General features: G+C 66.5%; 55 protein-coding genes (2 of these 55 running past the window's edge). 24 read left to right on the forward strand and 31 right to left on the reverse strand.

Annotated features, from left to right (window positions below):
• From AC4LGL_RS29160 to AC4LGL_RS29225, 14 genes are all read right to left on the reverse strand, one after another.
• Positions 1–796: the 5' portion of an LLM class flavin-dependent oxidoreductase gene (locus AC4LGL_RS29160; protein WP_491841781.1), read on the reverse strand. The gene continues 548 nt to the left of window position 1, outside the view; 796 of the gene's 1344 nt are visible here — the first part of the coding sequence; it begins with the start codon at positions 794–796; its stop codon lies beyond the left edge, outside the window.
• Positions 797–803: 7 nt separating this feature from the next.
• Positions 804–1661 carry an ABC transporter permease gene (locus tag AC4LGL_RS29165; RefSeq protein WP_491841782.1) on the reverse strand — a complete coding sequence of 286 codons (858 nt, stop codon included), beginning with the start codon at positions 1659–1661 and terminating at the stop codon, positions 804–806.
• The gene (locus AC4LGL_RS29170) at positions 1654–2472 is read right to left on the reverse strand and encodes an ABC transporter ATP-binding protein (protein WP_491841783.1); all 819 of its coding nucleotides are present in this window, start codon (positions 2470–2472) and stop codon (positions 1654–1656) included. Before AC4LGL_RS29170 ends, AC4LGL_RS29165 begins: the two co-directional genes overlap by 8 nt.
• Positions 2469–3500: an ABC transporter substrate-binding protein gene (locus AC4LGL_RS29175; protein ID WP_491841849.1), complete on the reverse strand. Its 1032-nt coding sequence runs from the start codon at positions 3498–3500 to the stop codon at positions 2469–2471. Before AC4LGL_RS29175 ends, AC4LGL_RS29170 begins: the two co-directional genes overlap by 4 nt.
• Positions 3501–3649: 149 nt before the next feature.
• Positions 3650–4462: a DUF3298 domain-containing protein gene (locus AC4LGL_RS29180; RefSeq protein WP_491841784.1), complete on the reverse strand. Its 813-nt coding sequence runs from the start codon at positions 4460–4462 to the stop codon at positions 3650–3652.
• Between the two features lie 9 nt (positions 4463–4471).
• Positions 4472–5179, reverse strand: a complete 708-nt coding sequence (locus AC4LGL_RS29185; RefSeq protein WP_491841785.1) for an Rv1363c family protein — start codon at positions 5177–5179, stop codon at positions 4472–4474.
• Positions 5180–5203: 24 nt separating this feature from the next.
• Positions 5204–6454 (reverse strand): MlaD family protein, encoded by a 1251-nt coding sequence (locus AC4LGL_RS29190; protein ID WP_491841786.1) that lies wholly within the window; start codon positions 6452–6454, stop codon positions 5204–5206.
• On the reverse strand, positions 6451–7716 hold the full coding sequence (locus AC4LGL_RS29195) for an MCE family protein (RefSeq protein WP_491841787.1): 1266 nt from the start codon (positions 7714–7716) through the stop codon (positions 6451–6453). Before AC4LGL_RS29195 ends, AC4LGL_RS29190 begins: the two co-directional genes overlap by 4 nt.
• Positions 7713–8831: an MCE family protein gene (locus AC4LGL_RS29200; RefSeq protein WP_491841788.1), complete on the reverse strand. Its 1119-nt coding sequence runs from the start codon at positions 8829–8831 to the stop codon at positions 7713–7715. The genes AC4LGL_RS29195 and AC4LGL_RS29200 overlap by 4 nt, the downstream gene beginning before the upstream one ends.
• A complete protein-coding gene (locus tag AC4LGL_RS29205) occupies positions 8828–9901 on the reverse strand; it encodes an MlaD family protein (RefSeq protein ID WP_491841789.1) in 1074 nt (357 codons plus the stop codon). Before AC4LGL_RS29205 ends, AC4LGL_RS29200 begins: the two co-directional genes overlap by 4 nt.
• Positions 9894–10949, reverse strand: a complete 1056-nt coding sequence (locus AC4LGL_RS29210; RefSeq protein ID WP_491841790.1) for an MlaD family protein — start codon at positions 10947–10949, stop codon at positions 9894–9896. Before AC4LGL_RS29210 ends, AC4LGL_RS29205 begins: the two co-directional genes overlap by 8 nt.
• A complete protein-coding gene (locus tag AC4LGL_RS29215) occupies positions 10946–12439 on the reverse strand; it encodes an MlaD family protein (RefSeq protein WP_491841791.1) in 1494 nt (497 codons plus the stop codon). The genes AC4LGL_RS29210 and AC4LGL_RS29215 overlap by 4 nt, the downstream gene beginning before the upstream one ends.
• Positions 12440–13297: an ABC transporter permease gene (locus AC4LGL_RS29220; RefSeq protein WP_491841792.1), complete on the reverse strand. Its 858-nt coding sequence runs from the start codon at positions 13295–13297 to the stop codon at positions 12440–12442.
• Between the two features lies 1 nt (position 13298).
• Positions 13299–14168: an MlaE family ABC transporter permease gene (locus tag AC4LGL_RS29225; RefSeq protein ID WP_055110313.1), complete on the reverse strand. Its 870-nt coding sequence runs from the start codon at positions 14166–14168 to the stop codon at positions 13299–13301.
• 342 nt (positions 14169–14510) lie between these two features.
• Here AC4LGL_RS29225 and AC4LGL_RS29230 point away from each other — a divergent pair, with 342 nt between their 5' ends.
• Entirely contained in the window at positions 14511–14651 is a 141-nt protein-coding gene (locus AC4LGL_RS29230) for a hypothetical protein (protein WP_491841793.1), read from the forward strand.
• Here AC4LGL_RS29230 and AC4LGL_RS29235 read toward each other — a convergent pair.
• Complete coding sequence (locus AC4LGL_RS29235) at positions 14645–15013, reverse strand: ArsR/SmtB family transcription factor (protein WP_491841794.1); 369 nt, start codon at positions 15011–15013, stop codon at positions 14645–14647. The genes AC4LGL_RS29230 and AC4LGL_RS29235 overlap by 7 nt on opposite strands.
• A 101-nt stretch (positions 15014–15114) precedes the next feature.
• Between AC4LGL_RS29235 and AC4LGL_RS29240 the strand changes: the two genes are divergently transcribed.
• Positions 15115–16335, forward strand: a complete 1221-nt coding sequence (locus tag AC4LGL_RS29240) for an MFS transporter (RefSeq protein ID WP_491841850.1) — start codon at positions 15115–15117, stop codon at positions 16333–16335.
• A gap of 54 nt (positions 16336–16389) precedes the next feature.
• The gene (locus AC4LGL_RS29245) at positions 16390–17415 is read left to right on the forward strand and encodes an NAD(P)H-dependent glycerol-3-phosphate dehydrogenase (RefSeq protein WP_491841795.1); all 1026 of its coding nucleotides are present in this window, start codon (positions 16390–16392) and stop codon (positions 17413–17415) included.
• A gap of 53 nt (positions 17416–17468) precedes the next feature.
• Here the strand turns inward: AC4LGL_RS29245 and AC4LGL_RS29250 are convergent, their stop codons facing one another.
• Complete coding sequence (locus tag AC4LGL_RS29250) at positions 17469–18098, reverse strand: helix-turn-helix domain-containing protein (RefSeq protein ID WP_491841796.1); 630 nt, start codon at positions 18096–18098, stop codon at positions 17469–17471.
• A gap of 117 nt (positions 18099–18215) precedes the next feature.
• Between AC4LGL_RS29250 and AC4LGL_RS29255 the strand changes: the two genes are divergently transcribed.
• Together AC4LGL_RS29255 and AC4LGL_RS29260 are read left to right on the forward strand one after the other, a co-directional pair.
• Entirely contained in the window at positions 18216–19361 is a 1146-nt protein-coding gene (locus AC4LGL_RS29255) for a zinc-binding dehydrogenase (protein ID WP_491841797.1), read from the forward strand.
• An 18-nt stretch (positions 19362–19379) separates the two neighbouring features.
• The gene (locus tag AC4LGL_RS29260; protein ID WP_491841798.1) at positions 19380–20819 is read left to right on the forward strand and encodes an APC family permease; all 1440 of its coding nucleotides are present in this window, start codon (positions 19380–19382) and stop codon (positions 20817–20819) included.
• 12 nt (positions 20820–20831) lie between these two features.
• Here the strand turns inward: AC4LGL_RS29260 and AC4LGL_RS29265 are convergent, their stop codons facing one another.
• From AC4LGL_RS29265 to AC4LGL_RS29280, 4 genes are all read right to left on the reverse strand, one after another.
• Positions 20832–21347: a hypothetical protein gene (locus AC4LGL_RS29265; protein ID WP_491841799.1), complete on the reverse strand. Its 516-nt coding sequence runs from the start codon at positions 21345–21347 to the stop codon at positions 20832–20834.
• Between the two features lie 57 nt (positions 21348–21404).
• Positions 21405–21719, reverse strand: a complete 315-nt coding sequence (locus tag AC4LGL_RS29270) for a hypothetical protein (RefSeq protein ID WP_491841800.1) — start codon at positions 21717–21719, stop codon at positions 21405–21407.
• A 128-nt stretch (positions 21720–21847) separates the two neighbouring features.
• Positions 21848–23356: a sensor histidine kinase gene (locus tag AC4LGL_RS29275; RefSeq protein WP_491841801.1), complete on the reverse strand. Its 1509-nt coding sequence runs from the start codon at positions 23354–23356 to the stop codon at positions 21848–21850.
• 7 nt (positions 23357–23363) lie between these two features.
• Positions 23364–24137 carry a response regulator transcription factor gene (locus AC4LGL_RS29280; protein ID WP_003883610.1) on the reverse strand — a complete coding sequence of 258 codons (774 nt, stop codon included), beginning with the start codon at positions 24135–24137 and terminating at the stop codon, positions 23364–23366.
• A 476-nt stretch (positions 24138–24613) separates the two neighbouring features.
• Between AC4LGL_RS29280 and AC4LGL_RS29285 the strand changes: the two genes are divergently transcribed.
• A complete protein-coding gene (locus AC4LGL_RS29285; protein WP_491841802.1) occupies positions 24614–26779 on the forward strand; it encodes a SulP family inorganic anion transporter in 2166 nt (721 codons plus the stop codon).
• A gap of 338 nt (positions 26780–27117) precedes the next feature.
• Here the strand turns inward: AC4LGL_RS29285 and htpX are convergent, their stop codons facing one another.
• Positions 27118–27993: a zinc metalloprotease HtpX gene (htpX, locus tag AC4LGL_RS29290; RefSeq protein ID WP_491841803.1), complete on the reverse strand. Its 876-nt coding sequence runs from the start codon at positions 27991–27993 to the stop codon at positions 27118–27120.
• A 74-nt stretch (positions 27994–28067) separates the two neighbouring features.
• A complete protein-coding gene (gene grcC1, locus AC4LGL_RS29295; protein WP_418008562.1) occupies positions 28068–29075 on the reverse strand; it encodes a nonaprenyl/(2E,6E)-farnesyl/geranylgeranyl diphosphat synthase in 1008 nt (335 codons plus the stop codon).
• Positions 29076–29096: 21 nt separating this feature from the next.
• On the opposite strand from grcC1, the gene menJ reads away from it, so the two are divergent.
• Complete coding sequence (gene menJ / locus AC4LGL_RS29300; protein ID WP_491841804.1) at positions 29097–30317, forward strand: menaquinone reductase MenJ; 1221 nt, start codon at positions 29097–29099, stop codon at positions 30315–30317.
• A gap of 16 nt (positions 30318–30333) precedes the next feature.
• Here the strand turns inward: menJ and AC4LGL_RS29305 are convergent, their stop codons facing one another.
• From AC4LGL_RS29305 to AC4LGL_RS29320, 4 genes are all read right to left on the reverse strand, one after another.
• Positions 30334–30816: a TspO/MBR family protein gene (locus AC4LGL_RS29305; protein ID WP_491841805.1), complete on the reverse strand. Its 483-nt coding sequence runs from the start codon at positions 30814–30816 to the stop codon at positions 30334–30336.
• 146 nt (positions 30817–30962) lie between these two features.
• Positions 30963–31244, reverse strand: a complete 282-nt coding sequence (gene ppnP / locus AC4LGL_RS29310) for a pyrimidine/purine nucleoside phosphorylase (RefSeq protein ID WP_491841806.1) — start codon at positions 31242–31244, stop codon at positions 30963–30965.
• Between the two features lie 61 nt (positions 31245–31305).
• Positions 31306–32247 carry a CobW family GTP-binding protein gene (locus AC4LGL_RS29315; RefSeq protein ID WP_491841807.1) on the reverse strand — a complete coding sequence of 314 codons (942 nt, stop codon included), beginning with the start codon at positions 32245–32247 and terminating at the stop codon, positions 31306–31308.
• 43 nt (positions 32248–32290) lie between these two features.
• Positions 32291–34075, reverse strand: coding sequence for a hydroxysqualene dehydroxylase (locus AC4LGL_RS29320; protein ID WP_491841808.1), 1785 nt, complete (start codon positions 34073–34075; stop codon positions 32291–32293).
• Between the two features lie 317 nt (positions 34076–34392).
• Here AC4LGL_RS29320 and AC4LGL_RS29325 point away from each other — a divergent pair, with 317 nt between their 5' ends.
• From AC4LGL_RS29325 to AC4LGL_RS29385, 13 genes are all read left to right on the forward strand, one after another.
• On the forward strand, positions 34393–35205 hold the full coding sequence (locus AC4LGL_RS29325; RefSeq protein ID WP_055111544.1) for an MlaE family ABC transporter permease: 813 nt from the start codon (positions 34393–34395) through the stop codon (positions 35203–35205).
• The gene (locus AC4LGL_RS29330; RefSeq protein WP_088305613.1) at positions 35202–36059 is read left to right on the forward strand and encodes an MlaE family ABC transporter permease; all 858 of its coding nucleotides are present in this window, start codon (positions 35202–35204) and stop codon (positions 36057–36059) included. Before AC4LGL_RS29325 ends, AC4LGL_RS29330 begins: the two co-directional genes overlap by 4 nt.
• Positions 36056–37492: an MCE family protein gene (locus AC4LGL_RS29335; protein WP_491841809.1), complete on the forward strand. Its 1437-nt coding sequence runs from the start codon at positions 36056–36058 to the stop codon at positions 37490–37492. Before AC4LGL_RS29330 ends, AC4LGL_RS29335 begins: the two co-directional genes overlap by 4 nt.
• Positions 37489–38541, forward strand: a complete 1053-nt coding sequence (locus AC4LGL_RS29340; protein WP_491841810.1) for an MCE family protein — start codon at positions 37489–37491, stop codon at positions 38539–38541. The genes AC4LGL_RS29335 and AC4LGL_RS29340 overlap by 4 nt, the downstream gene beginning before the upstream one ends.
• Entirely contained in the window at positions 38542–39597 is a 1056-nt protein-coding gene (locus AC4LGL_RS29345) for an MCE family protein (RefSeq protein WP_491841811.1), read from the forward strand. It begins immediately after the preceding gene.
• The gene (locus tag AC4LGL_RS29350) at positions 39594–40697 is read left to right on the forward strand and encodes an MCE family protein (RefSeq protein WP_491841812.1); all 1104 of its coding nucleotides are present in this window, start codon (positions 39594–39596) and stop codon (positions 40695–40697) included. The genes AC4LGL_RS29345 and AC4LGL_RS29350 overlap by 4 nt, the downstream gene beginning before the upstream one ends.
• A gap of 2 nt (positions 40698–40699) precedes the next feature.
• Positions 40700–41770, forward strand: coding sequence for an MlaD family protein (locus AC4LGL_RS29355; RefSeq protein ID WP_491841813.1), 1071 nt, complete (start codon positions 40700–40702; stop codon positions 41768–41770).
• The gene (locus tag AC4LGL_RS29360; RefSeq protein ID WP_491841814.1) at positions 41767–42990 is read left to right on the forward strand and encodes an MlaD family protein; all 1224 of its coding nucleotides are present in this window, start codon (positions 41767–41769) and stop codon (positions 42988–42990) included. Before AC4LGL_RS29355 ends, AC4LGL_RS29360 begins: the two co-directional genes overlap by 4 nt.
• On the forward strand, positions 42987–43643 hold the full coding sequence (locus AC4LGL_RS29365) for an Rv1363c family protein (protein WP_491841815.1): 657 nt from the start codon (positions 42987–42989) through the stop codon (positions 43641–43643). Before AC4LGL_RS29360 ends, AC4LGL_RS29365 begins: the two co-directional genes overlap by 4 nt.
• 39 nt (positions 43644–43682) lie before the next feature.
• Positions 43683–44588: an oxygenase MpaB family protein gene (locus AC4LGL_RS29370; protein ID WP_491841816.1), complete on the forward strand. Its 906-nt coding sequence runs from the start codon at positions 43683–43685 to the stop codon at positions 44586–44588.
• A gap of 5 nt (positions 44589–44593) precedes the next feature.
• A complete protein-coding gene (locus tag AC4LGL_RS29375; RefSeq protein WP_491841817.1) occupies positions 44594–45292 on the forward strand; it encodes an oxygenase MpaB family protein in 699 nt (232 codons plus the stop codon).
• Positions 45293–45391: 99 nt separating this feature from the next.
• Complete coding sequence (locus AC4LGL_RS29380; protein ID WP_491841818.1) at positions 45392–46249, forward strand: helix-turn-helix transcriptional regulator; 858 nt, start codon at positions 45392–45394, stop codon at positions 46247–46249.
• 201 nt (positions 46250–46450) lie between these two features.
• Positions 46451–47914, forward strand: a complete 1464-nt coding sequence (locus AC4LGL_RS29385) for a hypothetical protein (RefSeq protein ID WP_418008573.1) — start codon at positions 46451–46453, stop codon at positions 47912–47914.
• Between the two features lie 107 nt (positions 47915–48021).
• On the opposite strand, the gene AC4LGL_RS29390 is transcribed toward AC4LGL_RS29385, so the two are convergent.
• Positions 48022–48714, reverse strand: a complete 693-nt coding sequence (locus tag AC4LGL_RS29390; RefSeq protein ID WP_418008574.1) for a demethylmenaquinone methyltransferase — start codon at positions 48712–48714, stop codon at positions 48022–48024.
• An 82-nt stretch (positions 48715–48796) separates the two neighbouring features.
• Here AC4LGL_RS29390 and AC4LGL_RS29395 point away from each other — a divergent pair, with 82 nt between their 5' ends.
• Genes AC4LGL_RS29395 through AC4LGL_RS29405 form a run of 3 tightly spaced genes read left to right on the forward strand, consistent with a single transcriptional unit; the run spans position 48797 to position 52520 of the window.
• Entirely contained in the window at positions 48797–49621 is an 825-nt protein-coding gene (locus tag AC4LGL_RS29395) for an SDR family oxidoreductase (protein WP_418008575.1), read from the forward strand.
• 59 nt (positions 49622–49680) lie between these two features.
• Positions 49681–51636, forward strand: a complete 1956-nt coding sequence (locus AC4LGL_RS29400; RefSeq protein ID WP_418008576.1) for an aconitate hydratase — start codon at positions 49681–49683, stop codon at positions 51634–51636.
• A 47-nt stretch (positions 51637–51683) separates the two neighbouring features.
• Complete coding sequence (locus tag AC4LGL_RS29405; protein ID WP_491841819.1) at positions 51684–52520, forward strand: alpha/beta fold hydrolase; 837 nt, start codon at positions 51684–51686, stop codon at positions 52518–52520.
• A 23-nt stretch (positions 52521–52543) separates the two neighbouring features.
• Here the strand turns inward: AC4LGL_RS29405 and AC4LGL_RS29410 are convergent, their stop codons facing one another.
• The gene (locus tag AC4LGL_RS29410; protein WP_491841820.1) at positions 52544–53671 is read right to left on the reverse strand and encodes a glycosyltransferase family 4 protein; all 1128 of its coding nucleotides are present in this window, start codon (positions 53669–53671) and stop codon (positions 52544–52546) included.
• 89 nt (positions 53672–53760) lie between these two features.
• Here AC4LGL_RS29410 and AC4LGL_RS29415 point away from each other — a divergent pair, with 89 nt between their 5' ends.
• Positions 53761–54453 carry a DsbA family protein gene (locus AC4LGL_RS29415; protein ID WP_491841821.1) on the forward strand — a complete coding sequence of 231 codons (693 nt, stop codon included), beginning with the start codon at positions 53761–53763 and terminating at the stop codon, positions 54451–54453.
• On the opposite strand, the gene AC4LGL_RS29420 is transcribed toward AC4LGL_RS29415, so the two are convergent.
• The 3 genes in view from AC4LGL_RS29420 to AC4LGL_RS29430 are tightly spaced (at most 32 nt apart) and all read right to left on the reverse strand, a layout consistent with a single transcriptional unit that may run on beyond the window.
• Complete coding sequence (locus AC4LGL_RS29420) at positions 54437–54931, reverse strand: DUF3592 domain-containing protein (protein WP_055111550.1); 495 nt, start codon at positions 54929–54931, stop codon at positions 54437–54439. The genes AC4LGL_RS29415 and AC4LGL_RS29420 overlap by 17 nt on opposite strands.
• Positions 54932–54963: 32 nt before the next feature.
• On the reverse strand, positions 54964–56589 hold the full coding sequence (menD, locus tag AC4LGL_RS29425) for a 2-succinyl-5-enolpyruvyl-6-hydroxy-3-cyclohexene-1-carboxylic-acid synthase (protein WP_491841822.1): 1626 nt from the start codon (positions 56587–56589) through the stop codon (positions 54964–54966).
• A 17-nt stretch (positions 56590–56606) separates the two neighbouring features.
• Positions 56607–57095, reverse strand: the 3' portion of a protein-coding gene (locus AC4LGL_RS29430; RefSeq protein WP_418008581.1) for an alpha/beta fold hydrolase. The gene runs 312 nt beyond the window's last position; 489 of the gene's 801 nt are visible here — the last part of the coding sequence; its start codon lies beyond the right edge, outside the window; its stop codon occupies positions 56607–56609.

The raw sequence follows: 57095 nt of genomic DNA on the forward strand, positions 1-57095 counted from the left end.
TGACGTCGTCGGCACTGCGACCGAACTTCACCGCCCGGGACTTCACGTCGCGGTAGAACGCCTTGCCGTCCTCCACCGATCGCTGCGCGGTGAAGATCGCCTCGGCGTACCGGCCGGCGAAATCCTTGCCGGATTCCGAGGAACCGGCCTGCACCAGCAGTGGACATCCCTGCTCCGACCGCGGCGAGTTCAGTGGGCCGCGCACCGTGAAGTGCTCGCCGTCATGGTCGATCCGGTGCACCCGGTCCGGGTTGGCGAAGATTCCGGTGGACTCGTCGAGGACCAGGGCATCGTCCTCCCAGCTGTCCCACAATGCGGTTGCCACGTCGACGAATTCAGCCGCACGCCGATACCGCCCGGCATGGTCGGGAATGCCCTGGAGACCGAAGTTGGCCGCCTCGTCCTCACCGGCAGAGGTGACGATGTTCCAGCCGGCCCGCCCGCCGCTGATGTGATCCAGCGACGCAAAGCTGCGGGCCAGGGTGTAAGGCTCGATGTAGCCGGTGGTGGCGGTGGCGATGAGTCCGACGTGCTCGGTGACCGTCGCCATCGCGGTCAGCAGTGTGATCGGTTCGAAGATTGCCTGCGTGTTGTGCTTCACCCGCGGCCCCACCGCGAGCCCGTCGGCGAAGAACACCGAATCCAATTTGCCGCGCTCGGCGAGTTGGGCCAGACGCTGGAAGTGCTTGACATCGGTCAGGTTCCGCACATCGGTGCGGTCGTGCCGCCATGCTGCCTCATGGTGGCCGACACCCATGAGGAAGGCGTTGAGATGAAATTGTCGCGTCATGAACATCCTTTGATCAATTGGTGGCCCGCCAGCCCGACAGCCGCCCTTCGATGGCCACGACGATGCCGTTGAAGATGACGCCCACCAGGGCGATGGTGACGATGCCTGCGTACATGTTGGGAATCTGGAAGTTCAGCTGCGATGCCGTGATCAGGTAGCCCAATCCGGCCTTGGCGCCGACCATCTCGGCAGCGATGAGGACCAGGATCGAGGAAGCCGCCGCCATGCGCAGGCCGGTGAAGATGGTCGGCACTGCCGCGGGCAGGATCACCTTCTGGAACAGCCGGACCGGGGAAAGTCCGAGGGAACGCGCCGATTTGATCAGCAGGGGGTCCACGGTGCGTACCCCGGAGATGGTGTTGAGCAGGATCGGGAACGACGCCGCGTAGATCACCAGCGCCACCTTGGAGGTTTCCCCGATCCCCAGGATGAGGATGAACACCGGCAACAGCGCCAGGGCGGCGGTATTGCGAAACAACTCAAGGATCGGGTTGAGGAACTCCGCGACCGGCCGGTACCAGGCGATCGCCACACCGAGCGGGATGCTGATCACGATCGCGATGGCCAGACCGATGAGGGCGCGCGACAGGCTGGCCGAAACATGTTCGGCCAGTTGGCCGTTGCCCAGGAGGGTGAACCAGGCGCTGACAACCTCCGAGAACGGCGGCAGGAAGACCTTGTCCACCAGCCCGATCCGTGGCGCGACCTCCCACAGACCGAGGAATGCGGCGACGACCACGGTGGGACGCAACAGGCGCCACGCGATGGTCTGCAGCCGGCGACCGCGCGGCTCGGGCTCCGGCGCCGTCGGTGCCGAGGCTGGAGTATCGACGTGCGACTCGACGGGGGCTACCGCGATGGCGCTAGACATGTTGAACCTCCTCGGACCGGGCGCGTTCCACCTCGTCGTGCAGTAGCGACCAGATGTGGTGGCGTTGCGCCCGGAATCCCTCGCTGGAACGGATGTCGTCGGTGCTGCGGTCGATGTCGACGTCGACGATCTTCTTGATCCGGCCCGGCCGCGACGTCAGCACGGCGACCCGCTGGCCAAGATACAGCGCCTCGTCGATGCCGTGGGTGATGAACAGGATGGTCTTGCCGGTGGCCTGCCAGATCCGCAGCAGCTCATCCTGCAGGGATTCCCGGGTCTGGGCATCCAGCGCGGCGAACGGCTCGTCCATCAGCAGCACCTCGGGGTCGAACGCCAGGCTGCGGGCGATCGCGACGCGCTGCTTCATCCCCCCGGACAGTTCGTGCGGGTAGCGATCGGCGAAGCCCTGCAGCCCGACCAGCTCGAGATACTCCTCGGCCCGCCGCCGACGCTCGGCCGCCGGTAAACCTTTTGCCTCCAGGCCGAATTCGATGTTCTTCCGGGCGGTCCGCCACGGCAGCAGGGCGTACTGCTGGAAGACGATGCCGCGGTCCAGCCCGGGACCGGTGACCGGCGTGCCGTCGAGCAGGATCTCCCCCGACGTCGGCTGGGTCAGCCCGCCCAACAGGTCCAGCAGCGTCGACTTGCCGCAGCCGCTCGGGCCGACCAGCACCAGGAACTCGCCGTCCGCCACATCGATGCTGATGTCCTGGATCGCGGTGAAATGGGTCTTCTCACCACGGATCGCGAACTGCTTGGTCACGTGCCGCAGACTCAGTTTGGGCGACGAATTCTCGACGTGTGCACTCACTTGTGCGCCAACGCTTTCCCGTCGGGGCCGCTGCCGTCGGGATAGGTTCCGTTGGCGTACGGGTTGAACTCGTTGGTGTAGAGATCCTTCGCCTTCAGCTGCCCTTCCTTGAGCTCGCCATTGCGCACGAGCCAGTCGATCCAGGTCTGCAGCTCGCGTTCGGCGATCACCGCGCCGGGCACCGGAATGCCCGAGCTGCGCCAGTATTCGATGGATTGCGTGTCCTCGTTGCGTTTGCGCTTGTCGATGATCTCGCGGAACTTGGCGACCACCTCGTCACGCGGGGTCATCTGGGTCCACCGGATGGCCCGCGCGGTGCCCTGGACGTAATCGGCCACCGCGTCCCGGTTCTTGGCCAGGAAATCGTCACGGACCACATAGGTGCCGTAACTGAACGCCCCGAACAGAGACTTGTCGGTGAACAGCGGCCGGATCCCGCCGCGTTCCTGCGCGGTCTCCCGCCAGATCCCGTTGAGCGCCGCGACATCGATCTGCTTCTCGCGCAGCGCCTGCTCGGTGTTGACCGGCGGCACCACGGTGAGTGTCACGGTCTTGATCTCGTCGTTGGACAGCCCCTCCTTGGCCAGCCATTCCCTGGTGAGGAATTCATGATGGGCGCCAAGGGTATTCATCCCGACCTTCTTGCCGATCAGGTCACGTGCCGAGTGGATCGGGCTGTTCTCCAACACGAAGTATCCGGTGTATTCGCCCTCGTCGGCGCCATAGGAGCTGAGCACCGACGTGATCGGCGCACCCGCGGCGTTGAGCTTGACCACCGCGCCGTTGAACGCCTCACCCACGTCGATGTCGCCGGTGGCCACCGACTGGATGTCCTGCGGTCCGCTGGTGGTGTTCCCCACCCAATCGAGCTTGATCTTGTCGTAGTAGCCGAGGTCCTCGGCCAGTTCCTGGAATCGAACCTCTCCGGCCCAGCCCTGATAGCGCACCACGGTCTTGCCGTCTTCGGTGCGCGCGGACTCACCGGACGAGCCACACGCGGTCAGTACCAGCACGAGTGCACTGAGCATCGCGAGTACCGAACTGATTAGGCGCATGGCCGTTGCCCCCCCATGGAGTCGCACTGATTGGTGCGGCTCATGGTGGCAACAAATCGGGGTCGGGTAACCCTTTAGCCTCGCGAAGAATCGAAAGGCTCAGACGGCTTCCGGCCTGACGGTCAGGCGCCGCCGTACTGCGGCTGCAGCACCGGGGCGAGCGCGGAGAGCGGGATGTGCGCCTGCACTGTGCCGCCGTCCATCGACCACTGCATCCGGCCCGGGGTGAAATCGACCGGGGAGTCACGGCCGACCGGATAGTCCGGCATGTAGAGGATCAGCTCGTCCTGGGTCAGCGCCCAGGCCTTGTAGCCGCCCGAGTACACGTTGTTCGGCGTCCAGCGGTCCGGGGTAAATGGGTAGGTGCCGGGCTGGTGCGGCGGCGGCGCGGCATCGAGCGCGGCGACGATGAACGGGTCACCCAGGCGCGGGATCTCGGCCCGGTGGTCGACGCCCGGTTTGAACAGGTCGGCCAGCTGCACCTGCCGGCCGCCCGCGAACGTGAACGTGCGGTAGGCGTCGCTGACGATGGGCGCGTTCGGGTGTGACAGGGCGTCGGTACCCCAGGTACCTGAGTACATCTCGTGGAAGACAACCGTCGTCGCGTCGCCGTGCTGGAAGATCTCGAACTGCTCCTCGCCGAAGCTGTCCGCGGCCATCTTCTGCGCGGCGTTGCGCCAGTTGTTCATCAGGTTGGTCAGGTACTGCCGGATGACGGGGTTTTCCACCAGGTCGCCGGGCAGCGCCACCTTGATGTCCCGAACCGCCTTCCGGTCCGAGGTCACCGACGTGTGGCAGGCCTGCCCATCCCACTGTCCGGCCAGTTCGTCACAGAACGTTGCCGCCGAGGCCGCGGCGGGTGGGGTGACCGTGATGGCCATCGCCGAACCTGCCACCACGGCCGCCGCGCCGATCAGCTTGCCGATGCGCAACATGTCAATACCTCAGGGAAGTTCCACTTTGCTTGCCCGCCACTGCCCGTCGACCTTCTCCATCGTCATCTTGATGCGGCTGCGGTCGATCCGTGGATCGGGCACCGTGCTGTTGGCCACCGACTGGTCGACGAACAACAACACGACGACCTTGTCCTTGCTCGCCGACTGCACCGCCGACTGCACCACCACGCCGTGTGCCGTGGCCTTGTTGTCGATGAGCAGTTGGCGCAGCTGCATGCTCGACTGCGAGTACATGTCCTTGAACTCACCGGTGGCACCGGCCAGAACCTGGTTGAAATTCTCGTCGACCTTGTTGGAGTCGATACTCGTCAAGACCTGGGCATAGTTGACCGCGGCATCCTGCGCCTGCTGGCCGGCCTGGGCCACCTGCTTGGTCTGCCACAGCTGCCACCCCAGGAAGCCCGAAAGCGCCAGGGAGGCAGCGACGACGACGGCCACGACCCCGACGAGCGCCCAGCGGCGCCGGCCCCGTGACGTTGCATCCGAAGACTCGGGCTCTGCCGCCTCTTCTGCCTCGTCTTCGTCCTTGGCCTCGTCGTCGACCTCGTCCTTGGATTCTTCGTCGGCCTCCGTCTCGGCCTCCGACTCCGCATCAGAATCAGCGACCTCCTCGGCCGTCTCTTCGATACCGATTGCGTCGTCGACGGTCTCGGTCTGATCGTCGGTCTTCTTGTCCGTCGTCACAGTCACCGTCATCTCCTTTGGGTGAGGTTGGGTGGATTAGCGGGGCGGTTCGATCGGCAGGGTCGGGCCGCCGTAGGGCGTGGGAATGGTGTAGCGCCCCTTCGGTGTCGGATCGGTGGTGCGCCCGAGGTCGGCCCCGGGCGGCGGGCCCGCGGTGTCGTCACCTGCCGGACGCGGCGCATTCTTGGCGCCACGAACCAGGACACCGGGGTGGTCGTCGCGACAATACGTGTACATGTAGGGCTCCGGGTAGTCGGCCGACGCCGGTGGCCGGCGCGGTGTCCCGTAGTCACACGTATAGCGCGGATAGATGTCAGCCGTTGCCCACAGCCCGTTGTCGTGCATGACGCTGCCCAGCGCATCGAGCACCGAGGTGCGGTAGTTCGGGAACAGTGCATTCAAGGCCGGCACCCGCAGATACAGCAATTGCGAAGTGCTGGCGAGGCTTCCGAGCAGCTGCACCATTGTGTCGGAGTTGTCGGTGAACAGGTTGTCGACCGAGTTCAACGCTCCCGGGGTCTGATTCGTCAGCCGGCGGTAGCCGTCGCGCATCTTGTTGATCCCGTCGAACGTCGAGTCGAGGTTGTCCGACGCCACTGCGATCCCGGCATTCTTCTCCGACATCAGGTTGAACACCACGCGACTGTTGCGCAGCACGCTGACCGTCTCGGGTAGCACCGAATCCAGGGTGGACAACAGGAATGTGCCGCCGTCGATGACGTCGGCCAGCTTGCGCGGACCGGCCTGCGACATGCTCAGTTCCCGGCGGATCACTTCCAGCTTGCCGGTATCGACCTGGGCCAGCGCACCGTCGGCGTCGGCGAGCAACTGGGCCAGGCTGACCGGCACCGTGGCCTTGCCCAGACCGATCACACTGCCGTCGGAGAGGAACGGGCCGTCTGCCGTGTTCGCCGCGAAATCGATGTACTGCTCACCGGCCGGGGACAATCCGGACACCCGGACATCGCTCGACTTCGGGATGGAGACCGCCGAGTTCACTTTGACGACGGCGTTGACCCCGGCGGGTGTGATGTTGAGTCGCTCCACCCGCCCCACCCGCACGCCGCGCAACGTGACGTCCTGATTGGGCAGCAGGCCGGCGGATTCCGGCAGCTCGATGGTGATGCGGTAGCTCGAGTCCAACGGCTTGACCCGCAGTGCTCCGATCATCAGGTAGGCGCCGGCCACCACCAGCGTCATCACCAGCGCCCCGGCCGAAAGCCAGGCGCGACGCCGATACCCGGCCCGGACCACGCCGACGACGAAGTCGGCCAGTGCGTTGATCATCGCGGCACCTCCGCTGCCGGCACCGGCGCCGGTGTCTCAGCGGGAGCAACCGGCGGCGCGCCCGGGGGTGGCTCCGGAGGAGCCGCGGGTGCCGGGACGATCTCACCGGGTTCGGTCGGGCTGGGAATCACCGGCATCTGCGGCACCGACGGGCCACGACCGACGACCCGCTCCTGCAGCCGCAACAACGTGTACTGCAGTGAGCCGACCAGCTGATGCCAGTTGTAACGCTTGGGACCGTGCAATCCCGGATCACCACCGAACCCGATATCGGGAATCGATCCGAGAACCAGCCGGTCGATGCTGGCGCGCACCGAAAGCCCGCTGCCGGACGTCGCTTTCACCAGTGGCGGCATCAGCCGGTTGAGCGCGTACAGCGAGGCGTCCGGGGACAGCGCCACATCGTTCCACGCGCCCGCCACCCTGTTGGCATCGGCGATCACGCTGCGCCCGCTGGTGTCCGTGCCCGCGATCGACGGGAACTTGCGCAATTGCGCAGAGGTGTCGCCGATCTGGGTGATCAGATCGGCGATCTGAGTGGTGTGCTCGGCCAGCGTGTCGGTGGCCGGCCCGGCCGCATCCATCAACTCGCTGACGGTCTGGTTCTTGTCGTCGATCTGCTTCAACAGCCGCGAGGTCTCGGTCATGGCGGTCGAAAGCTGGTCGGAGCGCGCGTTCAGGGTGCCCAGCGTGTGGTTCGTCTTGGCGATCAGATTGCCGAACGCCTGACCCTGATCACCGGTGGCCTTGCCCATCCCGTTGATGATGTTGGTGAAATTGCGTACGGCACCACCGTTGACCAGGATCGCCGCCGAGCCCAGCAGTGATTCCACTGTCGCGGCGGCGCGGGTGTCGTCCAGACCGATGGTGTCGCCGTCCTTGAGCAACGGAGCGTTCGTGTCGACCGGGCTCGGCGGCCTGACCGAGACGAACACGTCGCCCAGCGGTGTCGCCGAACGCAATTCGGCGGTGGTGCCATGGGGCAGCCGGACCCCGTCCATGATGCGCAGGGTCGTCACGGCGGTGTAGTCCTTGGCCACCATCGACTCGAGTTCACCCACGTCGGCACCGGCCAACTTCACCTTGGCATTGGCCGGCAGATTCAAGGCGTTCGAGAACACCGCGGTCAGCCGGTAGCCACCGGAGCCGACACCGGGAGCCGGCAACGGCAGGCTGGCCAGGCCTTCGGACGCGCATCCCGAGACGGTCAGACATGCCGTCATCACCACGGGCAGAACGTATTTACGCCACGGTCGTTTCATCGCTGCCCCATCGCCGCCATGCCGTCGAGCATGTAGGAAAGCCCGAAGTCGGGACCGAAGTCCTGCACCGTTCCGGTGCTGCAGCCGAGCTGCCGCAGTCCCATCATGTTGCAGACCTCTTTGACGGTCTGCGAGTCGAACAGCACCTTGTCCACGAGGACGTGCGCCCGCGCCGAGCCGTTGTTCTGGTCGACGATGTTGTAGATGTTGTCCAGCGTCAACGGGGCCAGATCGAGGAACTCCGCGAGATCACGCCGCTGGTCCACCGTCGTGGTCAGCGCGGTATTGCCGTTGAGGACGATCTGTTTCACCTCATCGCGGTGGGTCTGCAGCACCTCGCCCACCTGGGTGATCACCTCGTTGATCTTCTTGCCGGTCGTGCCGCTGCCGAAGTTCTCGTCGGCCAGGATCTGGCTGAGTTGCCGCACCGACGAACCGAATTCCCGCAACGTGGCGTCGTTGCGGGAGGCGGCTTCGAACAACGAGCTCAAGTTCCGCACAATCGTGGTGAGCTGGTCGCGGGTCACCGCTCCGCGATCCGAACTGAGCCGCAACGCGTCTGACAGTTCACCGAGGGCGTCCTTCATCTGCTGCCCGTTGCCGTCGGCGATCGCCGCACTGGCGTTGACGACGTCGGCCAGCGGTCCGTTGCCCTTGCCGTCGCCCTTCAGCGACGAGGACAACTTGTCCAACACGTCGAGCACCCGGGCGAACTCGACGGGTGTCTTGGTTCGGTTCAGGCCGATCGTGTCGTGATTCTGCAGCGTCGCCCCACCGTGGTAGGCCGGGGTCAGCTCGATCTGGCGGTCGGTGAGGATCGAGTTGGAGATGGTGACCGCCTGCGCATCGGCCGGGACCGAAACGTCCTTGTCGACGGTGAACTCGACCTCGACGTAATTGCCCTTCGGCGTGATCTTGGTGACCTGACCCACCTGCATGCCGAGCACCGCGACCGTATTTCCCTCGTAAAGACCTGCAGCACTGTCGAATTGGGCCGTCACGGTGATGGTGTCGGTCCGATTTTTCAGAAACCACCAGCCCGCGCCTGCCACCGCCGCGACCAGCACGGCACCGGCCACGCACAGCGCGGCGATCTTGCTCCTGAACACGCTCATTGGCAGTCCTTGTAGTACTGGATCATGTTGAACTGCTTGGCCCGGCCGCTGATCGCACACATCCAGGAGTCGATCAGCAGCCCGTTGCCGACGTGCATCTCCCCGGCGTTGCCGTTGCCGGTGGCGTTGGCGAGCCCGCGCAGGGCCACCGGCCCGGATTGCAGTGTGCTGCGCAGCAGATCGTCATGCTGCCCCAGCATGTTGGACAGGTCGCGGAGGTTGGTGAGCAGCTGTTCGAGCTGCGGCCGGTCGTCGATCACGATGCCGGTCAGGGTCTGGACCAGGTTGGTCAGGGCCGCGAGCATGGCCTGAAATGAGGCCCGGCGCATGACGAACTCGCCGACCAGGTCGTTGCCCTGGTTGACCAGGTTGCCGATCGTGGCCTGCTGGCGGCGCAGCGTGTTACCGACCAGATCCGTGGTCTCCAGCAGGGAGCCCAGTTGGTCGCGTCGGTCGGCGATGATGGTCGCCAGCGTGTGGGTGTTCTCCAGTGCCTTGGGCACCACCTCCGGCAGACCCTCCATCTGCTTTCCGAGGATGCCCAGTGTCTGCGCGAACTTGTCGGAGTCGACCTGTTCGAAGGTGGTGGTGACGTCCCCCAGCGCCTCCTGCAGGTCGTAGGGCACCTCGGTGTGGGTGAGGTCAAAGGTGTTGTCGGGCAAGGAACCCGTGCCTGCGGGCTGCAGGGCCAGATAGCGGGACCCCAGGATCGTGGTGATCTTGATGACGGCCCGGGAGTCCTGTCCGAGCGGAACATCGTCGCGCACCTTGAGCTTGGCCTCTACGTGGTCACCGGCCAGCTTCATGCTCCTCACCTCGCCCACCGGCATGCCGGCGACGGTGATCGGGTTGCCGGCCTTGAGCGCAGCAGCCTGCTGGAACCGCGCGGTGTACTGCCGGTAGCCGACATCGGCCACCTTGACGATCAGCATCGCCCCGATCAGCACGGACACCACAGCGATCGCCATGATCCCGAGCCACGTCCGGTTGTAGCTCTCCAGAGGACGCCGCTTCTTCTTCGGCTTCTTCGGCGCCGTCGGATTCTCGCTCTTCGTCAGCTGATCAACCATTGGCCATGTTCCTGCACTTCGGGGTGTACTGCGCCTTGTTCCCCGGGGTGGCCGCGTCGACGATGATCGGTGTGACGTCGTTGAGGCCAGGGAAGAATCCCGTTGCGTTCAGATCGCATGCGTAGGTGGTGGCGTAGGCACCCTCGTTGGTCATCCGCGCGAAACCCTTGAGCAGCAAGGGCAGATTGGCGCCGGTGAATGCCAGTTGCGGTTCGATCCCCACCATGTGTGCGGCGAAACCGGGCTGCCGGGTCACAAGTTCGTTCAGCGACGGGTACACCTGATCGCTGATGGACGACAGTTGCTGCACCACCTTGGAGATCGAACCCAGAGAGTCCACCATCTCGGGCCGGCGGGCATCGAATGTGGCGACCATGCCCCGGGTTTGGGTGATCACCTCGTCCAGGCTGTCGTTGTGCTGGGCCAGGTTCTTGGCCACCGCGTTCAAGTTGTTGATCACCTCTCCGAGTTCCTGATCCCGGCCGGCGAAGGAATCGGTCAACTGCGAGGTCTGGTCGACGAGGGCGACGATCGAGGCGTTGTCGCCCTGCAGCGAGGCGATCACGCCTTTGGTGAGATTGTCGGCGTCCCGGGGATTGAGCACGCTGAACAGCGGCTCGTAGCCGTTGAGCAGGGCCCCGACATCGAACGACGGATCGGTCTGATCGACCGGGATCGTGCTGCCGGCCGGAAGTGGGCCCGGATCACCGAGATTTCCCAGCGACAGCCCGAGATACCGCTGCCCGACGATGTTCTGGTAGGTCACCGAGGCGACCGTCCGGCCGTACATCGGCTGGTTGTCCTGCACCACAAACGACACCTTGGCCAACGCGCCCTGCAGTTCGATCTTCTCGACGCGCCCGACCCGCACCCCGGCCATCCGGACGTCGTCTCCCTCGCGCAGGCCGAACACGTCGGAGAACAGTGCGGCGTAGGGCACCGTCTTGCCGGCCACATCACGGCGCAGCGTGACGTAGACCAGCCACGTCAACCCGAGCGCGACCACCATGAACAGCGACAGGCCGATCATTGCACCGCGGTACTTCATCGGCCTCCCTCTCCTGAAACTGGTTGCGGCGCCTCGGCGGGCAGCAGCGGACCGTCCGGTGCGGGCGCGGCACCGGGTGCGGGAGCCGATCCGGGCACCGATGCCGCCGGCGGTGAACCGGGCGGCCGCGGGGCCACCGGCGCGACCGGCGACAGCGGCACCGGCGGAGGCGGCGTCGGCACGAGTGCGGGGTTCGCCGTCCCCGGCACCGGCCCGGCCGGTGGCATCCACGGTGGAAGCGGCGGATTCGGATCCGACAGATCGGGGTTCGGGTTGACCAACGGCGGGCCGACCGCGACGAGATTCCCGTTGGCGCCCAACGCCGTTCCCGGCGGCGGCATCAGATCCGCAGGCGGTTGATAGTTCTCCGGCAGCAACACATCCGGCAGCGACGGGCGGGTCGGCACCAGAGGAGCGGTGAAGCAACTGGGGCCCTTGAGCCCGGAGTACTGCGGGCAGTCGGCACGGGTGTAGGCGTAGCTCGGTGTCAGCGAGAGGTTCACCCGCATGTTGCCGAAGTCGTTCTCGGGCATCCACACGTGGTCGAAGAACTTGCCCGACAGCTGGTTGAGCTTGACGAAGGCCGGCACCCAGTTGTTCGAGGTGTCCGCCAGCACGCCCAGTACCGGGGTCAGGTTCGACGTGGTCTTGACCAGTTGATCGGTATGGTTGTCCAGCGCGGTGTGCGTGGTACCCACGGTGTTGATCCCGCCGTTGATCATCGTGTTCAGCTGCGAGCGTTGCTCGACCAGCGTGCGCATCGGCTCCACGGCCTTGTGCAGGGCGTCGAGCAGATCCGGCGCGGTCTGTTGCAACCCGTGGGTCGCATCGATCAGGGCGGACACCGTGGTGTCGCCGGGCTCGGTCGCCACCACCGCATCGAGTTGATCGATCAACCGGTTCAATTGCGCTCCGCTGGTGAGCAATTCGTTACGACGGTTCTCGGTCGCGGCATTCACCGCGGCCAGGATGCCCACTGTCTTGTCCTCACGGCCACGACCCGTCGCGGCAAGCACATCGCGCAGCTTGCTGATCGTGGTCTGGAACAGCACCGTGGGAAGCTCGGTGTCCTCCGGGATTTGGGCGCCCGCAGAAATTGGGGCGCCCGGACCTCTATCGACGAGTTGCACCGACGACACCGCGAAGACATTGCTGGGCACCACCCGTGCGGTCACCGTGTTCGGGATGGAACCGGCGTACTCGGGTTTGAGATCGATGTGGACGAAGTTGGGATCGCCGTTGGCGGCCGGGACGACATCGTCGACCATCCCGACGAGTACGCCGTGATACTTCACGTCGGAGCGCTGCGGCAAGCCGTCGCCGACGTTGACCAGCGCGGCCACCACCGGCACCCGGTCGTCCAGCTTCCCGGTGGCCTTCACCAGAAGGAACGTCGAAACCAGCGCTGCCACAACGAGTACCGCGGCGCCACAGCCGAGCAGCTGACGGTCGGACGGGCCCCGACCATCCATTTCCAGCGAGTTACCCATCTAGCCGCCGAACCTCGCTCCTGAATCGACCGTCCACAGCGCCATGGTGAGCAGCATGTTGACGATGACCACCACGGTGATGCTGGCGCGCATGGCGTGACCGGCGGCCACGCCCACTCCTACCGGTCCGCCCGAGGCGTAGAACCCGTAGTAGCACTGCACCGTGGAGGCGATCCACACGAAGATGACCGCCTTCAGCACCGAGTAGAGGATGTCCTGCCCGGACAGCATGAGGGTGAAGTAATGCATGTAGGAACCGGTCGAGCCGCCGCTGATCAGGAAGACCACCACCTGGGTGGTCAGATAGCTGACCGCAAGGCAGAGCGCGTAGAGCGGGATCACGGCGATCACCGCAGCCATCAGCCGCGTGGTGACCAGATACGGGATCGGTCGGATCGCGATGGAATCGAGCGCGTCGATCTCCTCGGCGATGCGCATCGACCCCAGCTGCGCGGTGAATCGGCAACCGGCTTGCGTGGCGAAGGCCAGCGACGCCGCGATGGGCGCCAGCTCGCGGGTGTTCACCAACGACGAGATGATGCCGGTGGCCGGACCGAGCCCGAGCAGATCGAGAAAGTTGTAGCCCTCGATACCGACGAGTGCACCCATGGTGATGCCCAGTACGACCGCGACCCCGATGGTGCCGCCGCCGACCACGAGTGAGCCGTTGCCCCAGGCGATGTCGGAGAGCAGCCGGACGAATTCACTGCGGTAGTGGCGCAGCACGATCGGTACCGCTGTCAGTGCCCGGACGAAGAACACCATCATGTGGCCCAGCCGCATCACCGGCTGGGAAGCCCGCCGGTAGAGCCGGACCCACGGCGCCAGTAGCGGTGGGACGAATGTCGAGGCCGTCACGTCACAGCCCGACCCGGGGGAACAACATGATGTAGAGCTGGCTTATCGCCACGTTGACCACCATCAGCAACAGAATCGATTCCACTACCGCCGCATTCACTGAGTTCGCCACACCGGTGGGCCCACCTTTGGTCGACAACCCCTTCTGACACGACACCACCGCGACGATGGCACCGAAGATCACCGCCTTCACCAGAGCCACGATCATGTCGCCGGTGGTGGCGAACGAGGCGAAGGTCGCCACGAAGCTGCCGGGCGCACCGTTCTGGAAGTAGACGTTGAACAGGAAGCTGGCCAGGAAGCCGACGAAGCACACGACCCCGGTCAGCGCCACGCCGATCATGATCGCGGCGACGAAACGCGGCACGACCAACCGCTGAATCACCGAGACACCCATGACCTCCATGGCATCGGTTTCCTCACGCATGGTCCGCGAACCCAGGTCGGCGGTGATCGCCGACCCCACCGCGGCGGCCATGAGAACAGCTGCGACCAGTGAGGCGGCCTGCCGGATCACCGCCAGGCCACTGGCCGCACCGGCCAGTGAGGTCGCGCCGACCTGGCCGGCCAAGAGCGCGAACTGGATCGAGAGGGTGACGCCGATCGGCAGGGCCACCAGCACGGTGGGCAGCACGGCGGTGCCGGCCATGAACGCGCCCTGCCGAATGAACTCCTGCCACTGGAAGCGGCCCGTCACAAGGTCGAGGAACAGGATCTGGACGGTGCGGACGCCGAGCACGAACTGGTCCCCGACCGTGGCGAGCGACGCCAGCGGATGACGCCGGGCGTAACCGGTGGCCCAATTCTCGATGGCGTCGATTCCCCGCTCCGGTTCGACCCCATCAGAAACGCTCTCAGGCGGCGCCGTCATCCTCTCTCATTAAGCAGCAGAACCAGCAAAGATCAACCCTCCCCAAACCGAGGTACGGCCGCTCTCGGCCGAATAACTCGCATTGGATGGCACCGTAACGTCGAGACTCGATCCCCGTCAACGTTTTGCCGAATTATCATTCACTTAGCGAGATGGGCTCATCAATTTCCGGCAAACCACCCGCCGCCACCATCGCGTAGCCAGCACCGCTCGAACGGGCGGGCGATGCCTTGTCACTTCCCGTATTACGTGTAAATACAGTGCATTCAGGCGGTTGCGAGGGTGATCAACATTGACGCCGGCGCAAGTGCCGCGCTCTGACCGGCGGAGGGTTCGTGCCGCATGGACGAACTCACCACGGAATCCGTGCCCGGTATGGCCATTAACTTTGCCGATCGTGTCGAAACTGTGGAAAAGCTGTCGGATTTTTGCCGACGACGGGGCCGCGTCGGCCGGCTCACCGCCCGCGCCGAAGTCTACTGACTACGCGCGATGTCAGTCGGGTTTCGCAACATCTCGTCCGCGCCGGATTCCCGGTTCGCTTGCGCCACGATCGCGGACAGCAGACCGGGCATGGCGGCGTCCACGTCATGCGCGCGCAACTGCTGATAGACGTGACCCTCACTGATCACCCGTTCGGTGAGGCCGGCGTCGCGCAGGATGTTGAAGTGGTGGGTGGCCGTCGACTTGTTGATGCCGTCATAGAGCGCCGCGCATTTCACCGGCTCGCCGGCGTCGTGTAGACGACGCACCATCTCGAGCCGCACAGGATCCTGCAGAGCTGCCAGCAACTGCGGCAACGTGCCCACCCGACACGGCGCCTCGACCGTCGGAGCATCTGCCATGCGTGTCCCCCCGCCGCCAGAAATAAGTTTGATGAACGTCAAACCCAGCGTAGGCTCGGCCGGGTTCGATGAATATCGAACCTACCGGACGGGGAGTGGCGATGGCGCGGATTTCGGCGGAGAACGTCCTCGGGCGGGAGGTCGAGCAGGGCCAACGCTGGGCCTATCCACTGCTGCTCATCTTCAGCGGCGTGGCACTGGGAGTCTCGGGCCTGCCGGCACCCCTGTACGGAATCTACGAAACCGCCTGGCATCTCACGCCGCTGGCCACCACGGTCATCTTCGCGGTGTACGCGCTGGCTGCGCTGGCCGCCGTCCTCATCTCCGGCCGCATCTCCGACGTGATCGGCCGCAAGCCTGTGCTCGTCGGCGCCCTGATCGCCATGCTCATCGGACTCGGCGTGTTCCTGGTCGCCGACAACATGGCCCTGCTCCTGCTGGCCCGCACCATCCACGGCGCGGCCATCGGTTCGATCGTGGTGGTCGCCGCCGCCGCGCTACTGGACCTGCGCCCGCACCGCAGTGTGCGCTCGGGACAACTCAGCGGCGTCGCCTTCAACATCGGCATGACGGTGGCGATCATCGGCTCCGCCGTCCTCGCGCAGTACGCCCCGCACCCGCTGCGCACCCCGTACGCCGTCGTCGCGGTGATCTGCGTGCTCGTCGGCGTCGGCGTGCTGGCGCTGCGCGAAACCCACACCACCCGCTCCCCCGGCCCCATCCGGGTCTCGAAACCCGCTGTGGCCAAGGAAATTCGATCAGACTTCTGGTTCGCCGCACTCGGCGCCATGGCGTCGTGGTCGGTCCTGGGCGTACTGCTGTCGCTGTATCCGTCGCTGGCCGCCCACCAGACCCACATCGAGAACCTGGTGTTCGGCGGCGGAGTCGTGGCCATCACCGCGTTCTCCGCAGCGATGGCCCAACTGGCCGCCACGCGCATCCCGGCACACCGTTCCGCGATCATCGGCGACATCGGCATGGCGGTCGCCCTGATGCTGACCATTCCGGTGCTGCTCACCCACTCCTGGCCCCTGGTGTTCGTCGCGGCAGCAATGCTCGGTGCGACGTTCGGGCTCGGGTTCGGCGGATCGCTGCGGCACCTGTCCCATGTCGTCCCGGCCGATCAGCGCGGCGAAACCATGTCCGCGTTCTACCTGCTGGCCTACACCGCCATGGCCGTCCCGACCCTGCTGGCCGGCTGGGCCGCCACCCGCTGGGACCTGGCCACCGTCTTCCCGTGGTTCGCCGGCGCGGTGTCGACGGCATGCCTGACGGCCGCGATCATCGGCACGCTGAGCCGACGCAGAACCGCCACCGGCTGACCCAGTTCGACAACTTGCGCTCAGCAACCGGGTCTCGGCAATACGCTGATCGCCATGGCACCAGCGCAACGCGAACCGAACGTCGTCGTCCTCGGCGGCGGGTCTTGGGGCACCACCGTCGCCTCCATCTGTGCCCGGCGCGGGCCGACGCTGCAGTGGGTGCGCTCGGCGGAGACCGCCGAGGACATCAACGACAACCACCGCAACTCGCGTTACCTGGGCAACGAGGTGGTTTTGCCCGAAAGCCTCAAGGCCACCAACGATTTCAACGAGGCGGCCAACTGCGCCGATGTGATCGTGATGGGCGTCCCGTCCCACGGCTTCCGCGGGGTCCTCACCGAGCTGGCCCGGGAACTGCGTCCGTGGGTGCCGGTGGTCTCCCTGGTCAAAGGCCTGGAACAGGGCACCAACATGCGAATGAGCGAGATCGTCGACGAGGTGCTGCCCGGGCATCCGGCCGGCATCCTGGCCGGGCCGAACATCGCCCGCGAGGTCGCCGAGGGCTATGCCGCCGCCGCAGTGCTGGCCATGCCCGACCAACATCTGGCCGCGAACCTGGCACAGTTGTTCCGCACCAAGCGTTTTCGCACCTACACCACCGACGACGTGGTGGGCGTGGAGATGGCCGGGGCCCTCAAGAACGTCTACGCCATCGCCGTCGGCATGGGCTACTCACTGGGCATCGGCGAGAACACCCGCGCGATGGTGATGGCCCGCGCGGTGCGAGAGATGGCCAAACTGGGCGAGGCCGTCGGCGGCCAGCGCGACACATTCGCCGGCCTGGCCGGCATGGGAGACCTCATCGTCACCTGCACCAGCCAGCGCAGTCGCAACCGCCATGTCGGCGAACAACTGGGATCGGGCAAGTCCATCGACGCGATCATCGCGTCGATGAATCAGGTCGCCGAGGGCGTCAAGGCAGCCAGCGTGATCATGGAGTTCGCCGACAAGTACGGGCTCAACATGCCCATCGCCCGCGAGGTCGACGCGGTGATCAACCACGGCGCGAAGGTCGAGGACGCCTACTACGGGTTGATGGTCGAGAAGCCCGGCCACGAGGTGCACGGCTCGGGGTTCTGATTTTCTGCGCCGAGAGTGACGCCGTGGTCGCTCAGCGTCGCTGACGACGACCTCTACGTCGCTTTCGCGGAACCGGGTTCGACGCCGCGCACGGCGGCGCGGAAGTCCTCGGCCCCGACCGGTGGGGCGATGGTCCAGAGCACCTCGGCCTCGTCGTCGGTCGGGTTGTGCCAGTCATGCAGTTGGGTCGCCCCGAAGGTCATGCTGTCGCCGGTGTCGAGCAAGGTGGTCTGGCCCTCGACGGTGATACTGAGCCCGCCCTTGAGCACGTAGACGAAAATCGTTGCGGCGTCGAGTCGGTAGGCCCCGCCCGAACCACCGCCCGGCCGCATGATGGTGTGCATCACCTGCACATGGTGTTCGGACTTCGGGGTCAGTAACTCCTCCCTGACCCCGTGTCCGCCCATCTCCAGCGGCGCGCCGGCCCCGCTGCGCACCACCGGCGCCGAGGGGTACTCGAACAGTTCGCCGATGCCGATCTCCAAGGCGTCGCAGATGCGCATCAGCACCGGGACCGACACATTGGTCATCCCCCGCTCGGCCAGGCTCAGGAAGCCCTTGGTCACCTCGGCCCGGGCGGCCACCTCGGTCAGGCTCAATCCGCGCTGACCGCGGAACTCACGCAGCCGTGCCCCGGCCCGTCCCATCCCGGTCTCCGTGCCGGTCTGGCCTCCGTCCGCCACTGAACCTCCCCCTTCCTGTTGACGCCCATTCGTTTAGTGGTGTAAAACACATCCATCGTTTTATGGCATTGAACCCTACACGTGGCGGTGCCCCTCCGAAGCACAGAAAGGCACGCGGTGTCTGCACCTGCAACCGAGCCCAACAGCGAGTCGACGCGCATCCAGGCCGCCGTCCTCGACGGCAACGGAACCATCAGCATCGAGCGCGTCGATCTCGCTGCGCCCGGCCCCGGCGAGGTGCGGGTCCGGATCGCCGCGGCCGGCGTCTGCCACTCCGACCTGCACGTCACTACCGGAGCCTGGGACGTCCCGGCGCCGGTGGTGCTGGGACACGAAGGATCCGGCGTGGTCACCGCGGTCGGCCCCGGCGTCGACGACCTCGAACCCGGCGACCATGTGGTGCTCAGCTGGGTGCCCGGCTGCGGTGAATGCCGCGCCTGCCAGGCCGGCCGTCCGGCCCAGTGCGCACTGGTGGCGTCGGTCGTGGCCACCGGCGGCACCCTGTACGACGGAACCACCCGGCTGTCCAACGAGCGCGGCCAGATCCACCACTACCTCGGGGTGTCCTCCTACGCCGAGCAGGTCGTGGTCCCCCGCAGCGGCGCGATCAAGGTCCGCAAGGATGCGCCACTGGAAGACATCGCGATCGTGGGCTGTGCGATCGCCACCGGAGTGGGCGCGGTGCGCAATACCGCAGGCGTACAACCTGATTCGACCGTCGCGGTGATCGGCTGCGGCGGAGTGGGCCTGGCCTGCGTCCAGGGCGCCAGGCTGGCCGGCGCCTCACGCATCGTGGCAGTGGACGTCGTCGCCGAAAAGCTCGACCTGGCACGCAAACTCGGTGCCACCGACACCGTCGACGCCTCGACGGTCGAGGACGTTGTGGCAGCCCTGCGTGAGATACTGCCCGACGGATACGACTACATCTTCGACGCCATCGGCAAGATCGCCACCACCGAGCAGGCCATCGCGGCACTGGGCCTCGGCGGAGCCGCGGTCATCGTGGGCCTGCCGCCGGCCGGCGAGCGGGCCAGCTTCGACCCGCTTGCACTGGCCGAGGCCGATCAACGGATCCTGGGCTCCAATTACGGCTCGGCGGTGCCGGAGCGCGACATCCCGCAGCTGGTCGACGAGGTGATGGCGGGCAACCTCGACCTGGCCTCGATGATCTCCGCCCGGCGGCCCCTGGCCGAAGCCGCGGCCGCCCTCGATGATCTGGCCGCCGGCCACGCTCTGCGCCAACTCCTCGTCCCGAACGCCTGAGAAGAATCGAGATCCCAAGTGACTGAAGATCTCCAGACCCGGGCCGAGACCCCGACCGGGGACGCGGGCCTGCGCCGCGGGGTGATGGGCGGCGGCGAACTGGCCGCGCAGGCCATCGCCAACATCGCACCCAGCGCCGTCATCGCATTCACCGCTGCCGCCATCTACACCACCGCCAGTAACGGCACCTGGGTCTCGTTCGCGCTGGCCACCGTCGTCATCCTTTCGGTGGGCTACTGCATCTCGCAGTTCGCGAAGCGCCGCTCGAGTGCGGGCTCGCTCTACAGCTATGCCGCGACCGCGCTGGGGCCGTTCGGCGCCTACCTGACCGGCGTCAGCCTGATCATCGGATGCTTCGGGATCGCCGCGGGTTCACTGAGCGGCTCGGTGGCCTACACCGCCACCCTGCTGAACCAACTCGGTATTCCGGTCCACGGGGTGGCTGCGCAGATCGTCCTCGCCGCCATCCTCGGTGTGCTGGCCACTTTGTTCACCATCCGCGGCATCCGGCTGTCCGCTCGGGTTTCGCTTGTGCTGGAACTGGTTTCGGTGTCGATCATCACCCTGCTGCTGGTCTTCACCCTGGTGCACCTGGGGGCGAACGCTTTCGATGCCGACCAGTTCGACCTGAGTGGCGCCAAGCCGTCGGGTATCGCGGTGGGCATGGTGTTGGCGATCCTGGGCTTCGTCGGGTTCTCCAGCGCCGACGCCTTGGCCCGCGAGGCCAAAGATCCCTACCGCGCGGTGCCGCGGGCCATCATGTGGAGCGCCGCCGGCGTGGGTGTGCTGTATGTCTTCGCCGCCTACACCCAGGTGGCCGCGCTGGGCCCCGACCTAGGCGAATCCGCCCAGCCGCTCAACGATCTCGCAACCCTGGTCGGCATGCCGGGCTGGTTCAACCCGATCCTCAACTTCGGTATCGCCGCATCGTTCTTCGCCGTCGTGGTCGCGCCGATGAACGTCATCGGCCGCATCCTCTACGTGATGGGCAAGGAGGGTGTGGTTCCGTCGGCGATCGGCCGGACCCACCCGACGCACCTGACCCCGCACCGCGCGCTGATCTCGGTCAGCCCGCTGGTGATCGCGGTGCCCGTGGTCCTGTACCTGGTGGGCGTCGACGCGATGAACGTCGTGACCTGGGTGGACACCTACGGAACCTACGGCTACATGGTCGCCTACGCGGCCGCCGCGATCGCGGCCGTCGTCTTCCTGCGCAGTATCAAAGTCCGTGTTCCGCTGGTCTGGCCGGCCGCCGCGCTGGCCATCGGATCAATGGCATATGTGTTCTACGCCAACGTGTATCCGGTGCCGGCCTACCCGCTCAACGTGATCCCGTGGCTGTTCCTGGCGACGGTTGCCGCCGCGCTGGCCTGGTACTGGATCCTGAGCCGTCGGTCACCGGAAGTGATCGCAAGGATCGGTACCAGCGACATGGAAACGCTCGAAGGAATCGGCTGACGCGTCGGGGGCTCAGCCGATCTGGAAGGTGGGCTTGAAGTCCGACTCCTGCTCACCGATGACGAAGCTGCCCGCCGGGCTGATCACGAAACCCGCCTGATTGCGCCCGTCGATGCATGAGGTGGTCACCCCGTCGGTGCCGCAGCTCACCGTCTGATAGCTGAGCCGCGAATTCGGCGGCAACGGCTTGGGGTTCTCGACGACGGCGAAGACCGGGGCCGGCGAACTGGCGAACCCGGGTACTCCCGGCCCGCCGCTGACCAGGTTGGCCCCGTTGGGCGCGGCCGGGATCGGTCCGCTGCAGCCGTAGCTACCGTTGCGCTGAATCACGCAGGTGATGCCGTCGGGGACCCTGAACGCGTACCAGGTCTTGTCCATCACCGCGTATTCGGAGGTCTTGACCGGTGCGTACGCGTTGACGTTCGGGGCGGCCGGCGCGGGCTCCGGCTCAGCTTGCGCGACCCCTGGCACGCTCATCACCGCCGCTCCCGCGGCGCTCACCAGGCCAATCACCACTCTGCTCAGCACGCCGCCACCCTAACCTGGGGCGAGTGGACGGTCCACCGCTCCGGGGCGGGGCTGGGGCTACTTGCCCTGCCCGCAGGCGAGGTCGACGTAGACCGTCGTGTAGCGGACGCGCTCCTCGGTGTTGCCCCGCGGCGCGGCCTTGAGTTCGGTGATGTCGCGGCCGGGACGGACCGCCTTGACGTTGCAGTCACTGATCGACCCACTGCCGACGCGGGACAGGATGACGCGGTAGCCCTCGTCCTCCAGCTGCTTGATGGTCTGCTGGGCCGACCCTGTGCCACCCGGCGCAGCGGCGGCCGGGGCTGCCAGCGCGCCCAATGCCAGACCGGCTCCCACGGAGGCGATGGCAACAGTTTTCCAGATGTTCATCATTGAATTACCTGGCCTTTCTCTTGCTGAGGTAGTTCCAGCCTAAAGAGCCATTTCACCAGGGTCCATCAACTCATATTGAACACATACGAATTACTGCATACGGCTCGGCCGTCAAAGAATATTCAGGGCTAATTCATATTTTTTGCATGGGCGGCAAGCGTCTCCGGCGCGACGTCGGCGGCGAGCGGGAGCCGCACAGTAAATACCGTGTGACCAGGCCTTGAGTCGACCGCGACGGTGCCCTGGTGGGCCTCGATGATCGAGGCCACGATAGCCAGCCCCAACCCGGTACTACCCAATTCCCGCGACCGTGATTTGTCCGCCCTGACAAACCGGCCAAAAAGATTCGGCAACAATTCTGCATCAATTCCGGGGCCGTCATCGACGACCGTCAATTCGGCGAATTCTCCGGCCTCGGTCAATGCAATGGTGACCGTCACACCGGGCGGTGTGTGTATCCGGGCGTTCGTCAACAGATTGCTGATCACCTGGTGCAGCCGGGCCAGGTCTCCGCGCACCCACAACGGATCGTCGGGCAGTTCGGCCACCCAGTGATGCTCGGGTGCGCCCACCGCCACGTCGTTGATCGCGTCCACCACCAGATCGCTCAGGTCGATGTCGTCGGTCTCCAGTTCCTGACCTTCACTCAACCGCGACAACAGCAGCAGGTCGCTGACCAGCCCGGTCATCCGCCGCGCCTCGGCCTCGATGCGGGCCAGGGCATATTCGGTGGTCGGCGGCAGGTTTGCGCTGTCCTGCCGGGTGAGCTCGGCATAGCCCTGGATCGCCGCGAGTGGCGTGCGCAATTCGTGGCTGGCATCGGTGAGGAACTGCCGCGTGCGCCGGTCGGAATCGGCCAGCGCGGCCAGCGCGCTGTCGACATTCGCCAACAGCTGGTTGAGTGTGTCCCCCACCAGGCCGACCTCGGTGTCCGGATCGGTGTCCTTGTCCCGCACCCGTGTCGTGATGCGGTGGTCTCCACCGTCCAACGGCAATTTCGCCACCTTGGCCGCGGTGGCCGCCACCCGGCTCAACGGCCGCAGCGCATAACGCACCACCGCGACCGTGCCCAACGCAGTGACGATCAGGGCGATGACGATCATCACCCCGACGGTCACCGTCTTGCGCGCGATCACCATGTTGGCGCTGTCCAGCGACACCCCGGAGACCAGCATGTCGCCGTTACCCGCAGGCAGACTGGCCAATCGATAGGAGCCCAGCACCGGAAGCTTCACCGTGCGGGGCTGCTCGTCGCTCCAGTCGTACTGGTCGAGCGCAGCGGTCACCGCTGCCGCCGCCGGGTGCGGCTCACCGTCGGAGAACACCGCCGACTGGATCACCTCGCCGTCGTGCAGCACCGCGATCAGGTTGCCCGGAGCCTGCCCGACGAACGCCGTGAGCGCCTCGGTGTCGGACGCGAGCTCGTGGTCGGTCCGACTTTCCCGCCACTTCTCGAGGGAATGGCTGAACGCTGCCAACGACCGCGACACCTCGGTATCGCTCATCGTTGTCACATAGGTGTGCAAGCTGTACACGGACAACGCGCCGACGGCGAACAGCACCACGGTGACGAGCGCACTGACGCCCAGTACCAATTGCCGGCGCAGTGAGCGCGGCCCCCAACGCCTGGGCGGCATCAGTGGGTCACGAGGCCGGGCGCAGCATGTAGCCGACGCCACGCACGGTATGGATCATCGGTTCGCGGTCGGTATCGACCTTTTTGCGCAGGTAGGAGATGTAGAGGTCGACGATGCTCGACTTTCCGCCGAACCCGTAGTTCCACACCCGGTCGAGGATCTCGGCACGGCTCAGCGCGCGGCGCGGATTCCGCATCAGGTAGCGCAGCAGCTCGAACTCCGTCACGGTGAGGTTGATCGGCTCACCGCCACGGGTCACCTCGCGGCTGGCTCCGTCGAGCACCATGTCGCCGACCTTGAGGGTCTCGTCGGCCGGCGGTGTGGTGTGACTGGAGCGGCGCAGCAACCCACGCAGCCGGGCCACCAGCTCCTCGAGGCTGAACGGCTTGGTCATGTAGTCGTCGGCACCCGCGGTCAGGCCGGATACCCGGTCAAGCACCGAATCCCTGGCGGTCAGGAACAGCGTGGGCGTGTAGCCGTCGGCCTCACGGACCCGCTGCAGAATCTGCAACCCGTCGATATCGGGCAACATGATGTCGAGGACCACGACGTCAGGTTCGATCTCGTCGAACTTGGCCACGGCATCATGGCCGTTGTGGGCCACGTCGACCTCCCAGCCCTCGTAGTGCAGGGCCATCTTCACCAGGTTGGTCAGCGCCGGCTCATCGTCGACCAGCAGTACGCGAATCGCAGACCCGTCGGCGCGATGGATCTTCGGCAACTGTCCGAGGATGGCCTGGCGCGGTTGCTGGGCACGGGGGGAAACGGACATCGTCGTCATATTTCCATTGTGCGGAGTACACAGACCGTTGTCACGGAGTTCATATGGAGTTCTAAGGGAATGCCGTTCACCCACCGGTCCCTATGACTCACATCACCTTCATATGAAATGGTGATCCAACCGAGATTCGCTGCAATGCATATCTTTTCGAAACAATTTGGTGAACACTTGGTGCCGCACCACTGATGCGTCAAACGGTTTTCCCTGCACACCAGTCATATTCACCAAATGACACACCAATGAAACATTTGGGTTCTCTATGCATGGCACAAACTTCCTTGCGCCTGCTCACAGCGATAAATAGTCTCGCCCTTAGTAATTGGGTGTTGCCGAGCTACATCTGAACCCAGCCCGGCGTGTGTCGCGCTGTGCTCCAACACCTTTCGAAGTTGTTCACCGACAACGGCGTCAATAACTTTGCGCGGACCTGCAACCAGGCGGGTCCGCGCATGACCATCTCCACACTGAGGAGTGCAATGCAGCAAACGACTGATTTCGCAGAACGGGCCCGGGCCGTTCTGCGATACGACCTACCCGCCTCGCTGGTGGTGTTCCTGGTCGCCCTGCCGTTGTCCCTGGGCATCGCTGTGGCCTCTGGCGCTCCGGTACTCGCCGGCATCATCGCCGCGATCGTCGGCGGCATCCTCGCCGGCGCCCTCGGCGGGTCCCCGCTGCAGGTCAGTGGCCCCGCGGCGGGCCTCACCGTGGTGGTCGCCGGGCTCATCTCGCAATTCGGCTGGGCCGTCACCTGCGCCATCACCCTGTGCGCCGGCGTGCTCCAGATCGTCTTCGGACTGAGCCGAGTGGCACGCGCCGCACTGGCCATCTCCCCCGTCGTGGTGCACGCAATGCTGGCCGGCATCGGCATCACCATCGCGCTGCAACAGATCCACGTGCTGCTCGGCGGCAGCTCCAACAGCTCCGCCTGGGCGAATGTGGCCGAACTGCCAGGTCAGCTGATCAACGCTCACGGCCACGGCGTCATCCTGGGCGCACTGGTGATCGCGATCCTCGTGGGATGGCGCTGGATGCCCACCGCAGTGAAGAAGGTCCCCGGACCGCTGGTGGCCATCGTCGGCGTCACCGCACTGTCGTTGCTGCCGACGTTCGGTGACGTCACCCGCATTCAGATCAACGGCTCCCTGCTGGACGCGCTGGCGCTGCCCAGCCTGCCCGAGGGCAACTGGGGCGCGTTCGCCGCCGGCGTCCTCACCATCGCGTTGATCGCCAGCGTCGAGAGCCTGCTGTCTGCCGTGTCGGTCGATCGCATGCACACCGGACCGCGCACCAACTTCGACCGCGAGATGATCGGCCAGGGCACGGCCAACATGGTCTCGGGCGCCATCGGCGGTCTGCCCGTCACCGGCGTGATCGTGCGCAGCTCCACCAACGTCGCCGCCGGCGCCCGCACCCGCGCCTCGGCCATCCTGCACGGCGTCTGGATCCTGATCTTCGCGGTGCCGTTCGCCGGTTTGGCCCAGATGATCCCGACCGCCGCACTCGCCGGCCTCCTGATCGTCATCGGCTGCCAGCTGGTCAAGCGCGCGCACATCGAAACTGCCCGGCGCACAGGAGATCTCGCGGTGTACGCCGTCACGGCAGCCGGTGTGGTGTTCCTCAACCTGCTCGAAGGTGTGCTGATCGGCCTCGCGCTGGCCGTCGCACTGACCGTGTGGCGGGTGGTGCGTACCAACATCGTGTCCGAACCCACGGGCGAGAACACCTGGCGCGTCGCCATCGAAGGCTCGTGCACCTTCCTGTCCCTTCCGACACTCACCAGCGCCCTGGGCAAGGTGCCGACAGGTTCGTCGGTCACCGTGGAACTGTCGGTCGACTTCATCGACCACGCCGCGCACGAGACGATCGAAGAGTGGCAGCGTCAGCACGTGGCCACCGGCGGCTCGGTCGACATCCACGATGTCGGCGCCGTCGAGATGGCCAGCGCGGTGGCCGGGCCGCCGATGCGTGGCTTCACGCCGTTCGACAAGCGTTCCGGTGTGGTGCCGTGGAGCTCGTGGCAGCGCGAGGAGATGTCGTCAGTCCTGCACGGCCTGGCCGCCTACCACCGTCGCACCGCCCCGGTGCTGCGCCCGCACATGCAGGAACTGGTGCACGCCCAGCGGCCTGAGACGCTGTTCCTCACCTGCGCCGATTCGCGGGTGGTGCCCAACGTCATCACCAGCAGCGGGCCGGGCGATCTGTTCACCGTGCGCAACGTCGGCAACATGATCCCCGCCGGCCAAGCCGACGCGTCGATCGAGGCGGCCATCGCGTTCGCCGTCGACAAGCTCGAGGTCAGCTCGATCGTGGTGTGCGGACACTCCAGCTGCGGCGCGATGACCGCGATGCTCGGCAAGACCGACGCAGGCGACAAGCATCTGGAATCCTGGCTGGCCCATGGCAATCCGTCGATCGAGGCGTTCGACGACGGCCGTCACCCGGTGGCGCAGTCAGCGGCGGAGGCCGGCTTCGGCATGGTCGATCAGCTGTCGATGGTGAACATCGCCGTGCAGGTGCAGACGCTGCAAGCCCACCCACTGGCCCGCCGCGTCAACGTCATCGGCCTGTTCTACGACATCGCCAGCGCCGGCGTGCTGCGGGTGACGCCCACCCACATCGAGACCCTGGCCGACGCTGCGTAGGTAGGTTCCCTTCCCCTGGCACCGCGAGCGTGCGTGTCTGCTGCCCGACACACCGGATTTCGGCAGCAGTTCACGCACGCTCGCGGTGTTCTGTCTGGGTGAGATGTCCTCGGCAACTTCGTCAAAGCTCTTGACGGTCCTGGCGGGCACCTTGAGCTGGGAGAGCATCCCGAACCAACTTCGGCGCCCGGCGCGTGGACGGCCGTGCCCCGCCGGTGGCGATCTCACGTCGCACACTCGCGCCGCGCGAGCGTGCGCCAAGCGCCGACAGAAAGAACCGCGAGCGGCGTGTCGGGCAGCAGACACGCACGCTCGCGAAGAAAAGGAGGTGAAATGGATCAGTAGTGACCGGGGCCGCGGCCGGCCATGTCCTCCAGGCGGCGGATGCGGTCGTCGATCGGCGGGTGCGTCGAGAACAGCTTGCCGATCCGCTCACCGGCCCGGAACGGGCTGGCGATCATCAGGTGCGCCTGATCGGCCAACTGGGGCTGCGGAGGCAGCGGTGCCGCTTCGACGCCACCGGAGATCTTGCGCAACGCCGACGCCAATGCCAATGGATCACCGGTCAATTCGGCGCCGGACTGGTCGGCCTGGTACTCACGCTGGCGGGACACCGCCATCCGCACCACCGTGGCCGCGATCGGGCCCAGCAGCGAAACCAGCAGCATGGCAAGCGGATTCGTACCCTCACGGTTACCGCCGAACATCCCCGCGAACATGGCCATATTGGCCAGGGCGGTGATCACCGACGCCATCGCGCCTGCCACACATGAGATCAGGATGTCGCGGTTGTAGACGTGGGAGAGCTCATGCCCGAGAACCGCACGCAACTCACGCTCGTTGAGGAGCTGCAGAATGCCGGTGGTACAGCACACCGCGGCATTGCGTGGGTTGCGGCCGGTGGCGAATGCGTTCGGGTTGGCGGTGTCGGAGATGTATAGGCGCGGCATCGGCTGATGCGCCGTGGTGGCCAACTCCCGGACGATCCGGTAGATCTCGGGCGCCTGCACCTCGGTGATCGGCTGGGCGTGCATCGCGCGCAGCGCCATCTTGTCGCTGTTGAAGTACACGTAGACGTTCATGCCGACGGCGAACAGCACCGCCAGGTACATCACGTTGCGGCCGAACAACGAACCGACGAACACAATCAGCGCCGAAAAACCGACCAGCAACAGGAATGTCTTGATTCGGTTCGCGTGCGGGTTCCACGTCATCGCAGTTTCCTCCTAGGCAACTACTCGGCAACCATCGCTGATTAAACGCTCAGTTACCGTCCGTGGTTCCGGAATCAGCCGTGACGGTTGACCGTGTAGTCCACGAGAGTGGCCAGCGCGTCACGCCCCGGCCCGGCCGGAAGGCTGGCCAGCTCGTCACGGGCCTGCGTCGCGTACTCGGCCACTGTCTCCTTGGCGCGCGCCATCCCGGTCGACCGGCGCAGCAGGGTAAGCGCCTCGGCCACGTCCTCTTCCCGCTCCACGGGGGTGGCCAGCAACTCGCGCAGCCGGTCCGAATCCGGCCCCGACTCACGCAGCGCGTACAGCACCGGCAGGGTGTGCACGCCTTCGCGCAGGTCAGTGCCCGGAACCTTGCCCGATTCATCGGGATCGCTGTCGATGTCGATGATGTCGTCGGAGATCTGGAACGCGGTGCCCACGATCCCGCCCAGCCGGTGCAACCGCTCGACCTGCTCGGCATCGGCACCAGAGAACGTCGCGCCGAACCGTCCCGATGCAGCGATCAGGCAGGCGGTCTTCTCGTAGACCACCTTGAGGTAATGGTCGACGGAGTCGGCATGCTCGGCCGCGCCGCGGGTCTCACGCATCTGACCGGTCACCAATTGGGCGAATGTGTCAGCAATCACACGCACGGCGTCCGGTCCCAGCCGGGAAACCAGCCGCGAGGCCGTGGCGAACAGATAGTCACCCGCCAGGATCGCGATGTTGTTGCCCCACCGGGCGTTGGCACTCGGTGCCCCGCGCCGCATCTGGGCCTCGTCCATGACGTCGTCGTGATACAGCGTCGCCAGGTGCACCAGCTCGATGACCGCACCGGCGATCGCGACGTCCGGATCGTCGGGCCGAGGCCCCAGGGACGCCGCGAGCACGGTGAACAGCGGCCGGAACCGCTTGCCACCCGCCTGGAACAGATGCTGGACCGCCTCGGCCATGAGCTCGTCGGCTTTGCCCAGCTCGTCAGACATCAGTTGTTCGATCCTGGCGACGCTGTCCCGGACGTCGGCGGCGAACGCCGCGTCCCCGAAATCAACGCCTGCCACCACAGTCGCTGGTGTCCTCATTCGTCCAACATACTGGGAGCAATGGATATCAAGTCAGACGTGGTCGTCGTCGGCGCGGGACCGGCCGGGTCGGCGGCCGCCGCGTGGGCGGCCCGAGCCGGTCGTGACGTGCTCGTGGTCGACGCGGCACAGTTCCCCCGGGACAAATCCTGCGGCGACGGACTCACGCCGCGCGCCGTTGCCGAACTGGAACGTCTCGGCATGGGCCCGTGGCTCGACACCCGGATCCGGCACCACGGCCTGCGGATGTCGGGGTTCGGCGCCGACGTCGAGGTGGCGTGGCCCGGGCCGTCGTTCCCGTCCACCGGGAGTGCGGTCCCGCGCACCGAACTCGACGACCGGATCCGCTCGGTCGCCGCCGACGACGGCGCCAAGATGCGCTTGGGCGCCAAAGTGGTTGGAGTCAACTATGACTCACGTGGACGGGTCGAATCTGTGCAGCTCGACGACGGCGCCACCATCGGCTGCAACCATCTGATCGTCGCCGACGGAGCCCGTTCCACTCTGGGCCGCGTGCTGGGCCGCACCTGGCACAAGGAAACCGTGTACGGCACGGCTATCCGCGGCTACCTCGCCACGCCACGCGCCGACGAGCCGTGGATCACCTCGCATCTGGAGCTGCGCTCGCCGGAAGGCCAGGTGCTCCCCGGCTACGGCTGGATCTTCCCGCTGGGCAACGGTGAGGTGAACATCGGTGTGGGAGCCCTGGCGACGGCCAAGCGTCCCGCCCACGCGGCTCTGCGGCCGCTGCTGTCGTATTACACCGAGTTGCGTCGCGAGGAATGGGGATTCTCCGGGGAGCCACGGGCCGCGCTGTCGGCGCTCCTGCCGATGGGCGGGGCGGTGTCCGGGGTGGCCGGGCCCAACTGGATGCTCGTCGGCGATGCGGCAGCGTGCATCAACCCGCTCAACGGCGAGGGCATCGACTACGGGCTGGAAACCGGCCGGTTGGCGGCCGAGCTGTTGGGGTCCGGCGACTATTCACAGGCCTGGCCGGCACTGTTGCAGGACCACTATGCCCAGGGCTTCTCGATCGCCCGAAGGCTGGCCCTGCTGCTCACGCTGCCCCGGTTCCTGCCGGCCTCCGGACCGCTCGCGGTCCGCTCGTCGTTCCTGATGAACATCGCCGTGCGGGTGATGGGCAACCTGGTCACCGAAGAGGACGACGACTGGGTCGCGCGGGTGTGGCGGGGTGCGGGTCTGGCATCGCGTCGCCTGGATCAGCGCAAGCCGTTCAGCTGATCGCCGTCAATCTCGGCTAATCGCGGTTGAGCATCCAGATCCGGGTGGACAGCGCGGTCGCGAAGGCACACCACAGCGGATAGGGCGTGAGGATGGCGCCGGGGGCACCCTGGGCCTGCACCGCACGACGGGTCAGATCCGCACTACTGGCGGTCAGTGCCGCGGCGGTGACGGCCGCGGCGCCGAGCCTGCGCTGCGAGAAGAACACCCATGACCATGCGGCGTTGACGGCGAGATTGCCGGCTAGCGCGACCGAGTAGGCGCGAGCTTGGTCCTGGCGGCCCTCGGTGCGCAGCCGGTCGATCGTGCGGGCCGACACCACCGCGATACCGGTGTACAGGATCGGCCAGACGATCGGAAAGGCTTGTCGCGGAGGCTGAAAGGACGGCTTGCGCAGCTGCTCGTACCAATGGGACTGGGCGGGCCGGCTGGCCAGGCCGCCGACGAGCGCAGTGGTCAGTGCCGCGGTGGCCGTCTTGGCCAGAGTGATCGGTCGCATGGGCGACTACATACCCGGATTGCCTGGTCCGCACACGTGCGCGTCAGTCGCCGATTTCTACGTCTGGGTCGCGACGAGCGACTCCGAACAGCCCTTGGGTCGAAATCGGCGTGCCTGAGAGGGCTAGGCAGCCGAGTCAGTCCGCGTCAGCGGTACTCACACAGGTAGGCAGTCTCAGCCTCGACCCGGACCTGGAACTTGCTGTCCGCGGGCACGGTGAATTGTGTTCCGGCCGCGAAGGTTTCCCACTGCTCGCTGCCGGGCAGCTTGACGGTCAGCGCGCCGGAGACCACCTTCATGATCTCGAGCTGGGAAGTGCCGAACTCGTACTCGCCGACAGCCATGACGCCCACGGTCGCGTTTCCCTCCGGCGTGGCGAAGGCGATCGATGCGACGTCGCCGCCGAAGTACTCGTTGACCTTGAACAATGCCGCTCCTTGAATTCGGGTGAGCGGCCAGGATAGCCGGGCGAGGAACCGCCGCCGCCGGCTACACCACGTACTTGAGCACCCCGAGCATCGCGTTCTCGTCTGCCGGCTCACGGGTGCACCGCTCGAGGCCGGCCCGCAGCGCCGACGGGTCCATCCCGGTGCCGATCAGCACCAACTCGGTGCCGCTCGCGCGCCGCTTCTCGAAACGCAGCGAGCTGCCGACCAGCTGCAGCAGGAAACGCTGGGCGCCGAAGTCGACGAACCCCTTGACGCGGTACAGGCCAGCAGGGCGGTCCCGCAGAAACTCCATGAACAGGCGCGGGTTGACCGCTGCGTCGGTGCGGAAGTCGACGCTCTGATACTGGGGATGGTCGTGATCGTGCTCGTCGTGCAACAGCTCGTCGAAGGACAGCTGGGCCTGCGGCGTCCGCTCCGGCGGGTCGATCAGCAGCTGGGGATCGATGCGGGCGAAGTCGGTGGGCAGCAGCGGAACCCGGGGACTGAACTCGCGGATCTGCGCGAGCAGGCCGTCGACGTCGGCGCATGAGGACGCCTTGTTGAGCACCACCAGGTCGGCGACCGGCAGCCCGTGACTCAGGTCGGGTTGCAGGCCGTCGAGGACCAGAACCAGGCCGGCGTAATGGAATCGCGGATCGTCGACGGTGACGATGGTGCGAGCCAGTGAGGCCGGTTCGGCAACGCCGCTGGCCTCCACGACGATGAGATCCAGCCGGGGTTTGACCGCCGCGAGCTTGCCCAGCATCTCGCCGACTTCCTCGCCGTCGACCGCACAGCAGATACAGCCGTTGGACAGCGACGCCATCGCATCGACCTGCCCAGCCACCAGCATGGCGTCGATGTTGACCGCGCCGAAGTCGTTGACCAGGGCACCGATCCGGACGCCGCGGCTGTTGCGCAGCAGATGGTTGAGCAGCGTGGTCTTGCCCGAGCCGAGATGCCCGGCGACCGCCAGCACGGGTATCGATCCGGTGGACGTCACCGGGCCATCGTAGGTTTATTGAGAATTGTTTTCAGTAAGGGGGTCAGGTCGGCCAGCGGGTATCGACGATGTCGAACGCGTGGGGCAGCCTGGCCCGGTACCGCGCCTTGTCGGCCGCCTTGAACGGGGCCCACCACGGCGCCTGGAACAACCCGAGGACGTTGGCCTTGGGACCCGCGTAACCCGAGGCCAGCAGTACGCCGTTGGCGGCATAGCGGCCGCCTTCGTTGGCGCCCTCCATCGTGGTGACGTTCTGGTCGGTCTTGATCCACTCACCGGCCAGGAACAGGTTGTCGATCCCGGTGACGGCCTCCGGCCGGCGCGCCCACGACCCCGGGTCCTGGATGAACAGCGGTTCGTCGTTGCGCACATTGGGCGTGCCCGAGTCGATGATCGACGGGTCGAGAAACCACGAATGCACCATCTGGTCCGTCACCACGATGCTGGTGTCGTTGAGATGGGCCTTGATCTGTGCCCAGGCCTCGGCGGCGATCTGCGGCGGGGTGCACTGCCGGGCGCTGAGCCCGTTGAAATTTCCCTGCGTGCTCCAATCCGAGATGATCGCCGACAGACAGTCTTTGACGGTGCCGTCCCCATAGGTCGTCAGCGGTCGCTTCCAGAACTGGGCCTCACTGATGGAGGTGAGCCCCCACCCGGAGTCGACGTAGTTGACGTGCCCCTTGGTGACGTCGACGCGTTCGCGCAGAAAGAACATCAGACCGTTCATCCACTCGGTGCGCAACGCCGCCACCGAGGCCAGCTTGGGATCGGCGGCGATCACGTCGGGGGTCAGCACCGCCGCGAGTTTTTCGCACGGCACCGCGGAGATGTACCAGTCGGCGACCACCGGTTGGGCCACCCCGTTGCCGTCCACCACCGTGGCCGACGCGATGTGCCTGCCGTTCGGAGTCAGCCGCGCCAGTGCCTGCCCGAGCCGGAACGTCACCCCGAGCGATTGCAGATGCGCCACCCAGGGATCGATCCACTGGGTGCTGGTGGGGCCATTGAGCACCCGGTCGAATCCCTTGTTGTCGATGTCGTTGCCCAGCAGCAGGATCGACCACACCGAAGCCTCGCCGACCAGCCCGATCGAATGGGCACTGGCGTCCTTGGACTTGGACGCGGCCAGGTTCCGGATGATGCCGTCGGCGAGGTAGCGGTTGTACTCCTTGCTCTTGTGGTCCGCCCCGATGAATTTCTCCCAGGTCATGTTGTCCCACTGGCCGAGCTTGCGCTCGTCGCAGCTGGTGACGTAGACCGCGAGCTTCTGCGCGGCGTATACCGCCTCCAACGGCGGCAACCGGAACAACGTCTGGAACACCGCGGCCACCGACTCGGTGAAGGCCTTCGGGGTGATCGGGTTGGGCAAGGTCGGGATCGGAAACGGCAGCGGGATCGTCAGATCCGCCCGCCCCAACCCCGAGTGCAGGTATGACGTGGCCCGGGTCAGGTTCTGCCAGACCCCGAAGGTGTTGCCGGCGAAAGGAATGCGCCGCATGGTGTCGGTGACATTGCGGTAGAAGCCCGGGAAGAACCGGAAGCCGTGCTCGGCCGGCAGCGGGCTGCCCGACGGGGACGGCGCCGGAATCGACCGCGCCTTGCCGCCCAACGCTTTTCGCTCGAACACCGTGACCCGGTACCCGCGCTCCGCCAGTTCGTGCGCGGCGGTCAGGCCGGCCACACCGGCGCCGAAGATCGCGACCGTGGAGCCCGGTGCGGCGCGCGCGGTTGCCGGCCTGCTCAGCGTGGCCGCGGCCACACCGGCCGTGGCCGTTCCGGCCAGAAATGACCTCCGCGAAATGTGACGTTCCCCAACCCCACCCGACATACCGACACCACCTCAGTTCGGCAACCCCTGTGGGCGCTAAGTTAATCGTGATTCTGCCGCGGGCCCCGCCCGACACGCCGAGTTGAATTCACGCGAAAGTAAGGCGATCACTTGATCACAAACTTGGGCCTCACACCGTTGAAGACCTCACAAGACAGGTCGAATCGACTCGAGAATGACCATTCACTTAATTCTTGCGAACGCGTCCCGAAATGTGACATGCTCCACAGGCGACCGGGGGGTCGAAACGTGCTCCAGCACAGCCGGTGGTCACCGGTCGGCCCCGCGCATGCCACGACAAGCGGGGAAGGAACTCGATGACCTACGAGCTACCGGCGTCCAAGGGGCCAGTTCGGGACGTCCTGGTCCAGGGCGGCTACGTGCTGGGCTTCTCGGTGCAGGCGCTGGTCAGCGTCGTCACCGCGGTGGTGCGCCGGCGCCTGGTGCTCGACGAGGTCGTCAACCAGACCCTGTTCATCGGCCGGGTATGCACCGGCCCGGCCCTGCTGCTGATGATGCCGATCGGGGTGTTCATCGCCGTGTCGGTCGGTGAGCTGGCCGGGCGCATCGGCGCCGGCGGCTACTCGGGCGCGGTGGTGGCGTTCATCATCGTCGGCCAGGCCGCGGCCCTGGTGTGCGCACTGATGATGGCCGGCGTGGCCGGTTCGGCGATCTGCACCGACCTGGGATCGCGCACCATCCGCGAGGAGATCGACGCGATGGAGGTGATGGGTCTCGACGTGATCGAGCGCCTCGTCGCACCGCGACTGGTCGCCGCCGTCATCGTGGCCCTGGCCCTGTGCTCGATCGTCACCTTCGGCGGCGTGATGGCGTGCTACCTGTACCACATCAGCGTGCAGCACCTGCCGGCCGGAACGTTCCTGGCCACGTTCAGTCAGTACGGCCAGGTGTCGGATTTCGTTATGGCACTGATCAAGTCGGCGGTGTTCGGCCTCACCGCAACGCTGGTCGCCACCTTCAAGGGCCTGCACACCAAGGGCGGCGCCGGCGGTGTGGCCAACGCGGTGAACGAAGCCGTGGTACTGGCCTTCGCCCTGGTCTTCATCCTGAACACGACCATGTCCGCGCTGTACACCGTGGTGGTTCCGGCCGTGGGCAGTTACCGATGACCGCGCTTTCCAGCAGCGCTGCCCTGCACCGGATCTCGCGACCCGCAGTCGCCGGGTACGACGCGCTCGCGGTCGCCGGTCAGCACGTCACGTTCTACGCCAAGGTCCTCGGTTCACTGCCATACGCCCTGGTGCGTTACCGCAAGCACACCCTCGGCCAGATCGGCGAGGTCACCTTCGGCACCAGCTCCCTGCTCTCCGGCGGCGGCACCATCGGCATCGTGTTCGCGATGTCGCTGGCCGCGGCGATGATGCTGGGCGTCGAGACCCAGCGCGGCCTGGACCTGGTCGGGATGAACACCCTGTCGGGGATGCTGGCCGCGATCGCCAACACCCGCGAACTCGCGCCGGTCGTGGTGGCAATCGCCCTGGCGGCCAAGGTCGGAACGGGCTTCACCGCGCAGATCGGGGCCATGCGGATCTCCGACGAGATCGACGCGCTCGACGCCATGGCACTGCGGTCCATTCCCTACCTGGTCGGCACCCGCGTACTGGCCTCGGTGGTCTGCGTCATCCCGATCTACATGATCGGCCTGCTGGCCAGCTACCTCTCCACCCGGACCGTGGTGGTGATCTTCAACGGCGCCTCCCCCGGCACGTACGACTATTTCTTCCATCTGGCCCTCGGCCCGCGGGACCTGCTCTATTCCGGGATCAAAGCCGTCGTCTTCGCGATCGTCGTCGCCCTGGTGCACTGCACGTACGGCTACTTTGCCTCGGGCGGGCCCGCCGGGGTGGGGCAGGCGGCCGGCCGGGCGTTGCGTACCGCGATACTGGCGGTCGGCATCCTCGACGTGCTGCTCACCTTCGCACTGTGGGGCCTGGTCCCCGAGATCCCCGGGATGGGAATGTGAAGCGCCTCAAGCGGTTCGGCAGGCGCCGCAGGTATTCGGAGCCCAGCCGGGCCAGGCTGGCGCTGCGCGGCCTGGCCGCCGCCACCGTGGCGGTAGCAGTGGCCGCGGTGCTGGTGGCCCGGGCCTCGGGACACCTGGAACGCAGTGCCGATGTGTTCGTGGGGGTTCCGGTGTCGGCCGGGCTCATCACCGGCGGGTCCCCGGTGCGCTACCACGGCGTGAACGTCGGGCGCATCGCCGACATCGAGTCGGGCACCCACACGTCCCGGGTAAAACTCGCGATCGAGCCCGACAGCCTCGGCATCATCCCGTCCTCGGCCGTCGCGCGGATCGTGCCCCGCACCTTCTTCGGCGACATCTACCTGCAACTCGTCGACCCGAAAGGCAACCGGTCGGCGACGGGCCTGAAGGCCGGCGACACCGTGTCGATCGACGACAGCCCCGATGCGATGGCTCTCTACGACGTGTTCACCAAGATCGTCGACCTGTTCTCGCAGATCAAGCCCGAGCGCATGCAGACCGCCCTCACCGCGATCAGCCAGTCGCTGCGCAACCGGGGTACCGAACTGGGCTCCACGATCGACAATCTGAGCGCCAGCGCGCAGGTGCTGACCCCGTCACTGGTGCGATTCCTCGACACCACACCGCAATTCCGGGACGTGATGGCCTCGCTGAACGCCGCCACCCCCGACATCATCTCGACGCTGTCGGCGGCGACGTCGGTGTCCAACCGGATGGTCGACGACCAGAAGAAGTTCGCTTCGGCCATCGACGGTTTCGCCCGGTTCTCGTCGGTGCTCACCTCGTTCATGTCCGATCACCGCGAACAGTTGATCACCGTGGTGGATTCGGCTGGCAAGATCATGGCGACCACTGCCGCCCAGCCGCTGGGATTGCTCGACACCCTGGCCGGCGCGCAGTCGTTCGGTGAGGCCGGCGCCAAGGTGTTCGCGACGGGTAAGTTCAACATCACCGCCGTGGCGACCTTCGCCGGGCCGATGCCGTACTCGATGCAGGACTGTCCGGTCTACGGCACCACCCAGGCCGCGCGCTGCGCCGAATCGGCACCGTCGGGCCAGGTTCCGGATCAGCCCGCCGACGTGCTGGCCCGCCCGGCCGCCGACCTTCCGGTCACCCCGTTCACGGCGCCGGCGCCGCACCTGCCGACGAACTCGTATCTGCCGCCGGGCCCCGGGCTGCCGCAGTCGGCGCCGATACCCACGGAACCGCTTCCCGCCGAAGCGGTTCCGGGATCCGCACCGGGAGCAGCGCCCGCGTCCGCGGTCGTCGACGCCGACGGCCAGGCCCACGCCCTGGCAGTGCTGCAGGACGAACTGGTACCCCCGGCCGGCGCTCCCTCGACCCAACCGAACATCGCCACGGTACTGATGCTGGGCCCGCTGGTACGCGGCACGGAAGTGCAGGTCTCATGAACCGGAACGGACGGTGGCAGTCGTGGGTCAAGCTCGGCGGCTTCAGCACGGCCGGGGTGCTCAGCGCAGTGCTGGTGATCAACACGCTGTCGGTGCCGGTGCGCGGTAGCACCGTCAACTACCAGGCGCAGTTCAGCAGCGTCGAGGGGCTCAACGTCGGAAACCCGGTGACCATGAACGGCATTCGGATCGGGCGGGTGGACTCGATCCGGTTCGCCCCCAACACCGACGGCACCAGCCGGGCCGACGTCGACATCGAGGTCAACTCCGACTTCACCCTGACCAGCAACGTCACCGCGGCGGTGCGTTACGGCGACATGCTCGGTGCCCGTTATGTGGCCCTGTCCGATCCGGGCGGCGCCATCATGGACGTCTCCACCGACGAACCGCCGGCGCGACTGGCTGCCGGGGGCGTCATCCCCCTAGCCCAGACCTCGCCCGCGGTCGATCTGACCGCACTGCTCAACGGATTCAAGCCACTGTTCGACGCGCTGGCCCCCGAACAGGTCAACACATTGACCCGGGGATTCGTCGAGACGTTCAGTGGTCAAGCCCAGACCCTGACGACGTTGCTCACCCAGATCGCCGCAATGACTTCGTCTTTGAGCAACAACGCGGGGATATTCACCCAGCTCATCGACAACATGTCGACGTTGATGCGCACGATGAACACCCGCCAGCCCCAGCTGGAGCAGATGCTCACCGGGCTCAACCGGCTCAGCGCAGCGGTGACCTCCGGTGACCGGCAGTTCGAAATGCTCATCGACCAGGGCAACGCCGTGCTGGCCACCCTGGCCAACACGGTCAACAACTCCAGTGCCGCCTACGGAGACACCATCACCAATCTCAACTCCATGCTGCAGACCTGGCAGCCCAACACCGAGGAGTTCACCAAGCTGCTGACCAGGTTGCCGGAGTTCGGCGATGCCATCAACCGGACCTCCAGCTACGGCGGGTTCGTCAGCCTGTACCTGTGCAACTTCACCCTCAAGATCCGCAGCCACGAAGCCAACATCTTCGGCTACACGCATTCAGAGGTGTGTCAGTAGATGTTTCTCGTCAAACTGATCGACCTCTTCGTCGGCGCGGTGATCTTCCTCTTCGTGAAGGATCAGCGCAAACACAACCCGTCAATCCCATTGGCGCTGGGCATGATCGGCACCATCACTCTGGTGGCCATCATGGTCGTCTCGATCGGGATTCCCCGCGCGGTCTACCACGTGCGGACCAACTCCTATGTCGCCGAGCTGGCCAATGCCAGCGGGCTGACCGGGGGCGACCCGGTGTACGTCGCCGGGGTCCCGGCCGGGCGGGTGGAGGATGTGGCCCTGGCCGTCGACCGGGTCCGGGTCGGCTTCCGGCTGGACAAGGCCCAGGCGCTCGGCAACCGCACCACGGTCACGGTGCGGCTGCGGACCGTGCTGGGTAAGCGGTTCCTCGATGTCATGCCGGCCGGAACCGTCAACGGTTTGGACTCCAACGTCATTCCGTTGTCGCGCACCACGGTTCCGTACAGCCTCGACGAAGTCGGGCGCAAGGCCGCCGACACCGCCGAGCACGTCGACCAGCAGCCCCTGACGGCGATGATGAACACCTTGGCCGAGACCATGCCCGGCAACAGCACCGAGCTCGGCCAGGCTTTGGCCGGGATCAGCGCCGCCAGTTCGGCCTTCGCCGACAACGGGGACAAGATCGACGAGATCCTGCGGATCAGCCGGTCGATGGCCGAAATGCTGTCGCACCAGACAGATTCGCTGGCCGACACCGCGGCCAATGCCCAGTACATCGTGTCCTCACTGGCCGCGCGTCGCCAGGCGCTGTCCGACATCGTCACCAACCTGACCGCGATCATGCGGCATCTGGCGGCGATCTACACCGACAAGCAGGCCGATTTCGGCAGTTTGATCAGCGGCCTCACCGCGGTCACCGGAACCCTGAAAGCCAACGTGGACAAGATCGACCAGACCCTGCAGAAGATGCCGCCGGCGATCCGCGCGGTCACCAACTCCACGGGCAACGGCAATTGGGCCGACGTCAACTCGCCGTCCGTGGTGATGCCCGACAACCTGTTGTGCTTCCTCAATGTCCAGCGGGAGTGCCGATGATGCGCAGAATTGTGACCGCGCTCGTCGTCGTCGTGTGCGTGGCCGCCGGCGGCTGGTACGTGTTCGGCCGCACAGACCGGGCCCGCACAGTGCACGCCGACTTCGGCTACATCAACGGCATCTACCCGGGCAGCAAGGTGACCGTGCTCGGGGTGCCGGTGGGGCGGGTCACCGCGGTGACCCCACAGGGCACCACCGTGCGGGTCACCATGACGCTGCCCGACGACGTCGCGCTGCCCGCCGAACCCGATGCCTACGTGGTGAGCCCGGCGCTGATCAGTGACCGCAGCGTCGAACTCGGCCCCGCCTACAGCGGAACGGGCCCCACCCTGGCCGACGGACACGTCATCGGGGCCGACCACAGCCACTCCCCGATCACCTTCGACACCATGCTGGGCAGCCTGAGCACACTGACCTCGGCGATCGGGCCGCAACAGGGAGACATCGGCGCGGTGCTCACCCGCGGCGCCGACCAGTGGCGCGATCAGGGCAAGCTGTTCAACTCCGCGATGCGCAACCTCAGTGCGGCCAGCGGTGTGCTCGGCGCCAGGGCCGAGGACATCGGTGCCGTGGTGGACAACCTCAGCACCCTGATGGCCGCCTTCAACCAGCGTCAGGTTTCGCTGAACCAGATGGTCGACGAACTCGGTCAGGTCGGCGGTAGCTGGGCCGACGCCAACGTCGACATCGCCCAGCCCATGGCCGATCTGAAAGTGGTGCTCGATCAGGTCGACACCTTCGTCACCCAGCACGGTGACGATCTGGGCACGATCGCGGCCAACCTCAACGCCGTCGGCGATGTGCTGACCGCCAAGCAACCCCAGCTGGCCGAGTTCATGGACCTGGTGCCGCTGATGATGCAGAACCTGTCCAACACCGTCGGCCAGGACCGGCGCGGCCGGATCCGGCTGAACGTGTCCACGGTGCTGTCGCAGTTCGCCGCGGCCCAGAACTTCTGCGACCGCAACATGCTGCCGATGTGTGTAGGTGCCGGGATCACCAACCCGATCTCCTACCCGATCAGCCGGTCTGACCCGCTGGGCATCGTGTCCGCCGTCACCGGTAATGCCCCGGCTCCGAACCCGAAGTACCCGAGGTGAACGTGCCTAGATTCCTGCCCAAACCCACCCTGCGGGGCGCGGCCGTCGGTTGCGCGGTGGTGGTCGCCGCCGCGAGCGTATGGGCGTTGAGCGACATCGGAATTCAGGACCTGCCGCTTGGCCGCACCTCACCGAGCGACACCATGGCAGTCACGGTGGTGCTGCCCACGGCCGACGGCATCACCATCGGGGCCGACGTGCGCAACGGGCAGAAAGTGGTGGGCCGGGTCAGCGGGATGACCCTGGCCGCCTCGGGCGCGTCGGTACAGCTGAGCCTGGCCGACGCCGACGGCCTGGACTCCGCGACCGTGGCCAGCGTGGAACTGCCGTCGGCCCTTGGTAATCCGTTCGTCCGGCTCAGCAGCGCACAGCCGGCTCCCCAGCGGGCGTTGCGCGACGGAGACGTGATCCCGCCCAGTCACACCGAGCTGGGGCCGCAGATCGAGAGCGCACTGGCCACCTTCGGGGCGCTGCTGTCCCGCAGCGGCGTCGATCAGCTGGCCACCATCGTCACCGAACTGGACAAGGCCTTCGCCGGCCGGGCCGACAAGGTGCGCGGACTGATCGACTCGATGTCGCTGCTGGCCGCCAATGCCTCCGAGCATCAGGGCGAGTTCGATCAGGCAATGAGCCTGGCCGCCAACATCACCGGCCAGTTCGGCCACGAGCAGAAAACCGTTGCCGGCTACCTCGACGCCGTGCCCAAGGTGGTGGCGATGCTCGATGTCCAGCGGGCCAAGTTGCAGACGCTGTTCTCCTCCACCACCGCGCTGGCCGCCACCGCCAACAGTGTGCTCTCCTCGACCGATCTGAACGCCATGGTGACCGACGCCGGCACCGTCGTGCAGACCATGGGCGCGTTCAACGACCGGCTCGGCGGGATGCTCACGGCGATGAACAACTTCCTGGAGAAGTTCGGCAACTCGGTGCACGGCGACTACCTGATGTTCGATGGTGCCCTGGACATCCCGGGCACCATCGACAAACTCCTCACCGGAGGGTTGATCGTCAACGGCACCCCGATCACCGGGGACGTCGCCTTGGAAGGGTTCTTGTCGGGAGGTCTGAATTGAGACGCCTGGTAGTGGTTCAGCTGGCGATCTTCGCAGCGATCGCCGTGATCGTCATACCGTTCGGCATCCGCTATGTGGCCGGGCCGCAAGGCTTCCGGACACCGATGACCCTGACCGCGACGATGAGCGACGCGTTCGGACTCACCGCGGGCACCAGCGTCACCGTTCGCGGGGTGCAGGTCGGCACCGTCGACGACGTGTGGCTGTCCCCCAGCCGCACCGCGATGGTGCGGCTGGCGATCGACCCCGACACCCGGATCCCGCGCGACGCGATCCTGACCGTCGGGATGGGCACGGCCGCCGGCATCCAGAGCGTCGACATCATGCCGCAATCCGATGCCGGTCCGTACCTGGCTTCCGGTGACACCATCGCCGCACCGGCCGACCGCCAACCGATCCAGATGGACCGGATCATGGGCGACACCGCACAATTGGTGAAAGGCATCGACACCCGGGCGGTGAGAGACGTCGGCATCGAACTGTCGAACGCCTTCGACGGGCTGGGGCCGGATCTGGCCATGCTGATCGACAACGCGTCGGACATGTCCACCCGCATCCGGAACCAGACCGGGCAACTGCAGCCGCTGATCGAGGGCACCGCGGAGCTGGTCACCACCATGGCCGGTCAGGGTGACCCGTTCGTGCGCGGCATGGCCGCCAGCTCACGGTTGGCCAATCAACTCGACGGCAGTGGCCCGGCGTTCCTGTACCTGACCGATCGATCACCGGCCGCACTGAAGTCCCTGCAGCGGGTGCTGGATACCTATCAGGGCACGTTCGGCGCCACCCTGGCCAACCTGGCCACCGTCACCCCGATCATCGGCGACCGCACCGATTCGCTGCAGACCGGGCTCTCGACCATCCCGAAGGGCCTGCAGGATCTGACGTCGATCGTCAAGGTCGACGCCACCGGCCAGACCCGGGCGGATTTCTCGCTGATCGCCACCCAGGGCCCGGTGTGCAACTACGACGTCGACCGGCGGGCCATCGGCGATGTCAGTCCCACCGAACCCAACCTGGTGATGTACTGCCCGCCCGCACCCGACATGCTGATGCGGGGGGCGGTCAACGCACCCCGACCCAACGATCTCGGCCTGCAGAACTCACAGATCCCCGGACATCCGATCGGACCCGAGGTGGTCAGTGACCCGGTCAAGATCCCGACCCTGGCCCAGCTGGCCTACAAATGGCGCAGCATCCTGAAAGGTGGCCCGCAGTGAGCAAATCCGACGAGTCCGATGGCACCGACGACACTGTCGACGACGACCGCAAGGAATCGGTGCTGACATTGGACAAGCCCTCCGAGGACGTCACTGAAGATGTCCCCGAGGACGCCCAGGAACCTGACGTCGACGAGACCGGGTCGGAGGACTCCGAACCCACTTCGCCCGGCCGGCTCAAGCGCCGGATCGCAACCGGTCTGGTCGCACTGCTGGCGGTCGCCGCCGTGGCAGCGCTGGTCGTGTTGTCGCTCGGCGAATACCACCACCGCCGCGACGACGCACTGCGCACCGAGGCCGTCGCGATGTCGCGCGATTATCTGGTGGCGATGGCGGCGTTCGACTACCAGAAAATGGACGCCAACCGTGAGCACATCGTCGCCAATTCCACCCCCGGATTCGCGGCCAAGTACGACGAGATGGTCAAGGCGCTGCGCGACATCGTGGTGACCAGCAAGGGCGTCGCGACCGCAACGGCCGATCACGTGGTCGTCGACGCCCTCGACGGCGATGCCGCGACCGTCGTCGCCTTCGTCGATCAGCACGTCACCAATGTGACTGCGCCGCAAGGCAGTAATCAGAAGTACCGGATGGTGGTCAAGCTCGTGCGCAGCGGTGACCGCTGGATCGTCGACGACGTGCAGACCGTGTAACCCGCTGTTCGCCCTGTTTCACCCCCGAGAGGAGTCCCCATGCCAGCGACGTACGTGGACCTGGCCGCCGAGCCGCGGCTGACCACCGCCGAGACCCGCATCACCGTCACGCAGCGGGTACCGCGGTGGATCCGCAAGAAGCACGTCGACCTCTCGGACGCGCTGGACTTCTGGTCCGCCGCCGGAGCGGCGGCCAATGTCATCATGCAGATGAGCTGGCCCGAAGTGGGGTACGGCGTCGCCGAAAGCCGGGTCGAATCAGGAAGTTTGGTGCACCACCCGTGGAAGCGGCTGCGCACCACGGCGCAATACCTGACCGTGGCGATCCTCGGCACCGACGAGGAGAAGAACGCCTACCGCGAAGCCGTCAACGTTGCGCACCGGCAGGTTCGGTCCACCGAGGACAGTCCGGTCAAGTACAACGCGTTCAACCGCGAACTGCAGTTGTGGGTGGCAGCATGCCTTTTCATCTTCTACGAGGACACCCATCAACTGCTCTACGGCACGATGACCGAAGAACAGGCCGAAACCTTCTACCAGAGCGCGATGACCATCGGCACCACGCTGCAGGTCCTCGAGGAGATGTGGCCGGCCACCAGGGCGGACTTCGACGCCTATTGGAACACCGCATGCGAACGCGTCGAGATGACCCCGTTCGTCCGGGATTACCTCATGGTCCTGGTCGAATTGCGGATGATCAACTGGCCGATGCGGAAGATGCTGGCGCCGCTGCTGCGGTTCCTGACCGTCGGATTCCTGGCACCGGTGTTCCGCGACGCGATGGAATTGGAGTGGACCGATACCGACCGGCGCCGCTTCGAGCATCTCTTTCTGTTCGTGGCGTTCGTCAACCGCTTCCTGCCGAAGTCACTGCGCAACGGCAACTATGCGCTGCTGATGAAGGACCTGCGCCGCCGGATCCGCCGCAAGAAGGCGCTGATCTGACCTCCGTGGCGGCCGGGCTCGGCCCGGACACCATGCTGTCGCGTTATCTGCAGGACCGGCGGTTCCTGTTCGTCCTGCCGAGAGCCGTCTGCCTGCAGTCCCTGCATCCGACGATCGCCACCGGGATCACACAGCACGCGCTGTTGCACCGACGGGTGTGGTTGCACCACAAACGCACGGTGACCCAGGCGATCAGGATCGCCTTCACCGACGTCGACATGCGCCCCTACATCCGGTTCGCGCACGAGGACGTCAAGGGTCGGGACCCGGACGGGAACAAGTACCACGCGCTGAATCCCGACGTATTCCACTTCCAGCACGCCACGTACGTGGAAAGCATTGTGATGATGGTCAATACATTCATCCGGAAGCTGGACGAAGGTGAGCACGAGCGGCTCTACCAGGAGTGCTGCGCGTGGTATCGGCGTTACGGCATCTCCACGCGCCCGATGCCGGCGAGCTGGCCCGAGTTCTGCACCTACTTCGAGGACGCCTGCCGCACCCAGTTGGTGGCGGGCGAACACTTCGAGCCGTTCCGCCGGCAGATGTTCGCGCCGACGGACTGGTGGCCGCGGGCCGTGCCGCGCCGGGCGATCCGGGCGATGCAGCATCCGAGGGCGGCCGAGCTGACTGGGACGGTGATCAGCGCGCGCGATCGCCGGTCCCTGCGGCGGTTCGTGCTGACCAGTCGCGTGCTGGCGTGAAGTCGAACCGCAGCAAGCCTCTCCTTCGGGACACATCGCGACGACATCGTCAAAGAACTTGACGCCCAGGCGGGCCACCCGGCCAATACACTCGGCCGCGTGGCAAAGAAACCTTGGGACGGTGACCGACCGCTGACACCGCGCACAGTGCTGGAGAGAAAGAAGGTAAACGCGCGGGGCCTGTCCTTCACCTTCGCCACGGAGCAGATTTCCGCACCGACGGACTGGTGCAGCTTCGATGAGGACCACCACCTGATGTATGTGTATCGGCACGGAGCGATGCGGTCGATGACGACGCTGCTCGACTGGGGCCCTTCTGGCCAAGTCCCACCCAGTACCGGCGACATCTGGTGGAAGCCGGCCGGAATACCCTGTGCCGCACTGGTTCAGGGGAACGTGGCCCGATACTGCGAGATCGGCATCCCCGGCCACGCGATCGGTGACACGGCACTGCTCCCCCGGGTCAAGTACAAAGACCTCCTGGTCCATCACCTGATCGAGGAGATCTACGGTGTCGCCGGCCGCGAAGACGCGGTGGCCCGGTTACTGACGGACTCGCTCGCCGAGACGATCCGGCTGTTGATCGTCGACACCTGCACGGCCGCCCGACCGCAAAAACAGCACCAGCGAACCACTCTGGACGCCGCGACCCGCTCGGCGATCGTGGCCTATCTGACCGACAGCCTCGATTCCGAGATCACACTCGATGGGCTCGCCGAACTGGCCGAGATGCCCGTGAGCACGTTCAGTCAGGCATTTCGCCGGTCCTTCCACACCACGCCATACCAGTTCGTACTGGAACGCCGGATCGCCCGCGCCCAGACACTGTTGCTGACGACAGCACTGTCGATCAGCGACATCGCCACGAAAGTCGGGTTCCCGAACCGTAGTCACTTTGCCACCGCTTTCAAGCGGCGCGTCGGTATATCACCGAGCGAGTACCGCGCCAAAGAGTAAACGCGCTGGTACACAACGAGGCACTCCCTTCACATCCTCCTCAGCGCGAGGCACCCCTGGAGATCTTTTAGCAATGTGAAGATTCGCAGCTTGCAGGAATTGAAACGTGTTTCAGAATGCGAATGTTTCACAGGTTTCTTTCAGCTACGTTCGCTCGGTCAGTGATCGCTGACACGTTTCACGATCTAGAAGGAGACCGAGTTGCACCTCGCACTACGGCCTTATGTGACCGCCGGCGTGGCGATTGTCGGGGCCGGCATCATTGCGGCCACCCCCATCACCGCGGCGGCGCCCGAGATCCAGAACCGCGCGGTGACGCTGTCGGCCGCGGTGCAGACCCTGGACCTGCCCAGCCCCGCCGATGCCAGCCCGTTCGCGGCGATCCTGGGCGATGCCAACCCGTTCGCAGCACCCCTGGCTGAGTCCTCGTTCGTGGATCCCATTGGGCGGTGGGCCGAGGTGTTCGAGCTGACATCCAGCAACCTGACGAAGCTCTTCCAGAACGCGCTGGCCGAGCCGGCGCCGGTCCTACGCCAGATCATCGCCAATCAGACCGGCTACGCCGAACTTGTCGGCGAGTCACTGTCGACGACGGTCCAGAACTTGATCAATGCGGCGACCATCTACATTCCGGAATATCTGGAAGAGGCGCGCCTCAAGTTCGAGGCCGGTGACATCATGGGCGTCGGCAACGTCATGTCGCGCGCCACCCTGACTATCGCGTCGACCCTGTTCCCGATGCTCAATCTCCTCTCCATCCCCAACCAGATGGTCGGCAATCTGTCCTCCGTGCTGAATCTTCTGTCCTACAAATCATTCATCGATGTAGGGCTGGTAGGCCAGGTCGGCATGGGGTACGTCAGCCTCATCCAGGGCTACGTGTCAGCGGGCGCCGCTCGCATCGGGCAGGACCTTTACGACGCCGTCAAGACTGGCGACATGGTGAAGTTCGCGAGCACGATCATCAACGCACCGGCCGATACCGTCAGCTCGATCCTCAACGGGTCCTATGTGCCTCCTCGACGCCCCGGAGCGCCCGGCAGCTGGACCGCCGGGCTCTTCAGCCCTGACCGGGGGTACGCCCCGCTGCGCGCGATCCTGATCGACGTTCCCAAGGCCATCGCCGCGGCGATCACTCCGCCCGCCGCGCCGGCCACCGCACGTCTGGCGGCCGGAACCACCTCGGAAACAACAGGATCCGAGTTGGCCGGTGCCGACAACACACTCGCAGCCATCACTGCGGTCGACGACGCTACCGTGAAGCCCGAAGCCGAACCGGCCGATACCGGCGCCGCGGTGACCGGACCGGCAGAGACGCCATCGGAAACCACCACCCCGGTGTCATCGGAAACCGAAACGGCTCCGGCCGCCGACGAATCCGAGACGCCCGCCGCCATCCCGGAGAAGGCAGGCACCAAGCCGACTTACCGGCTGGTGCGGGACAGCATCGTCGCAGTGCCCGGTAAGTCCACCGTCGAGGGCACCGCGGGTGACAAGGTGCTCAAGCCCGGCAAGGTAGTCAGCGAGAAAGTTTCGGCGACCGTCGACAAGGTCGGTCAGAAGATCAAGAAGGCCTTCGACAAGCCCGCCAAGAAGGCCGCGTCAGCCGACAAGACCGCCGGCAGCAAGACCGGAAAGTCCGACAAGAGCAGCAACTCCGAATAGCAGTACCACGCAAGGTAATCGGCCCTCTCGCTCAGGCGAGAGGGCCGATCTCCATCTGTATGTGTGTGCGCGGAATGCTGCCTCGACGCGGAATGCCCGGCGGGTGTTCAGGGAGACGGCTTGGTCGCCGCGTGCAGGGCCACGATGCCACCAGTCAGGTTGCGCCACTTGACCTGTGACCACCCGGCCTCGCCGATGCGCCGGGCCAGCTCGGCCTGATCCGGCCACGCGCGAATCGACTCGGCCAGATAGACGTAGGCGTCCGGGTTACTGGACACCGCGGTCGCCATCCGTGGCAGCGCCTGCATCAGGTACTCCTTGTACACCGTGGCGAACGCACCGTTGGTCGGCGTCGAGAACTCACACACCACCAACCGGCCGCCGGGCCGCGTCACGCGGGCCATCTCACGCAGACCCGCCACGTGGTCGACGACGTTGCGCAGCCCGAAGCTGATGGTGACCGCGTCGAACACCCCGTCGGCGAACGGCAGCCGGGTGGCGTCGGCACCCACCTTGGGCACGGGACGTCCTGCCCCCGCGGCGAGCATGCCGACCGAGAAGTCCGCCGCCACACACCAGGCACCCGACGTCGCCAACTCGACCGTCGACACCGCGGTGCCCGCGGCCAGGTCCAGCACCTTGTCACCGGGCCCGATCCCCAGCGCCGCGCGGGTCTGCCGGCGCCAGAAGCGGTCCTGCCCGAGCGAGAGCACGGTGTTCGTCAGGTCGTAGCGCCGCGCCACGGCATCGAACATCGACGCCACTTCGTGGGGGTTCTTCTCCAGGCTCGCTCGACTCACGCCGCCGACGCTACCCGTACTCATCTCTGTGAACTTCCTGCGACCGGGAATTGGCGCTCACCGGCACGCCTTGAACCTGATCATGAGTGAAAAAGTGTGGTTCATCACCGGTGCATCGCGCGGCTTCGGCCGGGAATGGGCGATCGCCGCCCTCGACCGGGGCGACAAGGTCGCCGCCACTGCGCGCGACACCGCCACGCTGGCCGACCTGTCCGCCAAGTACGGCGACGCACTCCTGCCGATCCGGCTGGATGTCACCGACCGCGAGGCGGACTTCGCCGCCGTCAAACAGGCCCATGACCACTTCGGCCGGCTGGACATCGTCGTCAACAACGCCGGCTACGGCCAGTTCGGGTTCATCGAGGAACTGTCGGAGGCCGACGCCCGCGATCAGATCGAGACGAACGTCTTCGGCGCACTGTGGGTCAGCCAGGCCGCGCTGCCGTACCTGCGCGCCCAGGGCAGCGGGCACATCATCCAGGTGTCCTCGATCGGCGGTATCACCGCGTTTCCCCTGGTCGGCATGTACCACGCGTCGAAGTGGGCGCTGGAAGGGTTCTCACAGTCACTGGCCGCCGAGGTCGCACCGTTCGGTGTGCATGTGACGCTGATCGAGCCGGGCGGCTTCTCCACCGACTGGGCGGGATCCTCGGCCAGACATGCTGCCCCGCTTGCCGATTACGACGAAGCCCGCGAGGCCGCGCAACGCGCCCGCGCCCAGCGCAGCGCCAAGCCCGGCGATCCGAAGGCGTCGGCCGAGGCGGTGCTCAAGATCGTCGACGCCGAGAACCCGCCGCTGCGGGTGTTCTTCGGTGAGCTGCCCCTGCAGTTGGCCAGGGCCGACTACGAGAGCCGGCTGGCGACGTGGGAGCAGTGGCAGCCGGTGTCGGTGCTGGCCCAGGGCTAACCTCGCCCAGGGGAAGGTGGGCCGGTTTCGCGGCGTGAGCACGCGGGAACGCTAGGGAGATGCCGGAGAGCGTCACACAGAAGTTGATCGGTTCGCATCTCGTCTCCGGGTCGATGACACCCGGGGACGAGATCGCGATCCGGATCGACCAGACCCTGACCCAGGACGCCACGGGAACGCTCGTGATGCAGGAACTCGAGGCCCTCGGGCTCGACCGGGCCCGCACCGAGGTCAGCGTGCAGTACGTCGACCACAACCTGCTGCAGACCGATGAGAAGAACGCCGAGGACCACGAATACCTGCGGACCGCGGCGCAACATTTCGGGCTGTGGTTCTCCAAGCCCGGCAACGGCGTCTCCCACCCCACGCACATGCAACGCTTCGGGATACCGGGTAAGACGATGGTGGGTTCGGACTCCCACACCCCGGCGGCCGGATCGCTGGGCATGCTGGCGATCGGTGTCGGTGGACTCGAAGTGGCGCTGGCCATCGCCGGCGAGCCGCTGCACCTGCGGGCACCGGAGGTGTGGGGTGTCCGACTGGAAGGCGAACTCCCGCAATGGTGTTCAGCGAAGGACGTCATCCTCGAGATGCTGCGGCGCCATGACGTCAAGGGCGGCGTCAACCGCATCATCGAGTACTACGGGCCCGGCCTGGCAGGGCTGTCGGCCATGGACCGGCATGTCATCGCGAACATGGGCGCCGAGCTCGGGGCCACCACGACCGTCTTCCCCAGCGACGACGCAGTGCGTGACTTTCTCACCAGCGAGGATCGCGGTGACGACTGGACCGAACTCGTCGCCGACGACGGCGCGCAATACGACATCGACGAGGTCATCGACCTGTCGACGCTCGAACCGCTGATCGCCAAACCGTCGTCACCGGGCAACGTCGTGCCGGTGTCGGAGGTGGCGGGCGAGCCCGTCGCGCAGGTCGTCATCGGCTCCAGCGCCAACCCCGGATTACGGGACTTCGCGATCGCAGCGGCCATGGTGCACGGCCGCCAGACCTCGCCCGACGTCAGCTTCGACGTCAACCCCACCTCCCGCGAGATCCTCACCGACCTGACGAGAATGGGCGCCACGACCGAACTCGTCATCAACGGCGCGCGCATCCACCAGGCCGGCTGCATGGGCTGCATCGGCATGGGCCAAGCTCCGGCCACCGGCCGCAACTCCCTGCGCACCATGCCCCGCAACTTCCCCGGCCGGTCGGGCACCAAGGAGGATTCGGTGTGGCTGTGCTCGCCGGAAACCGCTGCGGCATCGGCGATCACGGGGGTCATCACCGATCCGCGGCAGTGGGCCGCCGACAACGGCATCGAGTACCCGAAGCTCGATCTGCCCACCCATTTCAGCGTCAACACCGCCATGCTGGTTGCCCCGGCCACGCGTGAGCAGGCTCAGGCAGTCGAGGTCGTCAAGGGCCCCAACATCTCCAGCCTTCCCGAGCTGACGCCGCTGCCCGATGACGTGACGGCGCCGGTCCTGCTCAAGGTCGGCGACAACATCTCCACCGACGAGATCTCACCGGCGGGCGCGCGTGCCCTGCCGTTCCGGTCCAACATTCCCAAGCTGGCCATGTTCACTTTCACCCAGGTCGACGAGAGTTATCCGGAACGGGCACAGTCCGCCGAGAACGGCCACATCATCGTCGGTGGGGAGAACTACGGCCAGGGCTCGTCCCGCGAGCATGCCGCGATTGCGCCCCGCTACCTCGGGCTGCAAGTCGTGATCGCCAAGTCCTTCGCCCGAATCCATTGGCAGAACCTCGCCAATTTCGGTGTGCTGGCACTGGAATTCGCCGATCCAGCCGACTACGACGCGGTGGTCCAAGGCGACGTACTCAACCTCACCAACCTGCGGCAGACGTTGGCCGCCGGAGATCCCATCACCGTCACCAACGTCACGCAGGACACGACTTTCCCCGTGCGGCACAGGCTTTCCGAGCGGCAGATCCAGCACGTGCTGGCCGGTGGCCTCATTCCGTGGCTGGCCGCTCAGCCGAAAAACTAGGCCACGATCTGGTCTCCAGCAGTCGAAACGGGCGTAGCGTCGAGCACATGCCTAAGATCACGACTTCTGACAATGTCGAGATTTTCTATCGCGACTGGGGCTCGGGCCAGCCCATCGTGTTCAGTCACGGCTGGCCGTTGTCCGCCGACGACTGGGACACGTTCATGCTGTTCTTCCTGCAGCAGGGCTACCGTGTCGTCGCCCATGACCGGCGCGGCCACGGACGCTCCTCCCATGTGGCCGACGGCCACGACATGGACCACTACGCCGATGACCTCGCCGCCGTGGTCAAGCACCTCGACCTGCACGACGCCGTCCACGTCGGGCACTCGACCGGCGGCGGTGAGCTGGTGCACTATCTGGCGCGCCACGGCCTGGACCGGGCGGCCCACGCGGTCCTGATCAGCTCGTTGCCTCCGCTGATGGTCAAGACCGAGGCCAACCCGGGCGGCCTGCCCAAGTCGGTGTTCGACGATCTGCAGGCGCAGCTGGCGGCGAACCGCTCGGTGTTCTACCGCACCCTGCCGTCGGGCCCGTTCTACGGCTTCAATCGGGACCAGGAGAAGACGCCTCAGCCTGCCCGCGAGGCGATCATCGCCAATTGGTGGCGCCAGGGCATGATGGGCGACCCCAAGGCCCACTACGACGGCATCGTGGCCTTCTCCCAGACGGATTTCACCGAGGACCTCAAGAAGATCACCTTGCCGTCACTGGTGATGCACGGCGAAGACGACCAGATCGTGCCGTACGCGGATTCCGGTCCGCTGTCGGCGAAGCTGCTACCCAACGGGACCCTCAAGAGCTACCCCGATTTCCCGCACGGCATGCCGACCACCCAGGCCGAGACCATCATGGCCGATCTGCTGGAGTGGCTTCGGTCCTGAAACCGGTTGCAGCAATGGCCGAGTCAGGCGGCGCGCAGCTGACGCAGCCCCTGCACGGCTTCGTAGTGCCCGATCAGCTCGTCACAGATGGCCGGCCAGGTGCGGGTCAGCACGCTGCGCCGCGCAGCCACCGAGTAGCGCGACCGCTCGGCGATCAGGTGTTCCACGGAAGCGGGTAGGGCGGACTCGAATTCGTCCACAGGAAGCAACAACCCGGTGCGGTACGGCGCCACCAGGTCCCGGGGCCCGCCGGCGTCGGGAGCGATCACCGGCAGACCCGAGGCCATCGCCTCCTGCACGGCCTGGCAGAACGTCTCGTGCTCGCCGGGGTGGACGAACACGTCCATGCTCGCGTAGGCCGCGGCCAGTTCCGGGCCGTGCAATTCACCGGTGAAAACCGCCGAGGGCAGTACAGATTCGAGCTTGACCCGGTCCACCCCGTCACCCACCACCACTAGCTGCAGGTCGTCGCGCCCGGCCAGTGCGGCCAGCCGCTCGACGTGCTTCTCCGGTGCCAGCCGGCCGACGAACCCGACGATCGGCTTGCCGTCGGCCGACCACGACGCGCGTAGCTGCTCATCGCGGGCCGACGGGGCGAACCCGGTGATGTCCACGCCGCGTCCCCACTTGAACACTCGGGGAATCCGATGGGCCTCAAGGTTTTCCATCGCCGAGGTGGACGGGGCCAGGGTGCGGTCGGCCTTGCTGTGCAGGCGCCGGGTCCAGGCCCATGACGCCCGTGACAGGACGCCGACCCCGTAGCTCTCGGCGAAACCGGCGACATCGGTCTGGAACACGGCCACCGACGGCACGCCCAGGTAGCGGGCGGCGTGCACGCCACCCCAACCGAGCAGAGCGGGTGAGGCCAGGTGCACGACATCCGGGTCGAAGCCGCGCAGCACATTGACCATCCGGGGCCGCGGGACACCCAGCGGCAGCGAGGTCACCTTGGGAAACATTCGCGAAGGCACCCGGTGCACCCGCACACCGTCATGCACACGCTCCGCCGGCGGCTGACCCCGCGGGGTGTCCGGGGCGATGACGAGTACCTCGTGGCCGGTGCGGCGGAGATGCTCGATCACCCGAAGCACCGAGTTGGTGACGCCGTTGACATTCGGGAGGAAGGACTCTGCAACGATCGCAACGCGCACATCAAGATAGTCCCAGCGACACCTGTCCCCGAGGTAGCGTCCGGGGATACGACACGCTAAAACCTGATGCCCGGGTCTAGGGTTGGCGAATGCGATTACCGCGTGTTGCTGCAGCGATGCTGGCCGTGGTGGCCCTGTCCGTTGCCGGTGCCACCTCCGGTTGCACCCGACTGGTCGACGGCACCGCGCAGGCGAACGGCAACAAGCCCGGTAGCGAGGTCACCGAGGACGGCTGGGGTATCCAGATCGGCTTCCCGGATGCGCCTGCCCAGATCGAGTTTTTCACCGAACCGCAGTGCCCGGCCTGTGCCCACCTGCAACATGAGTCCGGCGATGCCATCGCCGCGGCCATCGGCCAGGGCCAGCTGGCCGTGACCTACCGGCCGCTGACCTTCCTGGACCGGACGGGCACCGAGTACTCGGCCCACGTGGCCAACGCGCTGTTCCTGGCCGCCGGTCCCGGCACCACTGGTATGGCGTTCCAGGCATTCGTTCAGGACCTCTGGGGCCACCAGGAGCCCGAGGGCTCGCCCGGCCCGACCGACGACGCGATCGCCGCGATGGCCTCCGGGAGCGGGGTCGGCAGTGAGCAGACCGACAAGATCGCGGCCGGCGCGCAGGCCATCGACGCCGAACAACTCAACGAGGCCAACGCCGAACTGCTCAGCGAAACCCAGTACGACGTGTCCACCCCGGCGATCTACGACCTCGTCGGCGAAGAGGTCGTCGACATCAGCGACCCGGACTGGCTGGCCAAACTGCTTGCTACGCCGAGGAGTTGACGGTTCCGGTTGAGCTGAGCCGGCGCTGCAGGAAAGCCAGCAGCGTCAACGCCGCGGCCGCCACCAGCCAACCCACCACCGCGATCGATCCGGCCGGGATGATCGCCAGTGACGCGTCGCGGTCCCGCACCCGGACCAGATCGGGATTGTTCTTGTCGTACTCGACGTAGATCCGCATCCCGGTATCGAGCTCCGAGGGATAGAGCACCCCCAGCTCGGGGCGGTAGGTCACCCGGTCCGGCGTGACGAACTCGATGGTCGAGCGCCGCGGACCGGCACTGAGCACCTCGGCCGCAGCCACCCCCATGTTGCGCTCGATCTGCTGGTCGTTGCGCCAGGCGCCCATCACCAACAGCACAGACTGCAACGTGACCAGGCAGGCGGCGATCACCACGCCGATCCGCACCCGCCGGATGATCCGCTGCGAGCGGGTCTCCCCCGGCTCGCCGTACAGGTGCGGGATCAATGGCTGCACCATCGCCCGCAACCGCGCCGCGATCTGTGCGGGCCTCACAAGGCTGCCTTGATCGACGCGTGCAGGGCACGCAGCGACGACCGGTCGGCCTTCACCTCCAGCACCCGCATGCCGTCGAAGGGCTCGGCCAGGGCCGCGCCGAGCACGTCGGCCTCAACCTGCCCGCACTCGACGTGATAGGCCCGGCACAACGCCGCGATGTCCACATCGTGCGGCGTGCCGAAGATCCGGGAGGACACGTCGGAGAACCGCGGATCACCCTGTTCCAGCAGCTCGAAGATGCCGCCGCCGTTGTCGTTGGACACCACGATCGTCAGGTCCCGCGGCGTCGGCTCGGTGGGCCCGATCAACAACCCCGAGCTGTCGTGGACGAAGGTCAGATCCCCGATCAGCGCGACGGTCCGGCCGTCGTGCGCCAGCGCCGCGCCGATCGCCGTCGACACCGTGCCGTCGATACCGGCCACACCGCGGTTGGACCGCACCTTGACGCCCTCGGTGTTCAGCCCGACCAGGGCGGCGTCGCGCACCGGGTTGGACGCCCCGAGCACCAGCTGATCCCCCGGGCGCAACGCATCGGCGACCACCGCAGCCACGTGCAGACCGGTGGTCAGCGGGTGGGCCTCGAGTTGTTGACGCACCGCCGCCACCGCGTGCTTGTTGACCTCGGCGCAGCGGTTCAGCCAGGCCGGGTCGGGAGTTCCGGTGGCCACGGCCCGGGTGCCGGTGGCCATCGAGTTGCCGGAGACATCGGGCCAGCGCGGACCCGTCGTCAGCGCGTAGACCGGCACCGCCGGATCGGCCAGCAGGGCGGACACCGGCCGGTGCAGCGTGGGCCGGCCGAGCATGATGACCTGCTTGGGATGCACCAGGCGAAGCGCCAGCGGGTGCAGCGGGTTGGCGGGCAGCGGCGCGGTGGGCTCGGCCACCGTCGGCAGACCGGCCAGGTTGGGGTGCACGCCGGCACCGTGCCCGGCGATCACCACCGTGTCCGGGGTGAGGTCGATCTCCAGCGGCTGATCGAAGCTCACCGCCGGGGTGTAGGTCCACGGCTTGCCGCCCGGACGGCCTTCCGGGAATGACTTGTCCGCGTGGACGCTGTCAGGAACCAGCGGTTCGCGCAGCGGGATGTCGAACTGCACCGGGCCCGCGTTGGCGGTGCGTGATCCGGTGGCCGCCGCCAGCACCCGGCAGGTCGCCGAACGCCACTGCGCGTTCAGTGAGTCCAGTTGTTCCGGGCGGTCTTCGGCCAGGCCGAGGCTGATGTTGGCCCGCACCTGGGTACCGAAGTAACCCAACTGCTCGAAGGTCTGATTGGCGCCGGTGCCCAACATCTCATAGGGCCGGTTGGCGCTCAGCACGATCAGCGGCACCCGGGCGTAGTTGGCCTCCACGACCGCGGGGCCGAGGTTGGCCACCGCGGTGCCCGAGGTCATCGCGATGCAGACCGGCGCCCGCTCCGCCACCGCGAGCCCGACGGCCAGGTAGCCGGCCGTGCGCTCGTCGATGCGGACGTGCAGACGGATCCGGCCGGCCCGGTCGGCGTCGGACAGCGCGAACGCCAGCGGGGCGTTACGCGAGCCCGGGCACAGCACGACATCGCGGACACCGCCGCGGATGAGTTCGTCGACGACTACGCGCGCCTGTGCCGTCGAGGGGTTCACCACTCCACCTTATTTGGTCAGTACTGGCCGGTCTGCCCGGTCTGCCCGGCGAGGAACTCGAGCAGCACGGTGTTCACGGCGTCGGGCTTCTCGATGAAGCCGAGGTGACCCGTGTCGGGGATCTCCAGGTAGCGGGCGGTGGGAATCGCGTCGGCCACCTCACGGCCCAGATGCGGCGGCAGCACCACATCGTCCGCGAACCCGATGACCAGCACCGGAGTGGTGATGGCCTGGTACGCCGGCAGCCGATTGCCCACCGGACCGGCGTCGGACTGGGCGGCGAGACCGGGAGTCTGCTTGGTCGGCCACATGGTGAACATCTCACTCCAGTCGCGCACCAACGCGTCGTCGTTGAGCGTCTTGGGCGAGAAACTCTCCATCATCCGGAGCTTGGCGTCGAACGTCGGCGGCAGCTGCACACCTGAGGCCGCCAGGTCACGCTCGGCGGTGCGGAAGAACTCGCGGGCCCGGTCGTGACGGCCGCGGGTGGCCATCAACACCGCCGA

The organism is Mycolicibacterium arcueilense, from assembly GCF_058536225.1.

What these genes read in the sequence shown, in the direction of transcription:
- AC4LGL_RS29200 (WP_491841788.1), bottom strand. Translation starts at nt 8,831, where the DNA reads ATGAGCGTGTTCAGGAGCAAGATCGCCGCGCTGTGCGTGGCCGGTGCC.
- AC4LGL_RS29330 (WP_088305613.1), top strand. Translation starts at nt 35,202, where the DNA reads ATGACCGCGCTTTCCAGCAGCGCTGCCCTGCACCGGATCTCGCGACCC.
- AC4LGL_RS29280 (WP_003883610.1), bottom strand. Translation starts at nt 24,137, where the DNA reads ATGACGACGATGTCCGTTTCCCCCCGTGCCCAGCAACCGCGCCAGGCC.
- AC4LGL_RS29415 (WP_491841821.1), top strand. Translation starts at nt 53,761, where the DNA reads ATGCGATTACCGCGTGTTGCTGCAGCGATGCTGGCCGTGGTGGCCCTG.
- AC4LGL_RS29270 (WP_491841800.1), bottom strand. Translation starts at nt 21,719, where the DNA reads ATGATGAACATCTGGAAAACTGTTGCCATCGCCTCCGTGGGAGCCGGT.
- AC4LGL_RS29370 (WP_491841816.1), top strand. Translation starts at nt 43,683, where the DNA reads ATGCCAGCGACGTACGTGGACCTGGCCGCCGAGCCGCGGCTGACCACC.
- AC4LGL_RS29245 (WP_491841795.1), top strand. Translation starts at nt 16,390, where the DNA reads ATGGCACCAGCGCAACGCGAACCGAACGTCGTCGTCCTCGGCGGCGGG.
- AC4LGL_RS29395 (WP_418008575.1), top strand. Translation starts at nt 48,797, where the DNA reads ATGAGTGAAAAAGTGTGGTTCATCACCGGTGCATCGCGCGGCTTCGGC.
- AC4LGL_RS29205 (WP_491841789.1), bottom strand. Translation starts at nt 9,901, where the DNA reads ATGGTTGATCAGCTGACGAAGAGCGAGAATCCGACGGCGCCGAAGAAG.
- AC4LGL_RS29275 (WP_491841801.1), bottom strand. Translation starts at nt 23,356, where the DNA reads ATGCCGCCCAGGCGTTGGGGGCCGCGCTCACTGCGCCGGCAATTGGTA.
- AC4LGL_RS29215 (WP_491841791.1), bottom strand. Translation starts at nt 12,439, where the DNA reads ATGGGTAACTCGCTGGAAATGGATGGTCGGGGCCCGTCCGACCGTCAG.
- AC4LGL_RS29235 (WP_491841794.1), bottom strand. Translation starts at nt 15,013, where the DNA reads ATGGCAGATGCTCCGACGGTCGAGGCGCCGTGTCGGGTGGGCACGTTG.
- AC4LGL_RS29165 (WP_491841782.1), bottom strand. Translation starts at nt 1,661, where the DNA reads ATGTCTAGCGCCATCGCGGTAGCCCCCGTCGAGTCGCACGTCGATACT.
- grcC1 (WP_418008562.1), bottom strand. Translation starts at nt 29,075, where the DNA reads ATGAGGACACCAGCGACTGTGGTGGCAGGCGTTGATTTCGGGGACGCG.
- AC4LGL_RS29195 (WP_491841787.1), bottom strand. Translation starts at nt 7,716, where the DNA reads ATGAAACGACCGTGGCGTAAATACGTTCTGCCCGTGGTGATGACGGCA.
- AC4LGL_RS29225 (WP_055110313.1), bottom strand. Translation starts at nt 14,168, where the DNA reads ATGACGGCGCCGCCTGAGAGCGTTTCTGATGGGGTCGAACCGGAGCGG.
- AC4LGL_RS29230 (WP_491841793.1), top strand. Translation starts at nt 14,511, where the DNA reads ATGGACGAACTCACCACGGAATCCGTGCCCGGTATGGCCATTAACTTT.
- AC4LGL_RS29305 (WP_491841805.1), bottom strand. Translation starts at nt 30,816, where the DNA reads ATGCGACCGATCACTCTGGCCAAGACGGCCACCGCGGCACTGACCACT.
- AC4LGL_RS29400 (WP_418008576.1), top strand. Translation starts at nt 49,681, where the DNA reads ATGCCGGAGAGCGTCACACAGAAGTTGATCGGTTCGCATCTCGTCTCC.
- AC4LGL_RS29190 (WP_491841786.1), bottom strand. Translation starts at nt 6,454, where the DNA reads ATGATCAACGCACTGGCCGACTTCGTCGTCGGCGTGGTCCGGGCCGGG.
- AC4LGL_RS29325 (WP_055111544.1), top strand. Translation starts at nt 34,393, where the DNA reads ATGACCTACGAGCTACCGGCGTCCAAGGGGCCAGTTCGGGACGTCCTG.
- AC4LGL_RS29320 (WP_491841808.1), bottom strand. Translation starts at nt 34,075, where the DNA reads ATGTCGGGTGGGGTTGGGGAACGTCACATTTCGCGGAGGTCATTTCTG.
- AC4LGL_RS29210 (WP_491841790.1), bottom strand. Translation starts at nt 10,949, where the DNA reads ATGAAGTACCGCGGTGCAATGATCGGCCTGTCGCTGTTCATGGTGGTC.
- AC4LGL_RS29240 (WP_491841850.1), top strand. Translation starts at nt 15,115, where the DNA reads ATGGCGCGGATTTCGGCGGAGAACGTCCTCGGGCGGGAGGTCGAGCAG.
- AC4LGL_RS29285 (WP_491841802.1), top strand. Translation starts at nt 24,614, where the DNA reads ATGCAGCAAACGACTGATTTCGCAGAACGGGCCCGGGCCGTTCTGCGA.
- AC4LGL_RS29340 (WP_491841810.1), top strand. Translation starts at nt 37,489, where the DNA reads ATGAACCGGAACGGACGGTGGCAGTCGTGGGTCAAGCTCGGCGGCTTC.
- AC4LGL_RS29420 (WP_055111550.1), bottom strand. Translation starts at nt 54,931, where the DNA reads ATGGTGCAGCCATTGATCCCGCACCTGTACGGCGAGCCGGGGGAGACC.
- AC4LGL_RS29405 (WP_491841819.1), top strand. Translation starts at nt 51,684, where the DNA reads ATGCCTAAGATCACGACTTCTGACAATGTCGAGATTTTCTATCGCGAC.
- AC4LGL_RS29180 (WP_491841784.1), bottom strand. Translation starts at nt 4,462, where the DNA reads ATGTTGCGCATCGGCAAGCTGATCGGCGCGGCGGCCGTGGTGGCAGGT.
- htpX (WP_491841803.1), bottom strand. Translation starts at nt 27,993, where the DNA reads ATGACGTGGAACCCGCACGCGAACCGAATCAAGACATTCCTGTTGCTG.
- AC4LGL_RS29345 (WP_491841811.1), top strand. Translation starts at nt 38,542, where the DNA reads ATGTTTCTCGTCAAACTGATCGACCTCTTCGTCGGCGCGGTGATCTTC.
- AC4LGL_RS29185 (WP_491841785.1), bottom strand. Translation starts at nt 5,179, where the DNA reads ATGACGGTGACTGTGACGACGGACAAGAAGACCGACGATCAGACCGAG.
- menJ (WP_491841804.1), top strand. Translation starts at nt 29,097, where the DNA reads ATGGATATCAAGTCAGACGTGGTCGTCGTCGGCGCGGGACCGGCCGGG.
- AC4LGL_RS29175 (WP_491841849.1), bottom strand. Translation starts at nt 3,500, where the DNA reads ATGCTCAGTGCACTCGTGCTGGTACTGACCGCGTGTGGCTCGTCCGGT.
- AC4LGL_RS29350 (WP_491841812.1), top strand. Translation starts at nt 39,594, where the DNA reads ATGATGCGCAGAATTGTGACCGCGCTCGTCGTCGTCGTGTGCGTGGCC.